Below are 55,406 nucleotides of genomic sequence, written 5' to 3' on the forward strand. Positions count from 1 at the left end.
TTGAACTCGGCGGGGTAGTGCTTCATCCCCACTGGGACTCCGTTCTCCTGGACCATCAAGATCCAAGTCTCTCCGGTGTCCAAAACCCGGGGTCAGGGCCCCTCGACAAGCTCACCCCCGGATAGCGTCTCGTCAACCACTCCGGCAGCAACTGTATGGACTCCGAAGGCTGGTCCACGGCCGACTATGCCCGTGGTGTCAGCCCTGGCTGACAGGTCTTCGGACCCATGCTCCGGCCCTCCCCTCCATCGCTGTCAGCCAGCTACAGTTCCCCATCCGCGCCACGGTCTATTCCCGAGGTGGGGAATCGGGCGAATCTGGCGGCACCGGCCTCGAACGCGCTCAGGTTCTCGAAGAGGTCCTCGGTCGACCAGTCCCCCGGGTTCCGAAAGACGTGCCGCTCGATGCGCACCCTCAGACTCGTCGTGCTGGGAGGTAGCAGCCAGCCGCTGAGCGGGTCGTCGTCGAGCACCCAGGAGCGGTCCAGCATCGTGATGAATCGCGCCTCGTTGTGGGCCAGTTCCACCAGGGTCGAGGGCTCGGGCCAGCTCGCGACGGGCCCCCTTGGGTATCTCCGGGGGCAGGTCCTGCGCCCACAGCAGGTCCTGAAGCCCGTTCCGGGTCGCGGCGTCTACTCGCCGGTGGGCGATTGCACGTTCCGCGACGCGAGGCAGGCTGTAGTCGGGGACCTCAGCGAAGCTACGCTGCACTCGTCGAGCAGCGAATCATGCTGTGCAGCACGACACCTCAGTGACGGGTCGTGCTGCATCAGCCACCTCGGGTGGGGACTCAGGCCGAGCAATTGCTTCAGCAGCGTATACACGTCAGCCGACCTGCGCGACGAACGCCTCGTAAGCCTGGTCGTCGAAGAGGACGAACCTGACTTCCTTGACAGCTGTGTGAGCCGCCCGCACCGCCTCCACGGCGATACGCGCGGCATCCTCAAGCGGCCAACCGTACGCACCAGCCGAAATTGCTGGGAAGGCGACAGTCTTCGCACCAAGCTCGTCGGCGACGCGCAGGGCCTCGCGGTAGCAGGACGCCAGCAGGGACGGATCACTGCCGGAAATCCCATACACGGGGCCCACGGTGTGGACCACCCACCGGGCATCGAGCTTTCCGGCGGTCGTGGCAACGGCCTGGCCGGTGCGCAGCCCCTTTCCGTACTGCGAGGCACGCAACTCGCGGCACGCGGCGAGGATCTCCGGACCGCCGCGCCGGTGGATCGCTCCGTCGACTCCGCCGCCGCCGAGCAGGGAGGAGTTTGCCGCGTTGACGATGACATCGGCGGACTGCTGGGTGATGTCACCGCGTACCAGGGTGACGGTGACGGCCTCGGGTGTGCGCATGCGGCCATGATGCCGTGTCCCCTTCGGCCGGACGGCCCTTGGTGCTGCTGTTCGGCGGCCCTGTGGTCCACCTGACCGGCCAGGCCTGTTACTACCGCGTCACCACCCGCCGGGCCTGGACCGAACGGCACAGCGCGTGCGCCGCCGGTGTCGTCGCCGCGGTGTGCATGCCCCGTGACCGGCCGGAGACGACCGGTGCCCCCTGCCGTGGGGCAGGGGGCACATCGGCCCGGGGGCCGGACGGTCCCGGCGCTCCGGACGGCCTTGAGTTGCTCAGGCCGCCCGAAGCCGCCGCCAGACGGCCTTCGCCGCATGGTGACCGGACATGCCGTGCACGCCCGGACCGGGCGGAGTGGCCGAGGAGCACATGAACACCGCCGGATGCGCCGTCGCATACGGAACCCGTGCGAGCTTGGGCCGGATCACCGTCTGGAGGCCGGAGAACGCGCCGCACGCGATGTCGCCGCCGACGTAATTGGCATTGCGCGCCGCGAGTTGGGGCGGCCCCGCGACCGCCCGGGCGAGCACCAGGTCGCGGAAGCCCGGGGCGAAGCGCTCCAGCTGCCGCTCGATCACATCGGTGGCGTCGCCCTCCCAGCCCGCCGGGACATGTCCGTACGCCCAGAAGACATGCCGGCCCTCGGGCGCGCGGGACGGATCGACCAGGCTGGGCTGTGCGGTGATCAGGAACGGCACGCTCGGGTCGCGGCCCGCCACCGCGGCGCTCAGCGCGGAGTTGATCTCGCCAGCCGTGGGGCCGATGTGGACCGTTCCGGCGCGGCGGGCCTCCTTCGCGGTCCACGGGACAGGGCCCGACAGCGCGTAATCGATCTTGAAGCAGGATGCCCCGTACCGGTAGCCGCTGTAGGCGCGGCCCAGCCCCGCGATGCGGGCGAGGGCGGTCGGCGAGGTGTCGAAGATGTAGGCGCGGGCGGGCGGGAGCTCGTCCAGGCGCTTGACCTCCGTGCCGGTACGGATCGTGCCGCCCTGTTCGCGGAGGTACGAGGCGAGGGCGTCGGAGATGGCCTGCGATCCGCCGCGCGGCACCGGCCAGCCCTTCTCGTGCGCGGCGAGGGCGAAGAGCAGGGCGACCCCGCCGGTGGCCAGGCCGCTGACGGGCGCTATGGCATGCGCGCCGAGCCCGGCGAACAGACCGCGCGCCCTGGCACCGCGGAAACGGCGGGAGAGCAGCGTCGCGGGCTGGAGCGCGTCGAGACCGAATCGCACCCAGCGGTACGGGTCACGGGGCAGCCCGTCCCACGGGGTGCGCAGAAAGTCCTCGGCGAGGGTGTCCCAGTGGCCCAGGTACGGGGCGACGAGCCTGCGGTACGCCCCCGCGTCCTGGGCACCGAGGGACATGGCGCTCTCCCCCACCGACCCGGTGAGCACGGCGGCCGACCCGTCCGGGAACGGGTGGGCGAGCGCCAGCTCGGGCTGGAGCCACTCCAGGCCGTGCCGGGACAGCGGCATCGCGTTGAACGCGGGCGAACCGATGCCCAGCGGATGAACGGCGGAACAGGGGTCGTGGCGGAATCCGGGGAGGGTGAGCTCTTCGGTACGGGCACCGCCTCCGACGGTCTCGGCCGCCTCGAAGACCTCCACGGCGAAGCCACGGCGGGCCAGTTCGGCCGCGGCGGTCAGTCCGTTGGGCCCCGCCCCCACGACGACAGCATCAAGCATCGACGGCACCTTCGGACTCCTTCGTCAGCCGACGGCCAGGACACCCAGGATATTCCGAGGCGCCGACGGCTCGGCCGCGGGTAGGGTCGCCACTCGATGAACACGCCGAATTCTCAAGCCGCGCCCGTGCCGCATCCCTGCTCTGTCACGCCCGCCCGTATCGCGGACATGGCCTCCCGGCTCGCCGCGCTGCCCGGCATCCGGGCTGTCGCCCTGGGCGGCAGCCGGGCCCGCGGCACGCATCGCCCGGACTCCGACTGGGATCTGGGCGTGTACTACCGCGGCACTCCTGACCTGGCCGCACTGACGGCGCTGGCGTCCGAGGTACAGGGCTCCCCGGCGGAGGTCGCGGGTCCCGGCGGCTGGGGGCCCTGGGTCGACGGCGGGGCCTGGCTGCGGGTCGACGGCACCCCGGTGGACTGGATCCTGCGCGATCTGGACCGGGTGGAGGCGGTCTGGTCCGACTGCCTCGAAGGCCGCTTCGAAGTGGGCGTGCAGCCGGGGCATCCGCTCGGTTTCTGGTCCCCCGCCTATCCCGGGGAGGTCGCGCTCGGACACGTACTCGCCGATCCCCGGGGCGAATTGACAGTGCTTCAGCAGGAGACCCGCACTTATCCGGAGCCACTGCGCACCGCGCTCGTCGAAGCCGCGTGGGAGGCGGAATTCTCGGTCGCGGCCGCCCGCAAGTCGGCCCCGGCCGGGGACCCGCTCCATGTCGCCCTGTGCCTGTCGCGGGCGTTCGGCATCCTCACCCAGTCGCTCCACGCCCACCACCGCACCTGGTGTCTGAACGAGAAGGGTGCGCTGGCCGCTGCGGCCGCGCTGCCGGACACCCCCGCGGACTTCGCCGGACGGGTCGGCGAGGCGCTGCGGGGGCTGGACGCGGCGGCGGTGCAGAGGGCTGCGGAGTTGGTGCGGGACGTCCGATCGGTGCTTGCGACGGGCGCCGGAGAGACCGGGAGCTGCTCGTGATCGCCGAATTCCAGTGCGTGGTACTCGACTGCGCCGATCCCGCACGCCTCGCCGGGTTCTACCACTGCCTGCTCGGCGGGGAGGTCGACCGGCCGGACCGGCGATGGGCGCTCGGCGACGGCTGGGCGACACTCCACACGGAAACCGGGCTGGTCCTCGCATTCCAGCGGGTGACGGACCACCGGCCGCCGCGGTGGGGGAACCCGGCGCACCCGCAGCAGTTCCATCTGGACTTCGGCGTCCCGGATCTGGACGCGGCGCAGACACAGGCAGTGGCTTCCGGTGCGGTTGTCCTCGACGACGGGGCCGGGACGGGGCGCCCGTGGCGGATCTACGCGGACCCGGCCGGGCATCCGTTCTGCCTGGTCCAGCACGGCAACGGCGAGGCGGCGGCCGGTCAGACTTCGCCGCGGAGCGCCTGAAGGATACGCTCGACGGTCGCCTCGTCACGGGCCGCCGTGAACGGCAGGGCGTTGCCGCCGGTGATCCGGAACGGGGCGCCGGAGAGTGTGGCCTGGGCGCCGCCCGCCTCGGTGACCAGGAGCAGACCTGCCGCGTGGTCCCAGGCGTACTCCCAGTTGAAGGCGACCGCGTCCTGGTCGCCGCGGGCGACGGCGAGGTATTCGAGGCCGGCGGAACCACAGGGGCGGGCATCGATGCCCTCGGTGCGCAGGCCGAGGAGGGCGTGCTTCTGGGCCTCGGTGGTGTAGTCGGGGTGCGACATCGCCACCTGCAGAACAGCCCCGGGCGCGGGCGAGCCGGAGTGTATCGGCTTGCCGTCGAGCGTGGCACCGCGGCCGCGGACGGCGATCGCCATCTCGTCCAGGGCCGCGGCATACGTCCAGGAGGCGAGGAGTTCGCCGTGGTGGGCAAGGGCGACGAGCGTGCAGAAGCCCGGCTCGCCGCGGACGAACTGGCGGGTGCCGTCGACCGGGTCGACGATCCAGACCGGTGCCTCGCCGCCCAGGGCGTCGTACACCTTCGGATCGGCGTGGACCGACTCCTCACCGACGACCACCGAGCCGGGCAGGAGCCTGGTCAGGGATGCGGTGAGGTGTTCCTCGGCGAGGCGGTCGGCGGTGGTGACCAGGTCGTGCGGACCGCTCTTCTCGACGATCTCGTGCGCGGCGAGCTGCCGGTAGCGCGGCATGATCTCGGCGGCGGCCGCTGCGCGGACCGCCGCCTCGACCTCGGTCAGGTCTCCGGCAAGGAATTCATCGATCATGACCACAGCTAAGCACGGTCCGCCGCGGAGCCGACGACCTGGTCATGACGGGGAGGTGGCCGGTCAGCGTCCGACGGCGTACCCCTGCATGCCGCGCGGGTTCGCGGCCGCGGACAGCACTCCGGTCTCCGGGTCGCGGGCCACGGCGCACATCCGGCCCTCGGACCACGGGTCGCCGACGGTGACGTCATGGCCGCGGCGGCGCAGCTCCTCCACGACCTCCGGGTCCATGCGCTCCTCGACGGTGACGCTGCCGGGGCGCATCCCGCGCGGGAAGAAGGAGCCGGGGAAACTGTCGTTGTGCCAGTTCGGGGCGTCGATGGCGCCCTGGAGGTCGAGGCCGCCGCGGACCTCGGCGCTCAGCGCGACGGCGAGGAAGAAGTGGACCTGCCACTGGTCCTGCTGGTCGCCGCCGGGCGTGCCGAAGGCCATGACCGGGACGCCGTCGCGCAGGGCGAGGGACGGGGTGAGGGTGGTGCGGGGACGGCGGCCGGGGGTGAGGGAGTTCGGCAGGCCCTCGTCGAGCCAGGCCATCTGGAGGCGGGTGCCGAGCGGGAAGCCGAGCTCCGGCACGACCGGGTTGGACTGGAGCCAGCCACCGCTGGGGGTGGCGGAGATCATGTTGCCCCAGCGGTCGACGATGTCGACGTGGCAGGTGTCGCCACGAGTCGCGCCGTCCTTGGCGACGGTCGGCTCTCCCACAGCGGCGCCGTCCTTCGCGACGGTCGGCTCGCCGACGCCCGCCGCCGGTATGCCCATGGCATCGAACCCGGCCTCGCCCGAGGCGACGGCGTGCGCGTGCTCGCTGAGGACGGGGGTGCGGCCGCCGGGGCTGCCGGGACGCAGTTCGCGCGAGGCCTCGTCGGTGATGAGGGCGCGCCGCTCGGCGTTGTACGGCTCGGAGAGCAGCACGTCGAGGGGCACGTCGGCGGCGTCGCCGTACCAGGCCTCACGGTCGGCCATGGCGAGCTTGCAGCCCTCGATGAGCAGGTGGACGTACTCCGCGGAGCCGTACTGCGGGAGTTCGGCGGGGAGCAGAGCGAGCTGCTGGAGGAAGGCGGGGCCTTGGCTCCAGCCGCCGGCCTTGGCGAGTGTCCAGCCGTTCCAGTCGTACGTGGCGGGCGCCTCGTAGGACGCGGACCAGCCGGCCAGGTCGGCGGCGGTGAGGGTGCCGGTGTGGCGGGAGCCGCTGGTGTCCATGGTGGGGCGGGCTGCCTGACGGACCAGGGCTTCGGCGATGAAGCCCTCGCTCCAGATCTTCCGAGCGGCGTCGATCTGGGCGATGCGGTCGTCACCGCCGGTCTTCTCGGCCTCGGCTGTCAGGCGGCGCCAGGTCGCGGCGAGGGCGGGATTACGGAAGAGCTCGCCCGGCTTCGGTGACTTGCCGCCGGGGAGGTAGACATCGGCGGAGGACTGCCACTCGGTCTCGAAGAGTTCGCGGACGGTCTCGACGGTCTGGCCGATCCGCTCGACGGGCGCGTGGCCGTCCTCCGCGTACCCGATCGCGTACCGCAGCACCTCGGCGACGGTCTTGGTGCCGTGGTCGCGCAGCAGCAGCATCCAGGCGTCGAACGCGCCCGGCACGGCTGCGGCGAGCGGTCCGGTGCCGGGGACCAGGTCGAGGCCGAGGGAGCGGTAGTGGGCGACGGTGGCACCGGCGGGGGCCGGGCCCTGGCCGCACAGCACCTGCGCCTCGCCGTCCTTCGGCGCCAGGATCATCGGCACTTCACCGGCCGGGCCGTTGAGGTGCGGTTCGACGACATGCAGGACGAATCCGGCTGCGACGGCGGCGTCGTAGGCGTTGCCGCCGTCCTCCAGGACGGCCATCGCGGACTGCGAGGCGAGCCAGTGGGTGGAGGACACCATGCCGAAGGTGCCCTGGAGGGTCGGCCGGGTGGTGAACACGGATATGGCTCCTTGCTGCGACGTGCGAGGTTCTGGAGTTCGGTTCGGATCGTATGTACGGGAAGTCAGGCGGCCGCGTCCGGGGCGGTGCCGTCGTCCTTGACGAGGTGGCAGGAGACCTGCCGGCCGCCGGGCAGTTCGCGCAGGGCCGGGGCCTCGGTGCGGCACCTGTCGGTGGCGAGCGGGCAGCGGGTGTGGAAGCGGCAGCCGGGCGGGGGGTCCAGCGGGCTGGGGAGCTCGCCGTGCAGCACGATGCGTTCGCGGGAGCGCTGCTCGACCGGGTCGGGGACCGGCGCGGCGGAGAGCAGCGCCTGGGTGTACGGGTGCTTCGGGGAGGCGAACAGTTCGGCGGTCGGGGCCTGTTCGACGATCTGCCCGAGGTACATCACGGCGATCCGGTCGGCGAGGAACTCGACGGCGGCCAGGTCGTGGGTGATGAACAGACAGCCGAAGCCGCGGTCGCGCTGGAGGTCGGCGAGCAGATTGAGTACGGATGCCTGGACGGAGACGTCGAGCGCCGACGTCGGTTCGTCTGCGACGACGAGGTCGGGGTCGCAGGAGAGCGCGCGGGCGATGGAGATGCGCTGGCGTTGTCCGCCGGAGAGTTCGTGCGGGTGCCGGTCGGCGTGCTCGGGGCGCAGTCCGACCTGGGCGAGGAGCTGCTCGACCCGTGCCCGTACGGCTTCGCCGCGGGCCTGACGGTGCAGCTTGATCGGCTCGGCGATGATCTGCCCGATGGTCATGCGGGGGTCGAGCGAGGACGACGGGTCCTGGAAGACCAGGTGGAAGTCCTTGCGCAGGGGGCGCAGGGCGCGGCGGGAGAGGTGGGTGACGTCGGTGCCGTTGATGTGGACGGTGCCGCCGGTGGGTTCGTCGAGGCGTACGACACAGCGCCCGACGGTCGACTTGCCGCTGCCGGACTCGCCGACGAGGCCGACGACCTCGCCGCGTCCGATGGTGATCGAGACCCCGTCGACGGCACGGACGGTAGCGCCGCCGGAGGCGGCGAAGTGCCGCTCCATGGAGTCGATCCGCAGCACGGGCGGCTGCTGATGCGAGGAGTTCTCGTCACTCTCGCGCGGTGCGGGGACGGTCTGCGGGGTGGTCACTTTCCGGCCTCCCAGTCGGGTCGCGCGGCGTCGGCGGATGCTTCGGTGGTCGCCGGTGCGGCGGCGGACGCTTCGGTGGTCGCCGGCCCTGCGGCGTCGGACTTCTCGTCCGCGCCGTACGGGTGCCAGCATGCCGCCCGGTGCTGGGCGTCCACACCCTCCTTCGGGTCGATGGACCTGAAGCCGGGCCGGCTGCCCGTACAGGTTTCGTCGGCGCGGCTGCACCGGGGTGCGAAGGTGCAGGCGTCCGGCTGGCTGTCGAGGCTCGGCACCAGGCCGGGGATCTCGGGCAGCCGTCGCTTGCCCTCGCCGCCGGGCCGCAGGACGGCGCCGAGCAGGCCTCGGGTGTACGGGTGCCGGGCGGAGGCGAACAGGTCGTGCACCGGCGCCTGTTCGACGGAGCGCCCGGCGTACATCACCAGCACCCGGTCGGCGGCGTCCGCCACCACGCCGAGGTCATGGGTGACGAGGACGATCGCCGTGCCGAGCCGTTCGCGCAGCGACTGGAGGACTTCGAGGATGCCGGCCTGCACGGTGACGTCGAGTGCGGTGGTCGGCTCGTCCGCGATGAGTACGGAGGGGTCGCAGGCGACGGCGATGGCGATCATCACGCGCTGGCGCATGCCGCCCGAGAGCTGGTGCGGGTATTCGTCGATGCGGCGCTGCGGGGCGGGGATGCCGACCAGGTCGAGGAGTTCCACGGCGCGCGCCCCGGCCTCCTTCTTGCTCAGCCCCTGGTGCCTGCGGAGCACTTCGCCGATCTGCCGGCCGATGGTGAGGACCGGGTTCAGCGAGGTCATCGGCTCCTGGAAGATCATCGCGATGTCCTTGCCGCGGACCTTCTGCAGCTCCTTCTCCGACGCGCCGGCCAGTTCCCGGCCACCGAGCCTGATGGAGCCGCCGATCTGCGCGGTGGGCGGGAGCAGGCCCATCACCGCCATCGAGGTGACGGACTTGCCGCACCCCGACTCCCCCACCACGGCGAGGACTTCGCCGGGGAAGAGGTCGTAGGAGACACCGTCGACGGCGTGCACGGTCCGGGTGTCGGAGCGGAAGGACACCGACAGATCTCGGACGCTGAGCACGGGTTCGCGTACGGCCCCGGGGGCGGATTCGAGTACGGCTTCGGTCATCGGGTGCCTCCGCGGGGGTCGAGGACGTCACGCAGTCCGTCGCCGAGCAGGTTGAAGGCCAGCGTCGCCGCGACGATCGCCAGGCCGGGAAAGACGGCGAGCCAGGGCGCGGGCGCCAGGAAGGACTGGGCGCCGGAGAGCATCACACCGAGGGACGGGGCGGGCGGCTGGACACCGAGGCCGAGGAAGCTGAGCAGTGCCTCGCCGATGATCGCCGCGGGGATGCCGACGGTCGCCTGGACGATCAGTGCGGAGGTGGCGTTGGGCAGGATGTGCCGGAAGAGCACCGTGCCGTCGCCGCCGCCGTTGGCGATGGCAGCCCCGACGTAGTCGACGTGCTTGAGCCGCAGGGTCTCGGCGCGGGTGATCCGGATGACGGCGGGGATCTGCGAGATGCCGATGGCGATGGTGGCGTTGGTGAGCGAGGGGCCGAGGATCGCGGCCAGGCCGACGGCGAGCACCAGGAACGGGAACGCGAGCATGGTGTCGGTCAGCCGGGAGACGGCGCTGTCCGTGAACCTGCCGTAGTACCCGGCGAGCAGCCCCAGCGGTACGCCGATGACGAAGGCCAGCACGACGGCGATCAGGCCGACCTGCATGGAAGCCCGTGTCCCGTACACGATGCGGGAGAGCTGGTCGCGGCCGAGGTCGTCGGTGCCGAGCCAGTGCGCCCAGCTCGGTTCGGCCAGTACGTTCCCGAAGTCGGGCTGTGCCGGGTCGTACGGGGCGATGAGCGGGGCGAACAGGGCGGCGAGGACGAAGACGGCGGCGATGATGCCGCCGGTGAGGGCGAGCCGGTTCTTGCGCAGGGCGCGCAGCCTGCCGTGGCCGGCCCGCTTCCCGGCGGTGGCCCCCGGTGTGGTGGGGAGCGTCTGGGTCGCTGTGGTCACCGGGCACCTCCGAGCCGGATGCGCGGGTCGATGACCGAATAGACCACGTCGACCAGCAGGTTGATGAGGATGTATGCGGCGGAGGTGCAGAGCACCACGGCCTGGAGCGTCGCATAGTCGCGGGTGAAGACGGCGTCGATGGTGAGCTTGCCGAAGCCGGGCAGGACGAAGATCTGCTCGGTGACGACGGCGCCGGAGATCAGATGGCCGAGCTGGAGACCGAGGACGGTCACGACGGTGACGAGCGAGTTGCGCAGCGCATGCCCGCCGACGACGGCCCGCCTGGAGAGCCCCTTGGCGCGAGCGGTACGGACGTAGTCGGCGGAGAGCGAGTCGAGCATCGCCGCCCGGGTCTGGCGCATCACCACGGCGGCGAGGCCGGAGCCGAGGACGATCGCGGGCAGCACCATGCGGCGCAGATTGTCGATCGGGTCGGTGCCGAAGGGGACATAGCCGGAGGCGGCGAACACCGGGATGGCGATGGCGAATCCGAGCACCAGCACGATGCCGAGCCAGAAGGTCGGGATGGAGAGCCCGATCAGCGCGATGACATTGGCGAGCCACTCCTCGGGCTTGCCGCGCCGCACGGCCGCGACGACTCCGGCGCCGATGCCGAGGACGACGGCGAGCAGCAGGGAGAGGGCGGCCAGTTCCAGCGTCACGGGCAGCGCCTGGCCGATGGCGTCGGCGACCGGGAGTCCGGTACGGGAGGAGGTGCCGAGGTCACCGGTGAGGGCGTGGCCGATGAACCGCCCGTACTGCACGACGATGTTGTCGTTGAGTCCGTACGCCTCACGGATCGCGGCGAGCGCCTCGGGGCTGCGCTCCTCGCCGGCCAGGGCGAGCGCCGGGTCTCCGGGCAGCGCCCGGATACCGGCGAAGACCACGATGGAGACCAGGAAGAGCGTGATGAGGGACTGACGCAGCCGCGTCAGCAGGTACTTCGTCATCGGGTGTACCCCGCAGTCTTGACCCGGACCAGGCCGTCGCCGTAGACGCGGATGCCCGCGACGGACTTGGTGGCGACGACATAGTTCTTCTGCCGGTAGAGGTAGATCATGGTGTGGGCGTCCTGGACGCGCCGGGTGAGCTCGTTGTAGATCTCGGTGCGGCGGGCCGGGTCGGCGACGGTGCGGCCCTCGTCGATCAGCCGGTCGATCTCGGGGTCGCCGAGACCGTAGGCGTTCATGGCACCTGCGGTCTTCAGGAAGTTGGAGACGTTGCCGTCGGGGTCGAGCCGCCCGGACCAGCCGCTGGTGAAGACGTCGTAGTGTCCTGCGTCGGTCTCCGACAGCATGGTGGCGTACTCGGTGGGCCGCAGCGAGAGATCGAAGCCTGCCTCCTTGACCATGGCCTGGAGGACCTGTCCCACGCGCCCCTGTTCCGGGGTGGTGGAGGTCTTCAGCTCGATCTTCACCGGGGTCTTCACCCCGGCCTCCTTCAGCAGCCTCTTCGCCTTGGCCACGTCGCGCTTCGGGCAGTCCTCCGGCTTGACGCCGGGGGCGATGGCGGACTGCGGGGAGATCGGGCCGCAGGCCGGCTCGTACATGCCCTGGAAGACGACCTTGTTCAGGGTGTCGCGGTCGATGGCCAGCTCGAAGGCCTCGCGGACCCGTACGTCGCGGGCGATCGGGGTGTCGAGCTTCCCCGGCTTCTGGCCGAGCCCCTTCACATTGCCGACGTTGAGGCCGATGCCCTGGTAGCCGAGCGAGGGCGAGTTGAAGAGCTGGAGCCTGGGCTCCGTCAGCGCGCTCTGGACGTCGATGGGGCCCATCTGGTCGCCGACCTGGAGGTCGCCGGAGCGCAGGTTGGCGAGCCGGACGTTGCCGTCGGGGATCGGCTTGTAGATGACCCCGTCGAGGTGGACCTTGTCCGCGTCGTAGTAGTTGGGGTCCTTCTTCAGCACGATCCGGTCGCCGCCGACCCGTTCCACGAAGCGGAACGGCCCCACGCAGGACGGGTGGTTGGTGAAGTTCTTCCCGTACTTCTTGAGCGCGGTCGGCGACATCACCATCCCGGCCCGGTCGGCGAGCACACCGGTGAGCGGAACATAGGGCTGCTTGAGCTCCATCCGTACGGTGTACGGGCCGGTGGCCTCGATGGACCCGACCGGGGCGAGCTCGGTGCCGCGCGCGGAGCCGGGCAGATCGCGGTGGCGCAGCAGTGAGGTGACGACGGCCGAGGCGTCGAGCCGGGTGCCGTCGCTGAACTTCAGGTCGCGACGCACCTGCAGGGTGACGGTGCGGCCGTCGGCGGAGGTGGTGGGGAGTGCTGCGGCCAGCTGCGGCACGACGACGCCGTTCTCGTCGATGTCGTAGAGCTTCTCGCACATGCCCGCGAAGACCGTCCGGCCCACGAGGGTCTGGGCAAGAGTGGGGTCGAGTTTGTCCGGGTCGGAGTTGAGAGCAACGGTGAGTGTCCCGCCGTCGCGTACGGACCGTTCATCGGTTTTCCGCACACCGCCGACCTCGGTCGCCGAGGACTGCAGTGATGCGCAGCCCGAGGTGAGGGACACCAATGCAACTGCCACCAGGGCAACCGCTTTTCGGCGCACGAGGGCCTACCTCCCGCCAGGGGTGATCAAGGAATATCGCAGACCGTATTTCGCATACAGTCCGCAAGGCAAGAGGGGTTCCCACATGGCGGACGATTTTTATTGACGATCGAATAACGGCCGACCGGAAAGCGACCATTCGGAATAGTCAGCACATAGAGGGAGGTCGCCGTAGCCGCAGGACACGGCGGCGACGCGCAGGCCGCTCGCGCGCAGACTCAGAACCAGTCGTCACGCCCGGGCGGCTCGCAGAGTTCGAAGACCACCTCGCCCGTATCCCGATCACCGCCGGCAACCGGGCGCACCCGCGCGCCGACCGACACCTGGTGCGGTGCGGCGCCCACGACACGGCAACGGAACACGAAGCCCTCGGGGAGCCGGACGAGGGACTCGTTGCGTGCCGCGTCCGTGTAGCGATGCACGACGCCGGACCTCACCACGACGCCCAGACCGGCGCTGCGTTCGGGCTTCAGATCACTTGAAGCGCACACCGGACACAGCAGCCTCCGGAAGGAGGCCGTGCCGCACCAGCGGCACCGGTGGTAGTACAGGCCGGCTTCCTCATGCACCGTCTGCACGGTGCCACTTGATGATCGGGACACGTTTCGACCCCCTGCGCTCGGCTCGGATGCGCCGCACCTGCGCGTCGGCGCGTCCGCACCATAGGGCACTGAGTGTCGAAACGTAAAGGCACTCAGTGCCATACCGAGGTCGGCCCCGGTGTCAGCCCTGGCCGATGACCGACTCGATCTGCTGCACGACACGCCACATCGGGGCCCCCTTGGCGGCAACCATGACAACCACGTCACCATCGGTGGCGGCCGGGGACGCACCCTGGGCCGGCGCACTCCCCCACACCTGGCGCACCAGCCCGAGCGCGTGATCCACCGCGGACTCCGCGTCCCCCTCACCGCCCGAACGCAGCCAGGTCCGCAGCCCGTTGTTGTGCGCGGCGACCACGGAGGCGGCGATCACCTCGGCCCGCAGCGCACCGTCCCCCGACTCGCCGTACCGGTCACGGAGATAGCCGGCCAACGTCTGCTCGTAACGGCGCACGACGGACAGTTCGTAGGTACGCAGCCCGGGCACCTCGCGGGTGAGCCGGTAGCGCTGGACGGAGAATTCGGGGTTTGCGGAGTACATGCGCAGCACGAGCCGGGCAGCATCGCACACCGCGTCGACCGGATCCGCGTCACCGACCCCCGCAAGGAACGCCGTCATGTCGGCAAGGCAGCGCTCGTGATCCGGGAAGACCGCGTCCTCCTTGGAGGGGAAGTACCGGAAGAACGACCGGCGCCCGACCCCGGCCCGCGCCACGATGTCGTCCACCGTGGTCTGCTCGAAGCCCCGCTCCAGGAAGAGCTGGAAGGCCGCCTGGGCGAGCACCTCCCGCATGGGGGGCTTCTTGGCCGGTCTGCGTGCGTCAGTCATGCGGGGAACGTAGCACCGGAAGGCCCTTTCTGGCACCGGGTTCCTTTACAGAGGGTACTGAGTGCCATATTGTCGTCGATACGAACCACACCCAGGTAGGAGAGCCGGCGTGAGCTTGAGGATCGTTGTCTGTGTGAAGTATGTGCCCGACGCCACCGGCGACCGGCACTTCGCCGATGACCTGACGCTGGACCGTGAGGATGTCGACGGTCTGCTGTCGGAGCTCGACGAGTACGCGGTGGAGCAGGCGCTGCAGATCGCGGACGGTGCGGACGATGCGGAGATCACCGTGCTGACGGTGGGTCCGGAGGATGCCAAGGACGCGTTGCGCAAGGCGTTGTCGATGGGTGCGGACAAGGCTGTTCACGTCGAGGACGACGATCTGCACGGCAGTGATGCGATGGGCACGTCGCTGGTGCTGGCGAAGGCGATCGAGAAGACGGGTTACGACCTGGTGATCTGTGGGATGGCGTCGACGGACGGCACGATGGGTGTGCTGCCTGCGGTGCTGGCGGAGCGTCTGGGTGTCCCGCAGGTCACGCTGCTGTCGGAGGTGTCGGTCGAGGGCGGCACGGTGACGGGCCGCCGGGACGGTGACACGGCTTCGGAGCGGCTGGAGGCGTCGTTGCCGGCGGTGGTGTCGGTGACGGACCAGTCGGGTGAGGCGCGTTACCCGTCGTTCAAGGGGATCATGGCGGCGAAGAAGAAGCCGGTCGAGTCGCTGGACCTGGAGGACCTGGGGATCGAGGCGGACGAGGTCGGTCTGGCGGGTGCCTGGACCGCGGTGGATTCCGCGGCGCAGCGTCCGGCCCGTACGGCGGGCACGATCGTCAAGGACGAGGGTGAGGGCGGCAGGCTGCTGGCCGAGTTCCTGGCCGGCCAGAAGTTCATCTGACCCCCGCTCGTCCCCCGTTGTTTCTTCGCTACTCGCAGGAGATTGAAGTCCCATGGCTGAAGTTCTCGTCTATGTCGATCACGTGGACGGTGCCGTCCGCAAGCCCACTCTGGAGCTTTTGACGCTGGCGCGTCGTGTCGGTGAGCCGGTCGCGGTCGCGCTCGGCAGGGGTGCCGCCGATACCGCGGGGGTGCTGGCCGAGCACGGTGCGGTGAAGGTCCTGACCGCCGATGCGCCGGAGTTCGCCGATTATCTGGTCGTGCCGAAGGTCGACGCGCTGCAGGCCGCCCATGCTGCCGTCTCCCCGGTGGCGGTGCTGGTCCCCTCGTCCGCGGAGGGCAAGGAGATCGCGGCCCGTCTCGCGGTGCGGATCGGGTCGGGGATCATCACCGACGCCGTCGATCTGGAGGCCGGTGAGCAGGGCCCCGTCGCGACGCAGTCCGCGTTCGCCGCGTCGTTCACCACCAGGTCCCGTGTCTCCAGGGGGACCCCGGTCATCACGGTCAAGCCGAACTCGGCTCCGGTCGAGGCCGCTGCGGCGGCGGGTGCGGTCGAGACCCTGGCGGTGTCGTTCTCCGCGCAGGCCACCGGCACGAAGGTGCTGTCCCGCACGCCGCGGGAGTCGACGGGCCGTCCGGAGCTGACCGAGGCCGCGATCGTCGTCTCCGGCGGCCGTGGCGTCAACGGTGCGGAGAACTTCGCGGTCATCGAGGCGCTGGCCGACTCCCTCGGTGCGGCCGTCGGCGCCTCGCGTGCCGCGGTCGACGCCGGCTGGTACCCGCACTCCAACCAGGTCGGCCAGACCGGCAAGTCGGTCTCCCCGCAGCTGTACATCGCCTCCGGCATCTCCGGCGCGATCCAGCACCGCGCCGGCATGCAGACGTCCAAGACGATCGTCGCGATCAACAAGGACGCCGAGGCCCCGATCTTCGACCTCGTCGACTACGGCGTCGTCGGCGACCTCTTCCAGGTCGTCCCCCAGCTCACCGACGAGGTCAAGACCCGCAAGGGCTGACCCGCCGCCCAGCCGCACCCCGTTTCCGACGGTCCGGGGCCGCACGGTGTGAACACACCGCGCGGCCCCGGACCGTTTCCGATCACCATTGACGCAGATCCGGCAGCCTTATAACTTCACTATGCGGATTGCTGATTCCGAGACGTGGAAACAGCGTGACTGTGGAGGGTGTGGAAATGGGTCAGCAGGAGAAGGTGGCAACGAGCCTCGCCGGTGCGGTCAGCGAGGAGATCAGCGCCTCCCTCAGCGCGGTCGACGCCGAGCTCGCCCACCGCTACCCGGGCGATCCGGGGACGCGCCAGCCGGTCCACACGGTCTACGTCCCCGGTGACACGTTCACCTCCGGCACCATCCGCTCCTGGGGCGACCGGGCGCTGAAGGCCCTGGACGAGCACGCTCCCGACGCGGCCTCGTTCGCCGCCGTCCTCGGCATCCCCGACGAACTCGCCGTACCCGTCCACGACCGGGTACGCGCCAAGCTGGAGCGCGAGCCCGTCGAAGACCTGCGCATCGACTTCGAGGACGGCTACGGCCCCCGCCCCGATGCCGAGGAGGACGAGGCCGCCGCCCGCGCCGCCCGGCTGGTCTCGGAGGCGTACGGGAACGGCACGGCGGCCCCGTACATGGGCATCCGGATGAAGTGCATGGAGGCCGCCGTACGCGACCGCGGCATCCGCACCACGGACATCTTCCTCACCGGTCTGATGCGGGCGGGCGGCCTCCCCGACGGGCTTGTCCTCACTCTCCCCAAGGTGACGTACCCCGAGCAGGTCACCGCCTTCGTCCGGCTCCTCGAAGCGTTCGAGCAGGCGCACAGGCTGCCGTCGGGCCGCCTCGGCTTCGAGATCCAGATCGAGACCAGCCAGTCCATCCTCGCCGCCGACGGCACCGCCGCCGTGGCTCGCATGATCGACTCCGCGCAGGGCCGCGCCACCGGTCTGCACTACGGCACTTTCGACTACAGCGCCTGCGTCGGCGTCAGCCCCGCCTATCAGGCCGGCGACCACCCGGCCGCCGACCACGCCAAGGCCGTCATGCAGGTCGCCGCCGCAGGCACCGGCGTACGGGTCTCCGACGGCTCCACCAACGTCCTCCCGGTCGGCCCGACCCACCAGGTCCACGAGGCCTGGCGGCTCCACTACGGCCTCACCCGCCGCGCCCTGGCCCGCGCCTACTACCAGGGCTGGGACATGCATCCGGGCCATCTGCCGACGCGTTACGCAGCCGTCTACACCTTCTACCGCGAGGGCCTGGAGCAGGCCGCTGCCCGCCTCGCCGCGTATGTGGCCAAGGCCGGCGGCGACGTCATGGACGAACCCGCCACCGCCAAGGCGCTCAGCGGGTACCTCCTGCGCGGCATCGACTGCGGTGCCCTGGACACCGCCGAAGTCGCTCGCCTGACCGGTCTGACGCGCGCCGACCTGGACGCATTCGCGTCGCCGCGGCGGGGCGGGCTCACGGTGACCGCTCCGTGACGGGTGCTCGCGCCGTCCACCGTGTCATGGTGACCGTGGCGGCGCGGCGGCTCAGGCGGGCGGCAGTTCGCCCGAGCCGCGCTGGATGAGCGTCGTGGGGAGCTCCACGCGGGCCGGGGCGTGGTCCGCGCCGTCCAGACGGCGGAAGAGGTGCTCGGCGGCGGTGCGGCCGACGGCGGCGGCGTCCTGGGAGATGACGGTGATGCCGAGCAGGTCGGCCAGTTCGATGTCGTCGAAGCCGACCAGGGCGACCCGGTGCTCCTGCTCCGCGAGGACACGTACCGCCGTCACCGTCACCCGGTTGTTGCCCGCGAACAGCGCGGTGACGGGCTCGGGGCCGGAGAGCATCTTCTCGGCGGCGGCCCGGACCCGGTCGGGGTCGGTCGAGCCGAGGGAGACCCACGAGTCCTCGACCGTTGTCCCGGCGTCCGCCATGGCCGCGTGGTAGCCGCGCAGTCGCTCGGTGGCAGTGTGGATGCGCGGCTGGTCGCCGATGAAGCCGATCCGGCGGTGGCCGTGCGCGATCAGATGCGCGACGCCCTCGCGGGCGCCGCCGAAGCTGTCGGACAGGACGATGTCGGCGTCGATACGGCCTGCCGGGCGGTCCACGAAGACGGTGGCGATGCCGGCCTTTATCTCCGGCTCCAGATAGCGGTGGTCGTCGCCGGCCGGAATCACGATGAGCCCGTCCACCCGGCGCGCACACAGGGCGAGTACGAGCTCCTGCTCGCGCTCCGGGTCCTCGGCGCTCGACCCATTGATGAGCAGGGCGCCGTGTGCCCGGGCGACCTCCTCCACCGCGCGGCTCAGAGGTCCGTAGAACGGGTCGGCGAGATCCTCCAGGACCAGGCCGATGGAAGCGGTGCGGCCCTTGCGCAGGACGCGCGCGCTGTCGTTGCGGCGGAAGCCGAGCGCCTCGATGGCCTCCTGGACCCGGCGTTCGGTGTCAGGTGTGACACCCGGCTCGCTGTTGACCACACGGGAGACCGTCTTGAGCCCCACTCCGGCGCGGGCAGCCACATCCTTCATGGTCGGCCGGTTGCCGTAACGGGTCTCGGAGTGACGGGCGGTCTCGGCCACGGTGCGCTGTCCTGTTCGTCGGGTGCGGGCGATCCGGCGGGCCCGCGAGCGGTGCCGCGGAGGGGCCGGAGGCTGTGCCGTCGAGCATAGGCCCTGGACAACGTTGTCAGCTGAATGGAGACTGGGCAGACTGTTTACCGAAGCCGCAGGTCCTCGCCACCTACTCACGGAGCCACACCGATGCATACCGACCTCGTCGCCGCGCTGGACATCGGCGGCACCAAGATCGCTGGCGCGCTGGTGGACGGCAGCGGCGCACTCCTTGTGCGGGCGCAGCGGCCGACGCCCGCCCGGGAGAGCGCCGAGACGGTGATGGGGGCCGTGACGGAGGTCCTGGCCGAGCTGTCGGGATCGCCGCTGTGGGAGCGGGCGACGGCCGTCGGAATCGGCAGCGCGGGCCCGGTGGACGCCTCGGCCGGTACGGTCAGTCCCGTCAATGTCCCCGGCTGGCGCGACTTCCCGCTGGTGGAGCGGGTCGGTAAGGCGGTCGGCGGACTGTCCGTCGAACTGGTCGGCGACGGCGTCGCGATGACGGCGGCCGAGCACTGGCTGGGCGCGGCCCGCGGCTACGACAACGCGCTGTGCATGGTCGTGTCGACGGGTGTAGGCGGCGGACTCGTCCTCGGCGGAAAACTGCACCCCGGCCCCACGGGCAACGCCGGGCACATCGGCCACGTCAGCGTCGACCTGGACGGTGACCCGTGTCCGTGCGGTTCGCGCGGCTGCGTCGAGCGCATCGCCAGCGGACCGAACATCGCCCGCCGGGCGCTGGAGGCCGGCTGGCGGCCCGGACCGAACGGCGATGCCTCGGCCGCCGCCGTGGCCGCCGCCGCGCGCGCCGGGGACCAGGTCGCCATCGCCTCGTTCGAGCGCGCCGCTCAGGCGCTGGCAGCCGGAATCGCCGCCACCGCCACGCTCGTCGAGATCGACATCGCGGTGATCGGCGGGGGAGTGGCCGGAGCGGGCGACATCCTCTTCGCTCCGCTGCGCCGGGCCCTGCGCCAGTACGCCACGCTCTCCTACGTCCAGCAGCTCACGGTGGCCCCGGCAGTGATGGGCACCGACGCGGGGTTGGTGGGTGCGGCGGCGGCGGCGGTGCGAGTGGGATCGGGCGGGGTGGTGGCCGTTTAGGTCCTGCTGTCCGGCAGGGCGAGAAGCGCCGGACGGGCCCCAGGACCGGTGTCCTGGGGCCCGTCCGGCATCGAAGGCGCGACATGGCCGCGACCGCGATTCCTCGTCAGCTCTCCCGTCAGCAGGTGATCCGCAGGTCCGCCCAGTCCGCGTGGTCGGAATCGGTACCGTCCCCGCCGTCGGTGACCACCAGACGCACCACCTGCGCACCGCTCACATCTGCGGAGAGCGGCTGCGCGGGCATCGCATTGGTCAGTACACCGGTCGACGCCACCTTCGTACCATCGGCCCAGACCTCGAAGGCGACCGTTCCTTTGGCGCCCTTCTCGTCGTCGACCCCGACCTGCGCCGTCACGGCGCTGCATGCCTCGCCGGTGTAGAACTCGACTGCGCTGTCGGCATGCACACCGAGGCCCTTGGCGAAGACCGCGCCGCCGATGGTGAGCGGATTCCCGTCACCCGCCTTACTCTCGCCGTTGCTGGTGTCCTTCTCGACCGGGCCCCAGCCGTTGGCGGCCGAGAGCTGGGGCAGATCGCTCAGGTAGCCGGCGCCCGCAGGCGGCGCGACCACCACATGGGCCTGGAACGGGACCGTGGACCTCACCCGTGTCCCGGCCGGTGAGCGGTACTGGGCGGTGAGCGTCAGATCGTACGTACCGGTGGCTGTGCCCGCAGGGGCAGTCACCTGCCAGCGGGTGGTGAGGGCCCGGCCGGTCGGCAGAGCCGGTGATCCGGTCGGCGATGCCGCCTTCACCTGCCAGCCCGAGGGGCCGGTGAGCGCCGCGGAGACCTTCGTGGCGGGGGTACGGCCGAGGTCGGTCACCGTCGTCGTCAGTGCGGCCGTGCGCCCGGCCTCGACCAACGGGCTTCCGTTCAGGCCGAGTTCCACGGCAGGCGGATGCGCGGCCCACTTGCGGTCGGCGGCGATGCGCAGCAGTACGGTCCCGTGTGCCGGGACGGTCGCCGAGACGCTGCCCGCCGTGTTGTACGTCGTGTGCTCCCACAGGTCACGCATCGTGTACGCGGTGGCCTTCGGCAGCCCCGCCGCCTCGGCCGTCGTCGAGATGCGCTGTGCGCTGCCGGTCTCGTTGAAGAGGGCCACGACGCGGCTGCCGTCCTGCATCTCCTTGGCGACGACCCAGCGCCCGCCGATGGAGGAGAGCACGGTGCCCTGCTTGCCCAGCGGGTCCTGATCGACCGCGATGACCTCGTGGTTGGCGAGGATCTCGAAGGTCTCCGGGCCCGCCTTGCGCAGATCGGAACCGATGAGCAGCGGCGCCGCCATCACGGACCACATGGAGAAGTGGGTGCGGTACTCCGTGTCCGTCATGCCGCCGTTGCCGACCTCCAGCATGTCGGGGTCGTTCCAGCGCCCCGGGCCCGCTGCGGCGGCGAGGGGCAGATTCTGCTTCATGATCGACAGCATGCTGCCCCAGCTGTCATTGATGTCGCCGGTCGTGCGCCAGAGGTTGCCGATTTCGCCGGCCCACTCCCAGGGCTTGTTCTCGCCCCATTCGCAGATGCTGTAGACGATCGGGCGGCCGGTCGCCGCCAGCGCGTCCCGCATCGTCGTATAGCGCTGTTTCGCGTCGACGCCCTGGTTGTTGCAGTTGTCGTACTTGAGGTAGTCGATGCCCCAGTCCGCGAACTGCTGCGCATCGCTGTACTCATGGCCGAGCGCGCCCGGAAGTCCCACGCTGTCGCAGGTCTTGGTGCCGGCGCTGGTGTAGATGCCGATTTTCAGGCCCTTGGAGTGGACATAGTCCGCGACGGACTTGATGCCGTTCGGGAAGCGCTGCGGATCGGCCTCCAGCTTTCCGTCCGCATTACGCTGCGGCTTTGCCCAGCAGTCGTCGAGATTGACGTACTGATAGCCCGCGTCCTTGAGGCCCTTCTCGACAAAGATGTCGGCGATGCCCTTGACCATCGCCTCGTTGAACTCGGCACGACAGTGGGTCGAGTTCCAATTGTTGAACCCCATCGGAGGGGTGAGCGCAAGGCCGTTGCCGGCCTGCGGAGCGGGCGCGGGCGCGGGAGCGGGCGAGTCCGCGACGGCGGGAACGGTCGCCCCCGCGGCGCAGAGCAGCCCGGCCAGCAGCGCTCCGATGACTCCGCGGTGGCTGGTTCGGGTTGTACGGGTTGGAAGATGACGCATCGTTACGTTCCTCCATACTCGTGCCGGATCGGTCACAGCATGTGCACGCCAAGGCGTGCGATTACGTTAGAGCGTGTTGAAGTCTGTTGGAAGAGGAGCGACATCGGTTGTTCGGCATCTCGTCAAAACCCTTGACGACGCCATCGCTTGGGGGTGAGATCCAATCGCACGTTCGGTTGTGTTGGGTTGCATCCCAAAGGAGTTGGGCATGACGCAGTCTGATTACGACAGGTCAGGTGTGCCGGGCAGCGTCGCAGGACATCGGATGTCCCGGCGGAGCCTGTTGCGTGGTGCGGCAGTCGGTGCGGGAGCCGTGACGCTCCCCTCCTTGCTCACCGCCTGCGGGAGCGGCCCCGGCGGTGACGGCAAGACGATCACCATGGGCTCGAATTCGTCCGACCCCATTCCGAAGAAGGCCTTCGCCGACGCTTTCGCGGCGTACGAGGCGCAGTCGGGCGGGCGGAAGGTGAAGGTCAACACCGTCGACCACAACACCTTTCAGGAGAACATCAACCGGTATCTGCAGGGCAAGCCGGACGATGTCTTCATGTGGTTCGCGGGCTACCGGATGCAGTTCTTCGCCGAGAAAGGCCTGCTGTACGACATCAGTGACAACTGGCAGGACTACAAGGGCTTCTCGGCAGCGCTGAAAGCCCAGTCCACCGGCGCGGACGGCAAGCAGTACCTCACGCCGTACTACTACTATCCGTGGGCCGTCTTCCACCGTAAGAGCCTGTTCGACGAGCGCGGCTATCAGGCACCGAAGACACTCGACGAGTACGTGGCCCTCGCCAAGCAGATGCAGAAGGACAAGCTGGACCCCATCGCCTTCTGCGACAAGGACGGCTGGCCCGCCATGGGCACCTTCGACTACATCAACATGCGGACCAACGGCTATGAGTTCCACAAGAGCCTGATGGCGGGTGAAGTCGCCTGGACCGACAAGCGGGTCAAGGAAGTCTTCGACACCTGGCGCCGGCTCCTCCCGTACTGCCAGCAGGGCGCCAACGGCCGTACCTGGCAGGAGGCCGCCACCAGCCTCCAGAAGAAGGAGGCCGGCATGGCCGTGTTCGGCCTGCCGCACCCGGGCGCGCAGTTCCCCAAGGGCGAACAGGACGACATCGACTTCTTCCCCTTCCCCGTCATCAATCCGGAGCACGGGCAGGACGCGGTCGAGGCACCCATCGACGGGTTCCTGCTGGCGAAGAAGTCGAAGAACCTCAAGAACAAGAAGACCCTGGAGAGCGCCAAGGACCTGCTCAAGTGGCTGGCCACCGGCAAGGCCGAGGACATCTACCTGAAGAGCGACCCGAACAACATCGCCGTCAGCGACCAGGCGGACATCTCCGCGTACTCACCGATCCAGAAGAAGGCCGTGGAACTGGTCTCCGGGGCGAAGCAGATCTCCCAGTTCCTGGACCGCGACACCCGGCCGGACTTCTCCTCCACGGTCATGATCCCGGCGATCCAGAAGTTCATCAGCAACCCGAACGACGTGGACGGCCTGGTCAACGACATCGAACGGCAGAAGAAGACCATCTTCGCCGCCGACTGACCCCGGACGCCCCCGATGGAATCCGACTGAACCTGGAGTACCGACCGTGTCGTTCATCTCGGCGCGGCGCACCGGACGGCGGGTCTCGCGGCGGTTCACCGGCCGCGACCTCGCCGTACTCGGTGTGCTGCTCGGCATACCCGTCCTGCTCGACATCGCCATCGTGTGGGGACCCACCCTCGCCTCCGTCGTGCTCTCCTTCACCAGCTGGGACGGCATCGGTGACATCAAGTGGGTCGGTACGCAGAACTACGAGAATCTCTTCACCAACTACCCGCAGTTCTGGCCCGCCGCCCGGCACAATCTGCTCTGGCTCGCCTTCCTGGGCCTGGTCGCCGCACCGTTCGGGCTGCTGCTCGCCGTACTCATCGACAGGGGCGTGCGCTTCAGCCGCTTCTACCAGTCGACGCTGTACATGCCCGTCGTGCTGTCGCTCGCCGTAGTCGGTTTCATAGCCCAGCTGATCTTCTCCCGTGACCAGGGAGCCCTCAACGCGGTCATCGGGGACACGAAGTCGCCGACCGACTGGCTCGGCGATCCGAACCTCAACATCTGGATGGTCCTGCTGGCCGCAGCCTGGCGGCACACCGGCTACGTGATGATCCTCTACCTCGCCGGGCTCAAGGCCGTCGACCCCTCGCTGAAGGAAGCCGCGGCGATCGACGGGGCGGGCGAGGCCCAGACCTTCTTCCGCATCGTCTTCCCCACGCTGAGGCCGGTCAATGTCATCGTCGGCGTCATCACCGTCATCGAGTCCCTGCGAGCCTTCGACATCGTGTACGCCGTCAACCACGGCCGCAACGGACTCGAACTCCTCTCGGTGCTCGTCACCGACAACATCATCGGTGAGGCCAGCCGCATCGGATTCGGCTCCGCCATCGCTGTCGTCCTGCTGGCCGTCTCCCTGGGATTCGTCGTGACGTACCTGGTCCAGGAGCTCCGAGGGGAGAAGAACCGTTGACCGTCCACATCGCCCCCGCCCGCCCCACCGCACCACCTGCGCCACCGGCCCCCGCCGTCCGGCGCCGGCTCCGCCCCGGCAGGATCGGCGTCCACGCCTTCCTGATGGCGGTCTCCCTCGCCTTCCTCGCCCCGTTGCTGCTTGCGGTGTACGCCTCGCTGCGGCCGTACGACGAGACCTCGGCGCACGGCTACTTCTCGCTGCCGCGCCACCTCTCCCTCGACTACTACCGGCAGGCGTTCTCCGACTCCGGCATGACGAAGTACTTCGTCAACACGCTGATCATCGCGGTCCCGGGGGTACTCGTCACCCTCTTCCTCGCCTCCTTCGTGGCCTTCGCGCTGGCCCGGCTGAAGATGCGCGGCGGGCTCCTCCTGCTCATGCTTTTCACCGCCGGGAACCTGTTGCCGCAGCAGGTGATCGTCACGCCCCTGTACGTCGTCTTCAACCGCATCCCACTGCCCTACTGGATGTCCGACTCGATGACGATGTTCGACTCGTACTGGGCCGTCGTCACCGTGCAGATCGGCTTCCAGCTGGGCTTCTGCGTCTTCGTTCTGGCCAACTTCATGCGCACCCTGCCACAGGAGATCCTGGAGGCCGCGATCGTCGACGGCGCGGGCGTCTGGGCCCAGTACTGGCGGATCACCCTGCCGCTGTGCCGCCCGGCCCTGGCCGCGCTCGGCACGCTCCAGTTCACCTGGATGTACAACGATTTCCTGTGGGCACTGGTCTTCATCTCCGACGGCGACAAGCTCCCCATCACCTCGGCGCTGAACAATCTCAGGGGCCAGTTCTTCACGGACTACAACCTGCTCGCCGCAGGCTCGGTGATCGTCGCTCTGCCGACGCTCGTGGTCTTCCTGCTGCTCCAGCGCCACTTCATCGCGGGCCTCACGCTGGGCTCCAGCAAGGGGTAGCTGTTGACCTGCGAAAACAGCCTTACGAGCCAACTCCGACGAGATCCTTTTGATGCTCTGATGGGGCGGCACACTTGGTCTGCTCCGGGCGGTCGGCGCGTCCGGCAGGGTGCTTGCCCCACCACTGCTGGGAGGCTGGGGAGAATCTGGGGAGATCTTTTGGGAATCAGCTTCGGTGGCACCCTCGAACCAGGCATCCATCGCTGCCCTGCCGCGCCCGTCGGCCTCCGGCATGAAGTGCGCGTAGACCCTCAGCGTGATCGCGGGGTCGGCATGACCAAGCCACTTCGACACCGATACGACCGACTTGCGCGCGTCCAGCTGGACTGACGCGTAGGTGTCCTTCCCCTCGCAGCGTGGAGTCCGCGATTGCAGGGGAAGTTGAGGCTCATGGGGTCCAAGAAACGGGCGTACGACGCCGAGTTCCGTGAGGGTGCAGTACGCATCGTGATCGAGACGGGGAAGTCAATCCCGCAGGTCGCCGACGAGCTCGGAGTCCACGCGGGCACGCTCCACGGCTGGGTCTCGCGCCGGCGCCGAAACGGGTCGGCATCCTCCGATCGGCCCGCACCCGAGACCGCCGGCGGGCGGATGCGGGGGAGCGAGCGGGGCGAACTGGAGCGGCTGCGGCGGGGGATGAGCGAGAAGAACAAGCGGATACGCGAGCTGGAGATGGAGCGTGATGTCCTCAAGCGATGCATGGTCCTCTGGGTGAAGTGACCGAACAGGCACCGGCCGAGATGGCCGCGTTCATCGGTAACCAGAGGACCGAACACCACGTCCCGCACCGTCTGGCATGCCGGGTGCTGGGGATCTCGGAGTCCTGGTTCTACAAGTGACGCCGGCCGCCCGTCACCGCCCGCCAGGTGCGGAAAGGGCAGCTGTCTGACGCGGTCCGGCGGATCTTCGACGGCTCGGGGGTACCTACGGCTCCCCGAAGATCTGGATCAGGCTGGTGCGGGAGGGCTGGCGCGTGTCGGTGAACACCGTCGCGAAGCTGATGGCCGAACTCGGCCTGGCCGGGCGGACGCCCTGCAGGCGACGGGGCCCGACCCGGCCCGGCAAACGGGCCGCTGCCCCGGACTTCGTGCGCCGGGACTTCACCGCCACCGCTCCTGACCAGGTGTGGGCGGGCGACATGACGGAGATCGTCACCGGGGAGGGCAAGCTGTATCTGGCCACGGTCATCGATCTGTTCTCCCGCCGGCTGCTGGGCTATGCGATGGGCGAGCGCCACAATGCCGAGCTCGTGGTCGCATCCCTCAACATGGCCGCCGCCACCCGCGGCGGCCATGTGAAGGGCGTGATCTTTCATAGCGACCGCGCAGCGAGTATGTCTCCCGGCGGTTCAAGCGCGCCTGTCGGCGCCTGGGCGTAACGCAGTCCATGGGCCGGGTCGGGTCGTGTTTCGACAACGCCGTCAGCGAGGCGTTCAACAGCGTGCTCAAGGTCGAGTGCGTCCACCGGCATACCTTCGACAGCCGCACCGAGGCCCGGCTGAGGATCGCGACCTGGATCACCGGGTTCTACAACACGCATCGACTACACAGCGTGTGCGGATACCGCAGCCCGATCGACTACGAACAAGACCACCCGACCGACTCTGCTCTGGAGCTGGCCGCATAGAAGATCTCCACAGTTCGAGGGGATTGACACTTGACGGCTACGCCGGCTCCGGGCAGCCGGGGGCTAAGCAAGGGGGCGGGGGTATGGGAAATCACCCCCCAGCTACCGACAGCGATGTCACGGGTACGCAACGTCATGGGAAGGCCCATGCAGGTCGGCAGCGTGCCGGACCAGTAAGGAGACGGCATGCCCGAGTACACGCCCAACGCCAAGGGCCCCGCACCGGCCCAGTACAAGCCCGCAGCGACCGAAGCGACTGGTCCGGTGCGGGTTCCGCTATCGGAGGTCAAGCCCGAGGACATCGCCCCGCTGGCGATCGAGTACCGGGACGGTATGTCCGTGATCGTCGTCGGCAGCGGAACCGTGCTCCCGGCGGGTCTTACTGCGGTGGACCGGATAGTTGGTTCATCTTGCGCACGCGAGGTGCAGGCGGGGGGCGCCCTGCGTCGGCTCCTTCGCGACGGGGTTCTTGTGAGAATCGAGAGCGAGGGCAACACCGCCGAATACCGTCTGGCATCTGACTGAGTGCGGTCCGCTGCCAAGCCTCGCCTCATGCCGCTTCGTACCGGTGGGCCTGGCCGCCGCGCCACTCGACCCAGTACGGGTCGTCGAGGAGGTGCTCGGCGTCGTAGATCCCGGCCCGCCGGAGGAATTCGACGAGGTCGCCGTCATCGTGGGCGAGGCCGGCGATCTCGCCGTTGATGGTGACCGCCCGGCCGCCGGTGGTGGGCGCCGGTCGGTGCACGACTATCGGGGCGCTCATGTCTTCAGGGTGCGACGGGCGCCCACTCACAGCACCCCGAGCTCGGTGTCCGGTCGGCAGTGAGCGCAGGCCCGGATGCCTCTGGCGAGCGCGGCGAGGGCCTGCTCGCGGCTGATGGCGTAGCACTGTCCGGCGTGCACCTCGATGGGGCGGGCGCCGAGCCCGATGCCGAGCTCTATCACCCAGTCCGGTGTTGGCTGTCGGCGCTCCTCGCCCTGCTGCTGCTCGGCTTCGCGCTGCTCGACCGCCGCGATCGCTTCGTCGATCCGACCCGGCCACATGGCATACCAGGTCCGCAGAGTGCGGAGGCGTGGCAGATCAGGCGGAAGGTCGCACGTGTGTTCGAGTCTATCGCTGTGCCAGCTGCGCGGAAGCCCGACGAGCGGAGCCGCATGGATGCCGCTGGCCTGCTGCGGGCCCTCGGCGTATCGCGGCCAATGTATGCCCCGCCGTAGAATTGTCAGGGAGATTGCGCCTTGTCAGACATCCAGTTCAGGCGGGCCTCGCGCGATTGATCCCGCCAAGGGCAGGTGGGCCAGATGAGTCACCATGTGAGCCAGGTGCCCATCAGCGACATCACAGTGGCCGCTTCGGCTGTGCGCTGGATTTTCCCCGTCGGCATAGCAGTGGTCGTAGTCGCTGCTCTGATTGGCCTCGTCTGGTGGGATACGCGCCGTCGGTCTCGGGCACGACAGCAGGGACCACGGGCCGAGCCTTCCTCCCGAAGCGACGAAAACTTGAGGGCTGCAGATGATTTCGGGGAAGGCCTCAGCCCATATGAGATCAACCGGCCCTCTTCGCCAAGGGACGCACGCAAGGATGACGACGGTGGGGCTTTTGGCAGTGGAGGACCCGGCGGCTGACGGGTCGGCTGTCACCCCCGTCGGCGGGGGCACCTGCGTCCGGCCCCGTTGTCATACCGGCCCAGTACCGTGGACTCATCACATTCGCGCCTATGGCTGGGCGCAGCTACTGAACCGCCCCGCCCCCGGAACAGCGCCCGGGTGCGGGGCGGACGCGCGTCAGCTGTTGCCGTCCGGCTCGGGATGCAGGACGGCCTTCTTCGCGGCCATCTCCAGTTCGAACCGGGAAACTCCTGCAACTTCGGCGTGCGCGGTCACCGCGGCCTGGAACTTTGCCGGCGCCTCACGCCACGGCGCCCACGCCTTCTCCGTGTACGGCTCGGCGAGGGCCTTGCGCTGCTCCTCCACGGCGGAACGTTCCAGCATGATCAGATCTTCAGGGATGTCGATTGCCACGGCCGGATCGTAAACAGCGGCACTGACAATCGACCGGAGCCGCGCAGGTCAGGCCGCTGCGACGACATCCGACCGGACCGCGGCTTCCCACTCCACCAGCAGCCGCTGGTACTCCACCTCACCCTCTGGCGACAGCGGGCCAGCCGCCCACAGCGCACGAATGTCCGCATTCACCGCGGCGGGGGAGCGCACAGGCGTGGCAGGCGAAGGTGTGATCGGCATGGGAACAGGCTATGAGGCAGGACTGACAATGGCGCCGACCGCGTTAAGGGCGAGATGCCATGGGAAGCCAGCGGCGTTGCCCTGTTTCGGCGGATGCGACTCGTACCCGCCCGGGCCGTCGAGGAAGAGCACGCCCTGGCTGCGGAGGTCAGCAATGCTACGGGCCACGGCCAGTTGAGCGCCCTGCTCCTGATTGAAGTACGGCATTGCGACCACCGGCACGCCCATGTGTACGCCCTCGGATACCAGCCCAAGAGCCACTGTGTCGGCGATGCCGTTGCCCCACTTGTTCAGGCTGGTGCAGCTGAGCGGAGCGACGAGCATGGCGTCGGCCTTTGGCAGCGCGTCTTTCTCCCAGGGGAGCTTGTACCGCGACCGCACGGGGTGCCCGGTCAGCTTCTCCAGCTCGCCCATTCGCGGCTCCCACCAGGTCGCAGCGGCTGGCGTCAGGATCAGGCAGGTATCCCAGCCGTGGGCCTGTGCTTGCCGGACGCCCGCGTCACTGATCCGCACTTTGGCGAGTTGCTTTCCCCCGGCCTCAACCAGGGCTATGTCGTGGTGGCCTTCGGCCCAGTCCACCCCACAGAAAACTGGCGTCGGTAACCCGACGATCTCCATCCGGCTCTCCTTCGTCTCGGCTCATTTCCCAGGCCAGAGCCTGTGCAGGGTGCGCGTGCTCCCTAATGGAAGTGCTCAAGGCACGTCATCCCACCAGCCGTTCGCAACCCCAGCGAGTCATACGATCCTCGGTCCATGTCAGAGCTGAGGGCTCAGGCAGAGGTGAGAGGTGATCCGCATAACCGGTTCGGACTACGAACAGCAAACCGCGGAGCAGTCAGATACGGGCCTGCCTGCACAAACAGGACCACGTGAATGCCGTCGGAGACGGATCTGTACCTGTTCTTGCACACTTGAGGTCCATGCTGCTGGGGGCGAGCCAGCCTCGTCTTGTCAACAGGACTCTGAGGTCCGGGCCTACTCAAAGGCTCGGCTCGCGCCCTGAAGATCAGCTCCCGCCGACCTTCGCTTCCCATTAGCCTCGGGCTTTCACGGCGACTGTTGTCCGATGGGTGATCAGAAAAGAGAAAAGTGCTCCTGACCTGCAACGATTGGACATGTCTACGGTCCAGTCAGCTGCGTGGAAAGAAGCACTTCTCAGGTGAACACTACCGGGTCGTACCCGCGTGTCTGTGTCGAGGGCAACGGTCGCGGGGTCGTCTCACAAGCCGGCTCGGTTCTGCCGGTGGAGACGGTCCGCAGAAGCGGCCTGGATACGGCGCTGTCAGCTGCTCTCCAGCACTGACGTAAGCCGCGTGCGGTGCACGACCCGGGCAAGATCCGGCTGATGATGGCCGGCTTGGGGCCGACCCTCATCCTTGGGATTCAGCGGCTGTAGCGCGGCGGAAGGACAAGGCGGGGGTTGGGGTCGAGGAGTGTGTCGGCCGGGCCATGCCTTTCAGCGAGTTCGCGGATGTCGGGGGCGTCGAGCAGGAGCAGGCGGCCCTCGTCAACGAGCAGTTCGCCGTCGACGACGATGGTGGGTGCGTCGAACTGGCAGTCGCAGTGTGCGTGGCCGGGACCACGACGATCGGCCGTGCCGCCGGGTGTGAGACCGTCGAGGCCGAAGTAGAACGCGCCTGCGTGCTTCTCGCGTTCGAACTGAGTGCCGCCTGCCAGACGCACCTTGGGGTTGAGGCCGATCAGTGCGTGCCGCATGTAGTAACCGTTGGGAGAGTATTGCTCGAGCTCGGCCGCCCCTTGAATGTCAGTTACCTGGTTGGCGGTCAGCTCGACGGTGGTTCGCTGGGCGGGGACGCCGGTGGCTGTGGATTCCTCGATGACGGCGATCCCATCAGTGCGATCGGGGTAGAAGTTGACGCCGCCGTAGGGAAAGGGGCGCCACATGCCGGAGGTGAGCGGGGCGTGGTGTCCCGAGGTCGTGAAGTCACGGAAGGTCAGGTCGGTGCCGAGAGCGGTGGTCACGCGGATTTCGGACGCTGCGGCGAGCTTGGCGGTGGCTTTGGCCTCGATCGCGAAGTAGAGGTCGAGGGGGAAGCGGGCGCCGGTGGCCAGGGCTGCGGCGGTCGCGGTCTGGTGCAGTGAAACGAACCTGGCCTTGTGCCGGGCGATCTCATCGAAGAACAGTCCGGCCGTGTGCACCTCTCCCCACCAGGTCAGTGAGATCACCACGTCGGCCGCGGCATGGGCGGCGGGCAGGAGCGGCGAGGTCGGCTGCCGGTCGTGGCCACCCGCGCTGAAGGCCGGCACGGACAGGATGTGCACGTCGGCCAGGCGGTAGGCAGCCGCGGCCTCGATGGCCTGGATTACCACGGGATCGACGCCGTGCTCCGTCAGGACGAGTACCTGCTCGCCCGGCTTGACCGCCGCGTACTCCATGAGGTTGTGGGTTCCGGGCATCAACTCGGCGATGGACAGGGGCGAGGCCGTCGGTGTGTCGAGATAGCTGAAGAACGTGGTCATGAGGGTTGTTCCTTTTTTGTGGGGAGGATGGTCAGGTCTCGGCCGGCACCGGTGCCGACGGCCGCCTGGAGGAGAGCCAGGGCCACCAGGACCAGGAGCGGGGTCGTCCAGGTGCCGGTCAGATCGTGGAGGACGCCGAGCAGCAGCGGACCGGCGGCGGCCACCAGGTAGCCGATCGACTGGGCCATGGCGGCCAGGGCTGCGGCCTGGGGCTCGTCGGCCGCCCGTTGGCCTTGGAAGGTCAAAGCAAGGACCAGGCAGGTGCCGCCGCCCAGGCCGAGCAACACGCCGGCGACGAGGGCCAGGCCGGGGTCGGCCGCCAGCAGTGCGAAGCCGAGAGCACACAGTGTCGATGCCGCCGCTGCGAGACTGCGTTGGTTGGTCCATCGGCGGGTGAGGACGGGAAGTGCGCTGCTGGAGAGCAGCCCCGCGAGCTGGAAGACGAACAGCAGCCAGCCTGCGGCGCTTTCGCCGGTCCCGTGGTCGTGCACGATGCTGGGCAGCCAGGCGATGGTGGAGTAGAAGCACAGGGACTGTAGTCCCATGAACACGCTGACCTGCCAGGCCAGCCAGGACCGCCACGGACTACGGGCCCGTGCTCGCGCGCTGGAGGACATCGTGTTCAGCCGTCCTTGCTGCGGCAGCCACACGAGCAGGGCCGCCGCGGCGAGAAGGGCCCAACAGCCCAGCGCGGTGTGCCAGCCTCCGGGCAGGGCTTCGGCCAGTGGCACCGACACCCCCGACGACACCGCGGCGACCAGGCCCATCGCCGTGACGTACAGGCCGGTCACCTGGCCGACGCGCGCGGGGGGAACGGCACCCTTGACCACTGCGGGCAACAGGACATTGCCGCCGGCGATGGCGGCGGAGACAATAACCGTGCCGCCGAACAGGAACACCGCCCCAGGCAGCGAGCGAACCAGCAGCCCGACTATCAGCAGCAGCAGAGAGCCGCCCAGGACTCGAGGCGTTCCGTAGCGGTGGGAGATCCGGCCGACCAGCGGCGAGGTGGCCGCGAAGGTCAGCAGCGGCAACGCGCCCAGCAGCCCGCCCCAGGCCCCCGACAGCCCCGTCGAGTGCTCGATGCCGGGCAGCAGGGAGCCGACGCCGGTCAGTGCGGCCCGCAGGTTGGCCCCGATGAGCACGATGCCTGTGAGCGCCCCCGCACCCGCTGCCACCCGCGGGGTGGGCACGCGCTCGCGGTCAGCCGCAGCGGTGCGCGAGCTCATGCAAGCCGTCCCTCCTCGCCGTCCAGCCTGTTGGGGAACTGGGGGGCGTATCGGGGATCAGGGCGACGACGAAGTGGTCAACCGGGTCGTCATTGGACTCGGGATGGTCGTGGAAGGCCAATGTGCCGTCCTTTCAGAGGGGTTCGGCTTGGGTTCCAGGTGAGCCTGCCTCCCGCGAGCCGCATGTGTAAAAGAACTACCGATCATGTGCTTTATAGTTTTCACTTATGGAGCTTCGGCAGTTGCGGTACCTGGTGGCAGTGGTGGAGGAGGAGAGCTTCACCCATGCCGCCATCCGGCTGGGTGTCACCCAGCCCAACGTCAGCGCCCAGATCCGGCACCTGGAACGAGAGCTGGGCGAGGAACTGCTCGACCGCCAAGGACACATGGTGCGGACCACCGCGGCCGGCGCCGCTCTGCTGCCTCACGCGCGCGCCGCCCTGGCCGCCGTGGACTGCGCCCGCGCCGCCGTCGATGAACTCGCCGGGCTGGTGCGCGGACAGGTGCGCGTGGGCACGGTCGCCTCCATCGCCCCCATCGACCTGCCTGCGGTGTTCGCCGACTTCCATCATCAATACCCGGGAGTGAACCTGTTCCTGTCGGAAGGACCGTCTGGCCAGCTGGCTCAGGACCTCCGCGCCGGACACCTGGACTTGGCCATCATCGGCGAGGCCCCGCTGCTCACAGGCACCGCCACCCAGGTCATCGCCCATGAGGCACTGGCCCTCGGAATCCCCGTGTCCGATGTGCTCGCCGGGCCACAACCCGTCCCCTTGGAGCTGCTACGTGAGCGGCCCCTGGTTTGCCTGCCGAAGGGAACCGGTGTGCGGGCGTGCCTCGAGCAGGCGTGCCAGAAGGCCGGATTCCGCCCGCGTATCGCCTTCGAGGCCGGGGACCCGCACATGGTGGCCCGGTTTGCCGCCCACGGCTTGGGCATCGCCGTACTGCCCGAAACCACTTTCGCCCCGCGCTCCCCCCGGCTGCGAGTGGTTCCCCTCATGCGAGCTCCGCAGGTACGCCTGACGCTGGCCTGGAGATCACAAGGGCCCATCAGCCCGGCAGCCCGAGCACTGATCGGGCACACGCGTGCAACGCTCCCGGATCTGTGACGACACGCATCGACCACGCCCCAGGGGAACACCAACCCGCTGTCACCACAAGCACGTTCATGACGTCCCCGGCAGACCATCATCGGTCGCCGCTCGTCGGTGTCCAGCTCGTTCGTCCTCGCCCGCTCGTCCCTCGCGGCCTGCGGGCGCTCCAACTGGACACCCTCCGACGCGGCAACCACACCCGAACGACTGCCAGGAAGCCCCGAAAAATCGCCCCGGGAAGTGTCGCACCCCCCGGATGCGTCAGCCTGCCAATTGACAGGCCCGGCCCTCATGGGTGCAACGATGAGGCTTGTCTAAGGTCCCAGTCGTACCAGCAGGGAGGCACTTTCTGCGTGCACACTGCCCGGTCACGCCCCAAGCTCGTCGTCAGTGCCGACGGGCACGGGGTGGTCAACCACGCCGGCTCGCGTCTGCTGGCGGATCTGGCCGACGCCACTTCGCTGACCAGCGCCTTCAGCGACGCCCTGCGCCCGCTGCGACCGCGCGGGACCGGGCACGCTCCCGGCCGCGTCGCGGTGGACCTGGCGGTGATGCTCGCCGACGGAGGCGAGGCGATCCGGGACCTGGCCGTGCTGCGCGACCAGCGTGACGTGTTCGGCCCGGTCGCCTCCACCCCGACCGCCTGTCATGCATCCATGCCGCAAGAGCCTCAAGGAAGCGGTCGAGGCTCTGGTTCTCCCATTCGTGTCCCCTGCGGAGGTAGTCCTGACGCAGTTCTCGAACGAAGGAGACCAGTTCGTCGCGGCTGCGGACTTCGTCGTCGGGAGTCAGTGACATGCAGCGAAAGTACCTTGCGCCTCGTGCCTCAGAACGCTTGACGAGCAATAGGAGCATCAATCGCGCCGACCGCATCGAGGGCGAGATGCCACGGGAAGTCCTAGGCATCGACTTCGTCGCGGCTGTTGCCCAGGCCCTCCGGAGCGACGTCGCTGTGCTGACGGGACAGCCCTACGTGACCGAACTGCAGCAGGGCCGCCTCACCGAACTCGTGCGCCATGCCGACGCTCGTGGTCTTCCTGCTGCTCCAGCGCCACTTCATCGCGGGCCTCACCCTGGGTTCCAGCAAGGGGTAGCCCAGGTCTCAGTGGCCCCGGTCCGTCGACTGCTGCGGTACGACAACCAGGAACGCGTCCTGCTCCAGATCCATTACCACCTCGGCCGCCATGCCCTCGCAGCGGCGGGCGGCCGCGAATTCCTCCGCGGGCCAGCTGCCTCGCGGTCCTCCTGCGGGAAACCGCTCAAGTACTGTGCGACGCACGGTGTACCCCCTGGTCGTCGTTCCGGCCTGTCCGCTCCAACGACCCTCCGCCCGCCCCCGTTACGGCTGTGCGGACGGCCGGACTCGCACAATGGGGCGCCGTCCACGGGTATCCGGTGATTCCTTTCGGGTAACAGCATCGCCACAGCCGGGTTTTCACGGCAGGGTGTTGCGGGCAAGTCACAGGGGGCTACGGAAGAGGGGGAACCGTGATCGTCTGGATCAACGGTGCGTTCAGCGCGGGCAAGACGAGCGCCGCGCGCGAGCTGGTCGATCTGATCCCGAACAGCACGTTCTACGACCCTGAGCTGATCGGCGCAGGGCTGCGGTATCTGCTGCCCCAGAAGAGACTTGCCGAGGTGACGGACTTCCAGGACCTGCCGATCTGGCGGCGTCTGGTGGTGGACGTCGCCGCGGCCCTGCTCGCCGAGGTGTCCGGGGTGCTGGTGGTGCCGATGACACTGTTGCGACAGGAGTACCGCGACGAGATCTTCGGAGGGCTCGCCTCCAGGCGTATACCGGTGCACCATGTCCTGCTCTCACCTGAGGAAACGATCCTGCGTAAACGGATCGCCGACCGGGTGGAGTTCGCCGACGACCCGGAGCACAGCGAGCGGATCCGGCAGTGGGCCTACGAGCACATCGAGCCCTACCGGGCGGCGCTCGGCTGGCTCACCCGGGACGCCCACACCATCGACACCGGCGTGCTCACTCCGTACGAGACGGCAGAGCGGATCGCGGAGGCGGTCCGCACCGGGGCGGCCACCGCATGCGAGATCGTGCAGACGCCCGAGCCGACTGCGGAGACCGTCGCGGCAGGCGTGCTGCTCTTCGACGAACACGACCGGGTGCTGCTCGTCGACCCGACGTACAAGCCCGGCTGGGAGTTCCCGGGCGGAGTGGTCGAGGCCGGCGAGGCACCGGCGCAGGCCGGGATCCGTGAAGTGGCCGAGGAGATAGGCATCCATCTCGAACGGGTGCCGAAACTGCTTGTCATCGACTGGGAGGCGCCCGAACCACCCGGCTACGGAGGGCTGCGGATGCTCTTCGACGGCGGCCTGCTGGCCGGTGCGGACGCCGAGCGGCTGCTGCTGCCCGGATCCGAACTGCGGGGCTGGCGGTTCGTCACCGAGGAGGAGGCGGCCACCATGCTTCCTCCGACCCGGTACGAGCGGCTGCGCTGGGCACTGCGCGCCAGGGAGCGGTCAACCGTGCTCAATCTGGAGGCCGGAGTCCCGGTCGGCTGAGGCACGCAGCACTGCGGCGGCGTCGACGGTGAGGGGATCGCCGTGCCCGAAGCAGACCGTGGCCGGTTCCAGCGCGGCCAGCCGTCGGAACGAGGCCACGGCCTGCGCCCGGTCGATGTTGAAGACGCCCGGCATCACCTGACCGACCCCGGCCACGCAGTCGCCGGTGAACAGCACTCCGTGGTGCGGCAGATGGATACCGATGGAGCCGGGGTGTGACCCGGCGCGTGGACCACACGGGCTCCCGGTCCGAAGCGGATCTCGTCGCCGTCGGCCAGCTCACGGTCGACACGCGTCGGCGGGGCCGGGGGCGCGGTCAGCGCATGCTCGTACCAACGGGCGTTCCCGGTCCAGCAGGGCGGGGCCGGCGATCTCCTCCTCGCCACGGATCACCGGGGCGTCCAGCCGATGGGCCAGGATCTCGGCGCCGTGCCGGTCGGCGAGCACTTGCGCGGAACGGTAGTGGTCGCGATGCCCATGAGTGACGACGATCCGGCTGATGCCGTCGGGGTCCAGGCCGAGGCCGCGCACCGCGGCCTCGATCGCGGGCGCCGCATCGATGTCGCCCGCGTCGAGCAGAGTCAGGTCCGCGCCGTCGCGCCACAGATACGCCTGGCCGATGGGGAAGCGGAACATGTGCAGTTGGGGAAGTACCTCGACGAGATCCATACGGCGAACGTACGCGGACGTACCCGAGCGCCGCCAGGATCTACGCACTGGGCGAGCTTCGCTCAGCGCGTGGTGCGGCTGCACAGACGGCCCGGAAACCCGCGGGACCGGGCGTGAACCGGAGTCAGCGCCAAGGGATGTTCCGCCACGGGCTGCCCTCGTTCTCCGTCAGGAGACGGTGAGCGGCGACGTTCTGCTCGTAGAACGTGCCGTACTGCTCGTCGTCGAAACGCAGTACCCTGCCGAGCGCGTACGCCGCGGAGAAGCTCTCCCACGAGTCATAGGCCGACTTGCTCAGCGCCCCCGCGTGCACGATCGCCTGCTCGGCCTCGTGCGGATGGCAGAACCGGGCCGACAGCCCCCAGCGGGCCAGGTTCACGGCACGCCCGTAGTCGTAGGCGACCGTGGTGGTGACCACGCCGTCCGGCGGCAGCAGCCCGTCGGCGCGGAACCTGGCCTCGTACCGGACTATGCGCCGCACAAGCTCCTCGATGTGCGTGACCGTGTCATGGCCCAGCCCGATGTCCTGGGCATGTCCGGCAGCGGTCTCGCGCCACAGGCCGGCGGGCGGCGGCCCGCCGAGTGCGGCCCGCAACTGCTCCCGCACCCGGAGCGCGAAATCGGGTTCCGGCGGACTGTTCCGACCGTCCAGCAGGACGTTCAACTGCCGTTGCCAGCCGTTGCGTTCGGTGATCCCCCACATGTCGCGGAGCAGTTCGAGCTCCTCGACGTATCCGTGGTACGCCGTGCCGACCTCGTTCCACGGCACACCGTTCCCGATCGCCAGATGCGCGCCGCAGGCCAGACCGTAGGCGAGCGGCCCGTGCAACGCGCCGTGTCGCAGCGCGATCAGCTGGTCCCCGTGCGAACGGTCGTTCTCCGCGTAGTACCGGAGCCACATCGCGCGGTGCTGCGGAGTGGTGGGGAGAAGGATCTGAACCGGGCTGCCGGTGTTGACCGACAGCAACTGCTGCGGGTCGCGCCAGCCGAACTCGGCGATCCACTTGAGGGAGACCCGGTGGAACACCCACTCCGGATGCCAGGGCGGCAGCATCCCCTGAGTGAGCACCTGGCGCCCGTGGCGCCCCGCCTCGTCCCGGTGCGAGCGCCAGACAATCATGTCGGGATCCGCGTCGACCTCCGCCTTCGGCGCCCAGATGTAGAGGTCCGCACCGGCCAGTACCCGCAGCTGCGCCTCCACATCGCCGCGCAACCCGGCCTCGTACAGCAGATGCTCGGTCATGGTGGGTGAGGCCCAAGGAGCCCCGTACGCAGAGTTGTGGGGGAAGTGGGGGAGCGGGTGGGGGTTCATGACCATGGGATGTTCCGGTATGGGCTCGTGGGGTCCTGGGTGAGGATGCGGTGCTGGGCGAGCGACTCCGCGTACTTCGTCCCGGAGCGGTCCTCGTCGAAAAGGATCATCCGGGTCAGCGCGTAGCCGAGGGAGAATTCCTCCCAGGAGCCGTACGCCCGCCGTGCCAGTTCGCCGATCCGCAGTACGGCCTGCTCGGCCTCCTGAGGGTCGCAGTAGCGCGCACCCAGCGCCATCCGTACGACATTGACGGCACGGCCGTGATCGAAGGCGGACAGCGTGTCGATCCGGCCTTCGGGAGCGAGGACGCCGTCGGCGCGGAACCGCTCCTCGTACCGCGCGATGCGCCGAAGCGCCTCGTCCGCCTCGGCCAGGTCGGCGGCGGAGGTGCGGCGCCGGCTCAATGTCGTGGTGACGCCTTCGGACCACTCCTGGTGGGAGGGCGTCCGCTCCAGGCGGTCGGCCAGAGTGCGCCGGATCCGGAGCACCGACTCATCGCTGCGGCCGATATGGCGGGTGGCCATCAGCGCGTCGAGCGTCCGCCGGTGGTCGGCGCGGTTTTCGATCCCCCATGGACTGCGCAGCCATGCGATGTCCGTCTCGTAATCCGCGTAGGCGGCGCCGAGCTGGTTCCACACGAGGCCGTTGTGCACGGCGAGATGGGCGCCGATGGCCAAGCCGTACGCGACCGGGCCGTACAGCGGACCACCGCTGTGCGTGAGCAGCCGGCCCGCCGGCGGGCCGCCGGACCGTGCATCGGCGGACAGCCACGCCCTGCGGTTCTTCGGGCGGGCCTCGACGGTGATCGCGCACGGCGTCGCGAGGTTCACGCCGAGCCGCCATTTGCTGTCCGGCCAGCGGTCGGCGAGTTCAGTGAGCGTCGTCCGCCGGAACACCCAGTCCGGATGCCAGGGCGGCAACATGCCGGACGTCAGCACGGGGACGCACATCCGTCCGGTCACGGTGTCGTACTGCGAGGGGAGCGGGGCGGTGAAACCAGGGGTGTCGGCGTGCAGTCGGGCGACCATCACGTGGAGCCGGCAGCGGGAGAGTGCGTCGAGCACCGCTTGCGTGCTTCCGCTCGCCCCGGACTCCTGCAGCAGTCGTTCGGCCTCCGTCGGCGGCGCCCAGCCGATCCCTGTCCCCGTTGTCACGGGCCGATCCTATGGAACCGGGCCCGGACCGACCCATGGAGGGTGGTCCGGGCCGACCCGAGGAGCACGTCCGGACCAGGTCCGCCGCGGACGGGGCGGCGGACCGGTCGAGCCCTGCGAACCGGAGGTCCGCAGGAACACGGCGCGATCAGTGACGCAAAGTCAGGCCTGCTTGGACTCGGCGTAGTTCCGCAGGAACAGGGCCTCGGCGAGCGAAAGCCGCTCCAGCTCCTCGGGTGAGACGCTCTCGTTCACCGCGTGGATCTGTGCCTCCGGCTCGCTCAGGCCGATCAAGAGGATCTCGGCCTGCGGGTAGAGGGCGGCGAGGGTGTTGCAGAGCGGGATCGAGCCGCCCATCCCGGACGTCTGCATCTTCTCGCCGGGGTACGCGGCCTCCATCGCCTGAGCCATGGACGTGTACGCCGGGCTGGAGGTGTCGGCGCGGAACGGCTGGCCCTGGCCCACCTGTTCCACCGACACCCTGGCCCCCCACGGGGCGTGCGCCTCGAGGTGAGCGGTCAGCAACTCGGTCGCCTTCGCGGCGTCCTGGCCCGGCGGCACCCGCAGACTGACCTGCGCTCGCGCGCTCGCCTGCAGCGACGGTGTCGCGCCGACCACCGGCGGGCAGTCGATACCGATGACGGTGACGGCGGGCCGCGCCCAGATCCGGTCGGCGACCGTACCCGTGCCGATCAGTCCGACGCCGTCGAGGACCTTCGCGTCCTTGCGGAACTCGGCCTCCGCGTACTGCAGTCCGTCCCATTCGGCGTCCGTGGCGAGCCCGTCGACGGTCGTGGTGCCGTCCTCGGCGCGCAGCGACGACAGCAGCTGGATCATCGCCGCCAGCGCGTCCGGGGCGGCGCCGCCGAACTGTCCGGAATGCAGGTTTCCTTCGAGGGTGTCGAGCGTGACCCGCAGCATCGTCATGCCGCGCAGCGTCGCGGTCACCGTCGGCAGACCGACCCGGAAGTTGCCGGTGTCGCCGATGACGATCGTGTCGGCCGTCAGCAGATCGGGGTGCGCCTCGGCGTACCGCTCCAGGCCGCCGGTGCCCTGCTCCTCGGAACCCTCGGCGATCACCTTGACGGAGACCGGGACGCCGCCGTTCGCCTTGAGGGCGCGCAGGGCGAGGAGATGCATGATGAAGCCGCCCTTGCAGTCGGCCGCGCCGCGGCCGAACCAGCGGCCGTCGCGCTCCGTCAGCTCGAACGGCGGGGAGAGCCAGGCGGACTCGTCGAGCGGCGGCTGCACGTCGTAGTGCGCATAGAGCAGTACGGTCGGGGCGTCGGCCGGGCCGGGCAGGAAGCCGTACACCGACTGGGTGCCGTCGGGGGTGTCGAGCAGGGCGACATCCTGGAAGTCCTCGGCGCGCAGCGCGTCGGCGACCCAGTTGGCAGCCGCCTCGCACTCGCTCTTCGGGAACTGCGCGGGATCCGCCACCGACTGGAAGGCCACGAGCTCGGTCAGCTCCGCCTTGGCACGGGGCATCAGCGAGGCAATGGTCTCGGAGATCGGACGGGCGGTCATGGGCACGCTCCTCGTGGGTGCGACGTTATGTATACGAATCCGGGTACATGTACACCGAGTGTGCGGCATTGCATGTAGGACGAACGCACGGTCGATCCTCCCACAGCGGGGGCCGGGCCGGGCGCGCCGTAGGATGCCGTGAGCAGCATGGGCCACTGGTGGGATCGGGAGCAGAAGCACATCGTGAGCAGCGAGAACGCAGACGCCGTACATGAGCACGAAGAGTCGACCGTGTGGGACGTCGTCGTAGTCGGTGGCGGACCGGCCGGAGCCTCCGCGGCATACGCTGCAGCGGTCGCCGGCCGACGGGTACTGCTCCTCGAGAAGGCGGAACTGCCCCGCTACAAGACGTGTGGCGGCGGCATCATCGGGTTTTCGCGTGATTCGCTGCCGCCCGGATTCGAACTGCCGCTGCGGGACCGGATTCACGCGGTCACGTTCTCGCTCAATGGCAGGCTGGCACGGACCCGCCGCTCCAAGCGGATGCTCTTCGGGCTCATCAACCGCCCCGAGTTCGACGCGGGGCTGGTCGAGGAGGCGCAGAAGGCGGGCGCCGAGCTCCGTACCGGAGCGACCGTGACGAGGGTCGAGCAGCACGGCGCCGCGGTGCCGGACCGGCGCACGGTCGCCGTGGTGCTGTCCGGCGGCGAGACGGTCCTGGCCCGCGCGGTCGTCGGTGCGGATGGCAGCGCTGGGCGGATAGGAGCCCATGTCGGGGTGAAACTCGACCAGGTGGACCTCGGCCTGGAGGCCGAGATCCCGGTTCCGGAGACGGTCGCGGAGGACTGGGCGGGGCGGGTGCTGATCGACTGGGGCCCCATGCCCGGCAGTTACGGCTGGGTGTTCCCCAAGGGCGACACCCTCACTGTCGGCGTGATCTCGGCGCGGGGTGACGGGGCGGGGACCAAGCGGTATCTGGAGGACTTCATCGCCCGGCTCGGTCTCGCCGGCTTCGAGCCGAAGATCTCCTCCGGGCACCTGACGCGCTGCCGCAGTGACGACTCGCCGCTGTCGCGCGGGCGGGTGCTGGTGTGTGGCGATGCGGCGGGGCTGCTGGAGCCGTGGACCCGTGAAGGCATCTCCTTCGCGCTGCGGTCGGGGCGGCTCGCCGGTGAGTGGGCGGTACGGATCGCGGAGTCGCACGATGCCGTGGACGCTCGACGCCAGGCGCTCAACTACGCCTTCGCCATCAAGGCCGGCCTGGGTGTCGAGATGGGTGTCGGACGGCGCATGCTGAAGCTGTTCGAGCGCCGGCCAGGGGTGCTGCACGCGGTGCTGACGGGATTCCGCCCGGCCTGGAACGCGTTCGCCGGGATCACCCGGGGAACTACTTCGCTGGCCGAGCTGGTCCGTACGCATCCGCTGGCGCAGCGGGCCCTGTCGGCGATGGACCGTTGACACCCGGCGCCTGATACCTGACACCGAGGGCGGGCCGGGCCGCACGGTCAGCCCTCGGTGATCCGGAAGACGGGGTGGTCCGGGCAGGCGGCCAGAAGTTCTGCGTCCGTGGACTTTGCGGTGATGCCCTGGAAGTACTGGTTGACCTCCCAGCCCCACCGCTCCAGGTAGGCGCGGACGATCAGCACCTTCTGCTCGTCGTCCGCGATCTCCACGGCCGTGAAGGTACGGATCTTCCGGCCCACCCGCAGCTCGCCCCCACCGGCGACCCGCATGTTGCGCACCCACTGGGAGTGGCCCCGCGCGGAGACCAGATACTGCGTGCCCTCGTAGGTGTGGGAGTTCACGGGGATGCGCTGCATCTGCCCGCTCTTGCGGCCGCGCACCGACATCTCGGCCGAGCCGAGAAGGCTGACACCGTGCCGGGCGAGCCAGCCGATGATGCTGTTCATCCGGACGTTGAACGCATTGCCCTGAAGGTAGTACGGCTGAGACATGGTGACTCCCCCACTGTTTTGAGAGCGGTGCTCTCGCTTGAGATCAGTGTGCATGGGAGTGGTGCTCGAAATCAAGAGCAGTGCTCTCGTTATTGTTCGGTGCTCTTTGGTCGTGGCAGACTGAAGACCATGAGCGCTATCCGAGGAGCCAGGGAACGGGCCCGTATCGAGGTCACCGCCGCCATCAAGGACGAGGCGAGGAAACAGCTCGCGGCCGAAGGCGCCGCAAAGCTTTCGCTGCGTGCCGTGGCACGGGAACTCGGAATGGTGTCCTCCGCGCTCTACCGCTACTTCCCCAGCCGGGACGAACTGCTCACGGCCCTGATCGTCGATGCGTACGACTCCGTGGGCGAGAGTGCCGAGGCCGCCCACCGGGCCGCCCGTGCCGACGCCGCCCCCCACGTCACCCGCTGGACGGCCGTGGCCCACGCCGTACGCGACTGGGCCCTCGCCCACCCCCATGAATACGCCCTGATCTACGGCTCGCCCGTGCCCGGTTACAGCGCACCGCAGGTGACGATCGGCCCCGCCTCCCGGGTCGGTCTCGTCCTGATTGCCGTCGTCGGCGAGGCCTACCGCACGGACGGTCTCGCCCTGCCGCCGCTCGCCGACGAGCTGCGCGCCGAGGCCGAGCGGATGGTCGCCGAGTTCGCCCCCGACCTTCCTCCGGAGGCCGTCGCCCCACTGATCGCTGCCTGGTCGCAGCTGTTCGGGCTGATCTCCTTCGAGATCTTCGGCCAGTTCAACCGGGTGGTGGAGGCCCGGGAGATCTTCTTCCGGGAAGCCGTCACCGAACTGGCCCGTACGCTCGGCCTGCTCGGCCCCCGAAGCAGCCAGAGGGGATGAGGCACGTCCTCGCCGACCCCGTCCGACGTACTCCACAGGGAGTACGGGCGATCACCACGCCCGGCTGACGCCTCCGTCGCGGCTCGCGGTCTAGCGTGGCCGACATGGAAGAGCAACGCTCACACTGGGCGCACGGGGAGCCGCCGCGCTGGCTGACGGGGGCGTCGGGGCGCTACGCCTCCCGGCTGCCCTGGCCGTCGACGATCCTGCTCGGTGCCGTCGTCATGGTCGGTTCGACGATCGCGGCCCGGGGGCAGATGGACGAGCGGGCGCCGCTGGACATCTTTGCGCGGCTGCTGCTCTTCCTGGCCGTCGCCGTACTTCTGCTGCGCCACCGCCACCCCGTGGTGGCCGTCTTCGGCAGTTCGGCCGCGGCGATGATCTACCTGGCGGCCGGCTATCCGTACGGACCGGTCTTCCTTGCCGTTGCCGTGGGCTGCTTCAGCGCCGTTGTCGCCGGGCACCGGCGGGCCGCTTGGACGGCAGTCGGGATGGTGTGGCTGGGGCACGTCCTGGTGGCTCACTGGCTCTACCGGTGGCTGCCGCCCTCCGACGACCATCCCGCCGCCTGGGGGCAGGAACTGGGCGTTGCCGCTTGGGTGGTGGCCATCATCGCCGCCGCCGAGTTCGTACGCGTGCGCCGGGAGCAGTGGGCGGATCAGCGCGCGGAGCGGGAGGCCGCGGAGCAGCGCCGGGCCGACGAGGAGCGGCTGCGGATGGCGCGCGAGCTCCATGACGTCCTGGCCCACAGCATCTCCGTCATCAACGTCCAGTCGAGTGTCGGGCTCGCGTTGCTGGACTCCGACCCCGAGCAGGCCCGTACCGCCCTCACCACCATCAAGGCCGCCAGCAAGGAGGCGCTGGGCGAGGTCCGCCAGGTCCTCGACACGCTGCGTACCCCTGGAGACGCCCCCAGGGCCCCGGCTCCCGGACTCGACAGGCTCCCCGAGCTCGTCGAACAGGCGGCGGACGCCGGGCTGACCGTCACCGTCGAGACCGATGGCGTACGCGGTGCGGTCCCGCCCGGTGCGGATCTCGCCGCCTTCCGGATCGTGCAGGAGGCGCTGACGAATGTGGTCCGGCACTCCGGATCGCGCACCGCGCAGGTCCGTATCGGTTACGAGCCCGGCCGCATCCGGCTCCGTATCGACGACGAAGGACCGGCCACCGGCAATGACGCAGGCGGCAGCGGCAACGGGCTGGCAGGAATGCGGGAGCGGGCCGCCGCACTGGGTGGCACGATCGAGGCCGGGCCCCGGGCCGACGGCGGCTTCCGGGTGCGGGCCGAGCTTCCGCTGCCGTCCGGTTCGCCCGGCGCGGCAGCGCGCAAGGAGGAGACAACGTGATCCGCGTACTGCTTGCCGACGACCAGCTGCTGGTCCGGGCCGGTTTCCGGGCCCTGCTGGACGCCCAGCCCGACATCGAGGTGGCGGGGGAGGCCGCCGATGGTGAGGAGGCCGTACGCATGGTGCGCGAACTGCGGCCGGACACCGTGCTGATGGACATCCGGATGCCGCATCTCGACGGTCTGGCCGCAACCCGTGCCATCACCGGGGACCCCGAACTGAGCGACGTCAAGGTGGTCATGCTCACCACCTTCGAGCTCGACGAGTATGTCTTCGAGGCGATCCGCTCCGGCGCCTCCGGCTTTCTCGTCAAGGACACCGAACCTGAGGAACTGCTGCGGGCGGTACGTGCGGTGGTGGTCGGCGACGCGCTGCTCTCACCGGGGGTCACCCGCCGGCTGATCGCCGAGTTCGCGGCCCGGTCCAAGGAGCCCGCGGCGGCAAACGGGCTGAGCGAACTCACCGAACGGGAAAGGGAGGTGATGGCACTCGTCGGCATAGGGCTCTCCAATGAGGAGATCGCCCGCCGGCTGGTCGTCAGCCCGCTCACCGCCAAGACCCACGTCAGCCGCACCATGGTGAAGCTCGGCGCCCGCGACCGGGCCCAACTCGTCGTGCTCGCCTATGAGTCGGGGCTCGTACGCCCCGGCTGGCTCGGTTGACCCGGCCACGACGGAGGGTGCGCGGCCGCCTGCACAGGTGCGGTGGCCGGCGGGCGAGAACTCTCCGTCGGCCACCGAGCAGCGGCTGCATGTACGGGGTGACCGGGAACCGGAACCCCACGTAGCTGCCGAAGAGTGCCGCGGCGACCGGCTGCGCCCTGACCCGGCTGCCGGAGCGCAGCACCCCTGGCCGGATCAAGGGGGTTCGCGCTGCGCCGCTCGATGGTGCTGAACGAACCGAGCACTGAGCGCCCCGTCGAGTGCTGCCCCGGACCGGCCTGCTGTCAGGACCAGGTGACTCCGGAGTTCTCGCACCAGAGCCGAGCCGGCTCCGGGTCGCCCGTCGATGTGATCGCCGTGAGCGGCAGCCGGTTCCAGAGCGTCAGATAGAGCTCCTCGGCCGTCGCGCTCAACTCGCAGTCCGCAGGGCCCTCTTGAGCTGCCGCTTCATGCCGCACCGCCAGCGGCGGCTCTGCCGAGAGCCGCACGGTCCAGGTGGCGTCCGTGTCCGTGGCCCGCACCCGCAGGGAACGCGGTGTGTCCGTACGCACTTTGCTCTTCGGACGGGTGTGGAACCCGCGCAGCAGCTCGTCGATTCCGTCCACCGCGTGATCGGCCGCCAACGGTGACCGCCGCCCACCGCGTGCCGACTCCGCGTCCACCCGGTGAATCGTGGTCTCGTGCGCCTGCCGCCGGGCCCAGAAGGCCAGGGGCGACGGCGCGGGCATGAAGGTCCAGCACTCCAGTCCGGTCGGCGCGGCCGCCAGTGCGTCGACCAGGAGGCCGTGGCCTTCGCGGAACCAGCCGAGCAGCTCGGGTCCGTTCAGATCCGGTTCCCCGCTGTCCGGGTGGTACGACGTGTGGCCCTCGACGACGAACGCGGTCGCCCAGCGGTGCACCATCCCGGTGTGCCGGAGAAGATCGCGCACCTGCCAGCCCGGACAGGTCGGCACCGGCGCTCCGGTTCCCGCCTCCTGCGCCGCGGTCGCCAGCAGCTGTCCCTCGACGGTCAGGGACTTGATGTGATCCGTGATCTCCATGGCCTCGATTGTGCCAGCGGTTCAGGCTCCCCGGGGGTGGGCGGTGCGAGTCCGGCTGCCGCCGCGCACCAGCCGTACGAACCAGCCGAGGGCGAGCGACTGCAGCAGTACGGACACGACCAGGGCGAGGTAGACGAACCAGGCGGGTCCGGCCGCCTCCGCGCCCCACAGCGCGCTGCCGATGAAGAAGACGAACACGGTGGGCGCCGCGAGGAGGAACAGCCAGACCCCGGCGAACGAGGCGTCCTCGTGGGCGACGAACAGGGTGTCCACGGCGACGAACACCGCGGCGGCCAGGACGAGGCCGAGGTAGATCAGCGAGGCGGCATTGCCGAAGGTCAGGCGCGCGAGCGCGCGGACGTGCCGCTTGTCGATGACCGGCTTGTTCATGGCCCGCTCCTCATGGATGGATGACGCTTCCATCGTGTCTCCGGGGAGCTGTTCCTGCCTGGGTACGGCTACTCAATCGCTCATGTGTGCGCCGCGTTGCGTGCTCCGTACCCCAGTGCTGCCGCTGCGGTGGCCAGTACTGCCACCGTGGTGAGGGCTGCCGGGAGAGAGAACCAGTCGGCCAGGAAGCCGATCGCGGGTGGTCCGAGCAGCATCCCGCCGTAGCCGAGCGTCGACGCGGCGGCCACTCCACCGGGCCCGGCCAGCTCGCCGGCCCGGCCGACCGCGACGGGGAAGATATTGGCCAGACCGAGACCGGTGACGGCGAAACCGAGGAGCGCCAGCCAGGTGGTCGGGGCGAGCGAGCCGAGCAGCATCCCGGCGGCGGCCGTCACACCGCCCGCGACGAGGGTCCGGGTCTGGCCGAGCCGTTCGAGCAGTGCCGTGCCGCTGAGCCGGCCGGCCGTCATGGCCAGGGCGAACAGGGAGTATCCGGCGGCGGCGATGCCCGGGTGGGCGTGCAGGTCCTGTTCCAGATGGAGGGCGCCCCAGTCGGCCAGCGCGCCTTCGCCGTACGCGGTGCAGAGCGCGATCACGCCGAACAGGAGCACCATGCGGCGGGCCCGCCCGGCCGGCCGCCGCGGCTTCTCGGTGTCGTCGGCCGCGGATGCGGGCTTCGGCGCCGGTTGGCGCAGCAGTACCGGTCCCGCCGCCGCGGTGACCAGGAGCCCGATCCCGGTGAGGACGAAGAGATGCGTGGCGGGGGAGAGGCCGCCCGCGACCAGTCCGCCGAGCCCGGCACCGACCATTCCGCCGAGGCTGAACGCGGCGTGGAAGCTGGGCATCACGGGACGCCGCAGGGCGGCGACCAGGTCGACCGCCGCGCTGTTCATCGCCACGTTCATCCCGCCGTACGCGGCGCCGAAGACCAGCAGCACCAGGCCGAGTGCGAGCGCCGAATGCGTCTGCGCGGGCAGGGCGATGCTGAGGGGGAGCAGAACGCCGCAGACCACGGTCACCGGATGGGTGCCGAAGCGCCGGCACAGCCGGCCGGTGAGCATCATGGTCACCACGGCCCCGGCGGATACGCCGAGCAGGGCGAGGCCCAGGGTGGAGGCCGAGGCGCCGGTCTGGTGCTTGATGGCCGGGATGCGGACCACCCAGCCGGCGAAGAGGAACCCGTCGAGGGCGAAGAACACGGTCAGCGCGGTACGGAGGCGGGCCAACGAGGGTGGGGCAGTGTTTCCGCCAGGTCCCCCCGGTAGGGCCGTCCGCAGTTTGTTTAGTTGCGGCACAAACTCAGCATAGGGGCGTCCGGACAACGGGCGCAAGGTGGCCGCCCGCCGCGGCCGCAAGGGGCACAAGTGCGCCACCGGGGAGTCGGCGGCACCCGCGGATCATGGGAGACTCGCCCCCATGAACGGCAAGGTGACCACCACCCGGACAAAGTTGGAGAGGGGCCGCAGCGCGCTCGGACCCGCGCTGGAACTGGTCCACACCGGACGCGCGCCCACCCGTGCCGTCCTCACCTCCGAGCTCGGGGTCACCCGGGCGACGGCCGGTGCGGTCGCCGCGGAACTGGAGGCACTCGGCCTGATCCGGGTCGACTCCCGGCCGGGCTCCGCCGCCGGCTCGCAGGGCCGCCCCTCGCACCGCTTGGCCATCCGGGAGTCCGGGCCCGTCGCCATCGCCGCGCAGGTGCACGCCGACGGGTTCCGTGCCGCGCTCGTCGGGCTCGGTGGACGGCTCGTCGCCACTGCCCCCGGCTGTGTCACCGTCACCGCGGACCCGGCGCAGGTCATCGGCGAAGTGGTCGACGACTGTGCCCGGTTGCTGCGGGACAGCGGACTGCGCTGCGTCGGCGCGGGCCTCGCGGTGCCGTCCGCGGTCGCCGAACCGGAGGGCACCGCGCTCAACCCGCTGCACATCGCCTGGCCGGCGGGCGCCCCGGTGCGAGAGATCTTCGCCACCTGTGTACGGGAAGCGGGCATCCCCGGACCCGCGTTCACCGGGAACGACGTCAACCTCGCCGCGCTGGCCGAACACCGGCACGGTGCCGGGCGCGGTGCCCAGCATCTGCTCTGTGTGGCCACCGGTCACCGGGGCGTGGGCGGTGCGCTGGTCCTCGACGGCCGTCTGCACACCGGGAGTTCAGGACTCGCGCTGGAGGTGGGCCATCTCACGGTGAACCCCGAGGGCCGCCCGTGCCACTGCGGCGGCCGCGGCTGCCTCGACGTCGAGACCGACCCGCTGGCCTTCCTCGTCGCCGCCCGTCGCGAACCCGGACCGGAGGAGTCGCTGCTCAAGCAGGCCGGCGATCTGTTGCGTACGGAGTACGAGGACGCGGCGGTACGGGGCGCGGCCGAGGAGCTGATCGACCGGCTCGGCCTCGGGCTCGCCGGGCTGGTCAACATCCTCAACCCCGATCGCATCATCCTCGGCGGACTGCACCGCGCACTGCTCGACGCGGATCCCGAGCGGCTGCGTGCGGTGGTGGCCGACCGCAGCCTGTGGGGGCGCAGCGGCAGTGTGCCCATCCTGCCGTGCACGCTCGACCACAACAGCCTGGTGGGGGCGGCGGAACTGGCCTGGCAGCCGGTGCTCGACGATCCGCTGGCCGCGCTTGCGTGACGCGGCCTCGGGCGGCCGCACTGTCCTCAACCGTAGGACGGGACCGAAGACGTCTTCCACGCGAACGCCCGTGCTGGGTTACCCACCAGGATTCCGTCCAACGCTTGCCTCCCCAGGGCCTGTTCCAGGCGAGGGCGCAACCTCCGCAGCAGATACGGCATGCCCGGGGTCCCGGGCACTGTTGTGTCGCCGCCCAGCAGCAGTTGCCCGCCGAAGCCGTCCTCGGTGAGGGCGGTCAGTTGCTCGGGCAGCCGCCAGTCCGTCGCATGATTGGCCCGCGACGGACCGTCGAACGCGAGAAACGCGCCCGCCCGTGCCGCCTCACGCTGTACGACCCCGTCCGGTGAACGGCCCGGATGGCCGAGGATCACCTGCTGCGGCGCGACCTCCAACTCCCCGCAGAGCAGGTCCAGTACGTCGAGAGCCGCCGTGCCCAGCTCCAGGTGGACGGCGATCGGCGCACCGGTGCGATGGTGAGCCTGTGCTGCCGCCGTCATCGTGAACCGGGCATGGGCGTCGATGCCGTGAAAGGTGCCGGCGACCTTGATCAGACCCGCGCGTGCGCCCGTGGAGCCGATGCCCTCGGTCAGTTCCGAGACGAAGAGCTCGGCGAGGTGGTCCCGTAGGCGGCCGAGCAACTGCGCCGGGTAGTGCCCCGCTTGATGCAGCCCGGTCGCCGCCACCACGTGAGCGCCCGTCGAACGGGCCAGCCCCGCCAGGGCCTCGGGCTCACGCCCCATCCCGTACGGGGTCCACTGCACCACTGCCCGGCCGCCCAGTTCACGGAAGGCGCGCAGCCGGTCGGCCGCCCGCTCTGCGTCGTTCAGCTCCTGGCCAGGGAGGAGGGGGCTGCGCAGGAAGAGGTGGTCATGTGCGTCGCAGACGCCCAACTCCGTTGCGGGGATGTCGCCGAGGACCGTGCGGACGGTGGCCACCACTGCCGTCCCTCCCCGAATCGGTCCCGCTCCGGAGTGCTCAGGTGCAGCACCTCGTACCGTTCACCGGGCGCCTCGGGGGCTTCCTGTGCCCAGAGCGTGAAGTGGAGCAGTTCCCAGTGGCGGGGGTCGACCGCCAGTGCCGTGGCGACCGCTCCGGGTGTCTTCGCCAGTCTCCGGCTCTCCTCAAGAGCGGCCTCGACCGCGTCCGCGGGCGCGACTGAGGCCGCGACGGCTGCCCGATGACGGGTGGCCGTGCGGGGGAGTGCGGCCGACGCGGTCCCTTCCTCGTACGCCAGTACGGTCCAGTGCTGTACGTCGGGGCGCCCGAAGTCCTGGACGATGCCCTGGAATCCGGGGCCCCGGAGGAAAGAGTTCATGCCCTCCGGCGCCGCCCACAGATAGAAGGGCGCGTACTGGTTCACCGGCGAGTACTCGCCCCGTTCGCGGATCAGGTACGCCTTGATGCCGAGGCCCGGAAAAGAGTCCAGGAGGCGGCCCTTCGTCGCGACGCGGGTGCGGATGATCCCCATGTCGTAGTCGGCGGGAAGGGTGATCTCGTACTGCATGGCATGCATCGCGTGCTCCTCTGTGCTCCTCGGCTGTCAGGCGGCGGTGCCACCGGGTGCGAGCAGCGACAGCAGTCCACGCGCGCCCGCGTCGAAGGCGTCCGTCGAACCGGAGGCGCGGGCCAGCACATAGCCGCCCTGCACCGTCGCGACGATCGTCGCCGCCACGTCCTCGGGAACCAGAGAACGGGTGAACTCGCCCTGGTCCAGGCCCTCCTGGACGATCTCGGCGAGCCGGCCGCGCAACCAGCCGATCGTCTCGTCGACCGGTGCACGCAATTCGTCACTGGCGATGACATCCGGATCCATCGTCAGCCGGCCGACCGGGCAGCCGCGCAGCACATCGCGCTCGCGCAGGAGATATGCCGAGATCCGCGCGTACGCCGTTCCCGGGCCGTCGAACAACTGCCCGGCCGTCTCGCGCATCTGCGAGGCCGTGCGGCGGATGGCCGTGAGTGCCAGATCGGGTTTGCCCGCGAAGTGGTGGTACATGCTGCCTTGGCCCGCGCCCGCCTGCTGCTGGATGGCCTTGGGGCTGGTGCCCACATAGCCGCGCTCCCACAGGAGCTCCTGGGTGGCTTCGATCAGACGGTCCGGAGTACTCATGAGTCGAATATACATACTAGTAGGTACAGAATCCAGTGATCCCGGCCCGCCGGCGGAAGGAAGCAGCCGCAGATCCGCCACGTACTCCCGAGGGGGTACACGCACGGCCGCTGGCCGTACGACGACTCGGACCCCCTCCCGGGGCCAGGCTCGGAATCGTCAGGAATACCTGAACGCGAACCCTGAACCGAGGGAGTTGACCGAGATGAACACCCTGGCGTACAGCGGCGGACCCGGACCCTGGATCCTCCTCTTCCCGCTCTTCTGGGCGGCCGTCGTGATCGGCGGCGTCACCCTGCTGCGCCGTACCGTTCGGCGCAGCCGACGAGGCCCCTGGCAGGCCCGTACCACCCAGGAGGCACCCGCCGAAGCGTCACCGATCACCCTGCTCGGCCGCCGCTTCGCGGCCGGAGAGGTCGACGAGGACGAGTACTGGCGCCGGCTCTCCGTCCTCGACGAACAGTTCGGCCGCGGCAGCGAGCGAGGAGTGGCATGACCACCACCGTCCCCACCTCCGAGCCCACCCCCACCCCCACCTCTGCCGCCTCCGCTGCCCGGGTCGTGGACGCCGTGAAGCTCTACGGCACCGGCGACACCCGGGTCAGGGCCCTCGACGGGGTGAGTGTCGACTTCCCGGCCGGCCGCTTCACCGCGATCATGGGGCCCTCCGGCTCCGGTAAATCCACCCTGATGCACTGCGCGGCGGGACTCGACACCCTCACCTCCGGTTCCGCCTTCATCGGCGACACCGACATCAGCGCCCTCGACGACCGCAGGCTGACCCTGCTGCGCCGGCGGCGCATCGGTTTCGTCTTCCAGTCCTTCAACCTCCTGCCGACGCTCACCGTCGCCGAGAACATCACCCTTCCGCTGGATCTCGCGGGGGAGCGACCCGACCCGGAGTGGCTCGACGCGCTCGTCGACACCGTCGGACTGCGGGACCGGCTGCACCACCGGCCCGGCGAACTGTCCGGCGGACAGCAGCAGCGGGTGGCGGTGGCGCGGGCCTTCGCGGGCAGTCCCGATGTCGTCTTCGCCGACGAACCGACCGGCAACCTCGACTCCCGTTCCGGCCAGGAGGTGCTCCGGCTGCTCGGCCGAACCGTCCGGCAGACCGCCCGCACGGTGGTCATGGTCACCCATGACCCGGTCGCCGCCGCCCACGCCGACGAGGTCGTCTTCCTCGCCGACGGCAGGCTCGTCGACCGGATGCCCGAGCCCACGGCGGAGCGCGTGCTCGACCGCTTCAAGTCCTTCGCCCCTCACCCCTCACGCAGGCGGTGACGACATGACCAGCACCCGGGCCTCCGTACGCCTGAGCATCTCCTCACTCCGCGCCCACAAGCGCCGCTTCGCCGGTACGTTCGTCGCCGTCCTGCTCGGCGTCGCGTTCCTCACCGGGACGCTCGTCATGGGCGACACACTCCGCGCGAGCTTCGACACCATGTTCGGCAACGCCACCGCCGGTACCGACGCCGTCGTGCGCAGCTCCAATGTGGTCACGGTCGCCGGCGAGTCCCAAGGCACCCGGCAGCCGGTGAGCACCGCACTCGTGAAGAGGATCGAGCAGACCCCCGGCGTCGCCGCGGCAGCCCCCGACATCCAGGGCGCCGGCCAGCTCATCGGCTCCGACGGCAAACCCATCGGCGGTCAGGGGCCGCCCACCCTCGCCGGCAACTGGATCGACGACCCGAAGCTCAATCCGTACCGGCTCGCCGCCGGACGCGCCCCGTCCGCGCCCGGTGAGGTCGTCATCAACCGCGGCACCGCCGACCGAGGCGGGCTCGGGATCGGCGACACGACCGTGCTGCGCACCCCCGACCCCGTGCACGTCACGATCGTCGGACTGGCCACCTTCGGCGGCCAGGACGGCATGGGTCAGGTCACCTACACCGCCATGACGCAGGCCGATGCCGAGAAGTACCTCACGCCGAAGCCCGGCGAGGCATCGACCATCCAGGTGCGCGCAGGCCCCGGCACCGGCCAGCGGGAACTTGTCGACGCACTGCGCCCTGTACTGCCCAAGGACGTCGAGGCCATCACCGGACAGGCATCGGCCGCCGAGAACCGGGACATGATCTCCGGTGCCTTCCTCGGCGTGTTCACCACGCTGCTGCTGGTGTTCTCCGGGATCGTGCTGCTGGTCGCCACCTTCTCCATCCACAACACTTTCGCGATCGTCGTCGCTCAGCGGACCCGCGAGAACGCCTTGCTGCGTGCCCTCGGCGCTTCCCGCAGGCAGGTCGTCGGTTCGACGCTCGTCGAGGCGACCGCGGTCGGCGTGATCGCCTCCGCCGCCGGTCTGGCCGGTGGCATCGGCATGGCCGCCGGACTGCAGGCGCTCTTCCCCGCCGTCGGATTCCCGTTCCCCGAGGGCGCGCTGGTGATCAGCGCCGTCTCCCTGCTGCTGCCGCTCGCCGTCGGCGTCCTCGTCTGCCTCGGCTCCGCCCTCGTGCCCGCCGTCCGGGCCGGACGCACCGCTCCGCTCGCCGCCCTGCGCGAGAGCGCTGTCGACGACTCGGCGGCGTCCCGGACACGTGCCCTCGCCGGGCTCGTGCTGCTGGTGGCCTCCCTCGGCGCCATCCTGACCGGCGCCCTGGCCGATGCGTCCGTCCGGCTGTCGGCCGCCGGTGCGGTGTCGGTACTCGCCGCGTTCGTAGTGCTCGGACCGGTCGCCTCCTCGTACGCCGTTCGGTTCCTCGGCGCCCCGCTCGACCGGCTGCGCGGTGTCACGGGCCGACTGGCCCGGCGCAACGCCCTGCGCAGCCCCCGGCGGACCGCATCCACCGCGACGGCACTGATGATCGGCGTCGCCGTGGTCTCCCTCTTCACCGTCTTCGGCGCCTCCCTGAAGGCCACCATGAACCGGACGGTCGACCGCTCCTTCGCGGGCGATGTCGCCATCAGCGCTCCCGCCTTCGGGGCGGGCGGCAGCGGCCTCAGCCCCCGGCTGGCCCCGGCCGTCGACCGGCTGCCGGAGGTCGCGACCGCCGTCGGACTCGGCAAGGGGGTCGCGGAGGTCGACGGTGCGGGACGCGCCCTGACCGTCACCGACCCGGCCGCGCTCGGCCGGGTCTTCGACCTCGGCCGGGTCGACGGATCGCTGAAGGGGCTGGGCGCGAACGGGATCGCCGTGTCCGACACCGAGGCCGGCAAGCGCGGTCTGCACACCGGCTCCACCGCACGGCT

At 69.9% G+C, this 55,406-nt stretch carries 56 protein-coding genes and 5 pseudogenes (1 of these 61 running past the window's edge); 26 read left to right on the forward strand and 35 right to left on the reverse strand.

What is annotated here, in order from left to right; genetic code table 11:
• Positions 1-262 precede the first annotated feature (262 nt).
• The 3 genes from ACFVYE_RS38820 to ACFVYE_RS38830 all read right to left on the reverse strand — a co-directional run bounded on the left by ACFVYE_RS38820 (position 263) and on the right by ACFVYE_RS38830 (position 3,038).
• A complete protein-coding gene (locus ACFVYE_RS38820; RefSeq protein WP_383978912.1) occupies positions 263-526 on the reverse strand; it encodes a hypothetical protein in 264 nt (87 codons plus the stop codon).
• Between the two features lie 298 nt (positions 527-824).
• Complete coding sequence (locus tag ACFVYE_RS38825; protein ID WP_383978909.1) at positions 825-1,349, reverse strand: O-acetyl-ADP-ribose deacetylase; 525 nt, start codon at positions 1,347-1,349, stop codon at positions 825-827.
• Between the two features lie 273 nt (positions 1,350-1,622).
• Positions 1,623-3,038 (reverse strand): phytoene desaturase family protein, encoded by a 1,416-nt coding sequence (locus ACFVYE_RS38830; RefSeq protein ID WP_383978906.1) that lies wholly within the window; start codon positions 3,036-3,038, stop codon positions 1,623-1,625.
• Positions 3,039-3,197: 159 nt separating this feature from the next.
• Here ACFVYE_RS38830 and ACFVYE_RS38835 point away from each other — a divergent pair, with 159 nt between their 5' ends.
• On the forward strand, positions 3,198-4,001 hold the full coding sequence (locus ACFVYE_RS38835; RefSeq protein ID WP_383978915.1) for a nucleotidyltransferase domain-containing protein: 804 nt from the start codon (positions 3,198-3,200) through the stop codon (positions 3,999-4,001).
• A complete protein-coding gene (locus ACFVYE_RS38840; RefSeq protein ID WP_383978904.1) occupies positions 3,998-4,423 on the forward strand; it encodes a VOC family protein in 426 nt (141 codons plus the stop codon). Before ACFVYE_RS38835 ends, ACFVYE_RS38840 begins: the two co-directional genes overlap by 4 nt.
• Here ACFVYE_RS38840 and ACFVYE_RS38845 read toward each other — a convergent pair.
• The 9 genes from ACFVYE_RS38845 to ACFVYE_RS38885 form a co-directional block, all read right to left on the reverse strand.
• A complete protein-coding gene (locus tag ACFVYE_RS38845; RefSeq protein ID WP_389608544.1) occupies positions 4,399-5,226 on the reverse strand; it encodes an inositol monophosphatase family protein in 828 nt (275 codons plus the stop codon). The genes ACFVYE_RS38840 and ACFVYE_RS38845 overlap by 25 nt on opposite strands.
• 63 nt (positions 5,227-5,289) lie before the next feature.
• Complete coding sequence (locus ACFVYE_RS38850) at positions 5,290-7,131, reverse strand: gamma-glutamyltransferase family protein (RefSeq protein WP_383979604.1); 1,842 nt, start codon at positions 7,129-7,131, stop codon at positions 5,290-5,292.
• 65 nt (positions 7,132-7,196) lie between these two features.
• Positions 7,197-8,153 (reverse strand): ABC transporter ATP-binding protein, encoded by a 957-nt coding sequence (locus ACFVYE_RS38855; protein ID WP_383979607.1) that lies wholly within the window; start codon positions 8,151-8,153, stop codon positions 7,197-7,199.
• A gap of 83 nt (positions 8,154-8,236) precedes the next feature.
• Complete coding sequence (locus tag ACFVYE_RS38860) at positions 8,237-9,373, reverse strand: ABC transporter ATP-binding protein (RefSeq protein WP_389608545.1); 1,137 nt, start codon at positions 9,371-9,373, stop codon at positions 8,237-8,239.
• Positions 9,370-10,263, reverse strand: coding sequence for an ABC transporter permease (locus ACFVYE_RS38865; protein WP_383977949.1), 894 nt, complete (start codon positions 10,261-10,263; stop codon positions 9,370-9,372). Before ACFVYE_RS38865 ends, ACFVYE_RS38860 begins: the two co-directional genes overlap by 4 nt.
• A complete protein-coding gene (locus ACFVYE_RS38870) occupies positions 10,260-11,213 on the reverse strand; it encodes an ABC transporter permease (RefSeq protein ID WP_383977944.1) in 954 nt (317 codons plus the stop codon). Before ACFVYE_RS38870 ends, ACFVYE_RS38865 begins: the two co-directional genes overlap by 4 nt.
• Positions 11,210-12,793: an ABC transporter substrate-binding protein gene (locus ACFVYE_RS38875; RefSeq protein ID WP_383977941.1), complete on the reverse strand. Its 1,584-nt coding sequence runs from the start codon at positions 12,791-12,793 to the stop codon at positions 11,210-11,212. The genes ACFVYE_RS38870 and ACFVYE_RS38875 overlap by 4 nt, the downstream gene beginning before the upstream one ends.
• A gap of 242 nt (positions 12,794-13,035) precedes the next feature.
• On the reverse strand, positions 13,036-13,386 hold the full coding sequence (locus tag ACFVYE_RS38880) for a Zn-ribbon domain-containing OB-fold protein (RefSeq protein WP_383977938.1): 351 nt from the start codon (positions 13,384-13,386) through the stop codon (positions 13,036-13,038).
• A 154-nt stretch (positions 13,387-13,540) separates the two neighbouring features.
• On the reverse strand, positions 13,541-14,212 hold the full coding sequence (locus ACFVYE_RS38885) for a TetR family transcriptional regulator (RefSeq protein ID WP_389608557.1): 672 nt from the start codon (positions 14,210-14,212) through the stop codon (positions 13,541-13,543).
• A gap of 145 nt (positions 14,213-14,357) precedes the next feature.
• On the opposite strand from ACFVYE_RS38885, the gene ACFVYE_RS38890 reads away from it, so the two are divergent.
• The 3 genes from ACFVYE_RS38890 to ACFVYE_RS38900 all read left to right on the forward strand — a co-directional run bounded on the left by ACFVYE_RS38890 (position 14,358) and on the right by ACFVYE_RS38900 (position 17,633).
• Entirely contained in the window at positions 14,358-15,143 is a 786-nt protein-coding gene (locus tag ACFVYE_RS38890; protein WP_389608546.1) for an electron transfer flavoprotein subunit beta/FixA family protein, read from the forward strand.
• Positions 15,144-15,195: 52 nt separating this feature from the next.
• Positions 15,196-16,158: an electron transfer flavoprotein subunit alpha/FixB family protein gene (locus ACFVYE_RS38895; RefSeq protein WP_383977934.1), complete on the forward strand. Its 963-nt coding sequence runs from the start codon at positions 15,196-15,198 to the stop codon at positions 16,156-16,158.
• 176 nt (positions 16,159-16,334) lie between these two features.
• On the forward strand, positions 16,335-17,633 hold the full coding sequence (locus ACFVYE_RS38900; RefSeq protein ID WP_383979437.1) for a DUF6986 family protein: 1,299 nt from the start codon (positions 16,335-16,337) through the stop codon (positions 17,631-17,633).
• A 51-nt stretch (positions 17,634-17,684) separates the two neighbouring features.
• Here the strand turns inward: ACFVYE_RS38900 and ACFVYE_RS38905 are convergent, their stop codons facing one another.
• Positions 17,685-18,713 (reverse strand): LacI family DNA-binding transcriptional regulator, encoded by a 1,029-nt coding sequence (locus ACFVYE_RS38905; RefSeq protein WP_383979440.1) that lies wholly within the window; start codon positions 18,711-18,713, stop codon positions 17,685-17,687.
• A 180-nt stretch (positions 18,714-18,893) separates the two neighbouring features.
• Here ACFVYE_RS38905 and ACFVYE_RS38910 point away from each other — a divergent pair, with 180 nt between their 5' ends.
• The gene (locus tag ACFVYE_RS38910) at positions 18,894-19,844 is read left to right on the forward strand and encodes an ROK family protein (RefSeq protein ID WP_383979443.1); all 951 of its coding nucleotides are present in this window, start codon (positions 18,894-18,896) and stop codon (positions 19,842-19,844) included.
• Between the two features lie 118 nt (positions 19,845-19,962).
• On the opposite strand, the gene ACFVYE_RS38915 is transcribed toward ACFVYE_RS38910, so the two are convergent.
• Positions 19,963-21,999: an NPCBM/NEW2 domain-containing protein gene (locus ACFVYE_RS38915; RefSeq protein ID WP_389608547.1), complete on the reverse strand. Its 2,037-nt coding sequence runs from the start codon at positions 21,997-21,999 to the stop codon at positions 19,963-19,965.
• 265 nt (positions 22,000-22,264) lie between these two features.
• Here ACFVYE_RS38915 and ACFVYE_RS38920 point away from each other — a divergent pair, with 265 nt between their 5' ends.
• The 9 genes and pseudogenes from ACFVYE_RS38920 (at position 22,265) to ACFVYE_RS38960 (ending at position 27,586) form a co-directional block, all read left to right on the forward strand.
• Positions 22,265-23,554 carry an ABC transporter substrate-binding protein gene (locus ACFVYE_RS38920; protein WP_389608558.1) on the forward strand — a complete coding sequence of 430 codons (1,290 nt, stop codon included), beginning with the start codon at positions 22,265-22,267 and terminating at the stop codon, positions 23,552-23,554.
• A 46-nt stretch (positions 23,555-23,600) separates the two neighbouring features.
• Positions 23,601-24,515 (forward strand): carbohydrate ABC transporter permease, encoded by a 915-nt coding sequence (locus ACFVYE_RS38925; RefSeq protein WP_114243146.1) that lies wholly within the window; start codon positions 23,601-23,603, stop codon positions 24,513-24,515.
• Between the two features lie 8 nt (positions 24,516-24,523).
• Entirely contained in the window at positions 24,524-25,435 is a 912-nt protein-coding gene (locus tag ACFVYE_RS38930) for a carbohydrate ABC transporter permease (protein ID WP_383972655.1), read from the forward strand.
• 390 nt (positions 25,436-25,825) lie between these two features.
• A complete protein-coding gene (locus ACFVYE_RS38935) occupies positions 25,826-26,155 on the forward strand; it encodes a transposase (RefSeq protein ID WP_383972615.1) in 330 nt (109 codons plus the stop codon).
• Complete coding sequence (locus tag ACFVYE_RS38940) at positions 26,152-26,274, forward strand: hypothetical protein (protein WP_383972617.1); 123 nt, start codon at positions 26,152-26,154, stop codon at positions 26,272-26,274. Before ACFVYE_RS38935 ends, ACFVYE_RS38940 begins: the two co-directional genes overlap by 4 nt.
• A gap of 89 nt (positions 26,275-26,363) precedes the next feature.
• Positions 26,364-26,456, forward strand: a pseudogene (locus ACFVYE_RS38945) (IS3 family transposase); the annotation flags it as partial.
• Positions 26,436-26,813, forward strand: a complete 378-nt coding sequence (locus tag ACFVYE_RS38950; protein WP_389608559.1) for a DDE-type integrase/transposase/recombinase — start codon at positions 26,436-26,438, stop codon at positions 26,811-26,813. The pseudogene ACFVYE_RS38945 and the gene ACFVYE_RS38950, both read left to right, overlap by 21 nt.
• 8 nt (positions 26,814-26,821) lie before the next feature.
• Positions 26,822-27,061: an integrase core domain-containing protein gene (locus ACFVYE_RS38955; protein WP_389608548.1), complete on the forward strand. Its 240-nt coding sequence runs from the start codon at positions 26,822-26,824 to the stop codon at positions 27,059-27,061.
• Positions 27,062-27,247: 186 nt separating this feature from the next.
• The gene (locus ACFVYE_RS38960; protein ID WP_389608549.1) at positions 27,248-27,586 is read left to right on the forward strand and encodes a hypothetical protein; all 339 of its coding nucleotides are present in this window, start codon (positions 27,248-27,250) and stop codon (positions 27,584-27,586) included.
• Between the two features lie 25 nt (positions 27,587-27,611).
• Here the strand turns inward: ACFVYE_RS38960 and ACFVYE_RS38965 are convergent, their stop codons facing one another.
• From ACFVYE_RS38965 to ACFVYE_RS38995, 7 genes are all read right to left on the reverse strand, one after another.
• On the reverse strand, positions 27,612-27,824 hold the full coding sequence (locus ACFVYE_RS38965; protein WP_383972621.1) for a hypothetical protein: 213 nt from the start codon (positions 27,822-27,824) through the stop codon (positions 27,612-27,614).
• 26 nt (positions 27,825-27,850) lie between these two features.
• Positions 27,851-28,105 (reverse strand): DUF6233 domain-containing protein, encoded by a 255-nt coding sequence (locus ACFVYE_RS38970; protein ID WP_383972623.1) that lies wholly within the window; start codon positions 28,103-28,105, stop codon positions 27,851-27,853.
• 741 nt (positions 28,106-28,846) lie between these two features.
• Positions 28,847-29,083 (reverse strand): hypothetical protein, encoded by a 237-nt coding sequence (locus ACFVYE_RS38975; protein WP_383972625.1) that lies wholly within the window; start codon positions 29,081-29,083, stop codon positions 28,847-28,849.
• Positions 29,084-29,131: 48 nt separating this feature from the next.
• A complete protein-coding gene (locus tag ACFVYE_RS38980; protein WP_383972627.1) occupies positions 29,132-29,305 on the reverse strand; it encodes a hypothetical protein in 174 nt (57 codons plus the stop codon).
• 9 nt (positions 29,306-29,314) lie between these two features.
• On the reverse strand, positions 29,315-29,923 hold the full coding sequence (locus ACFVYE_RS38985) for a flavoprotein (protein ID WP_383972629.1): 609 nt from the start codon (positions 29,921-29,923) through the stop codon (positions 29,315-29,317).
• Positions 29,924-30,688: 765 nt separating this feature from the next.
• The gene (locus tag ACFVYE_RS38990; protein ID WP_389608550.1) at positions 30,689-31,786 is read right to left on the reverse strand and encodes a hypothetical protein; all 1,098 of its coding nucleotides are present in this window, start codon (positions 31,784-31,786) and stop codon (positions 30,689-30,691) included.
• On the reverse strand, positions 31,783-33,015 hold the full coding sequence (locus ACFVYE_RS38995; protein ID WP_389608551.1) for an MFS transporter: 1,233 nt from the start codon (positions 33,013-33,015) through the stop codon (positions 31,783-31,785). Before ACFVYE_RS38995 ends, ACFVYE_RS38990 begins: the two co-directional genes overlap by 4 nt.
• A 227-nt stretch (positions 33,016-33,242) precedes the next feature.
• On the opposite strand from ACFVYE_RS38995, the gene ACFVYE_RS39000 reads away from it, so the two are divergent.
• Together ACFVYE_RS39000 and ACFVYE_RS39005 are read left to right on the forward strand one after the other, a co-directional pair.
• Complete coding sequence (locus ACFVYE_RS39000; protein WP_383972635.1) at positions 33,243-34,124, forward strand: LysR substrate-binding domain-containing protein; 882 nt, start codon at positions 33,243-33,245, stop codon at positions 34,122-34,124.
• 338 nt (positions 34,125-34,462) lie between these two features.
• Positions 34,463-34,753 (forward strand): annotated as a pseudogene (locus ACFVYE_RS39005) (IS1380 family transposase); the annotation flags it as partial.
• Between the two features lie 254 nt (positions 34,754-35,007).
• Here the strand turns inward: ACFVYE_RS39005 and ACFVYE_RS39010 are convergent.
• Entirely contained in the window at positions 35,008-35,169 is a 162-nt protein-coding gene (locus ACFVYE_RS39010; protein ID WP_389608552.1) for a hypothetical protein, read from the reverse strand.
• Positions 35,170-35,211: 42 nt separating this feature from the next.
• A complete protein-coding gene (locus tag ACFVYE_RS39015; RefSeq protein WP_327276736.1) occupies positions 35,212-35,388 on the reverse strand; it encodes a hypothetical protein in 177 nt (58 codons plus the stop codon).
• A 209-nt stretch (positions 35,389-35,597) separates the two neighbouring features.
• Here ACFVYE_RS39015 and ACFVYE_RS39020 point away from each other — a divergent pair, with 209 nt between their 5' ends.
• Positions 35,598-36,635: an NUDIX domain-containing protein gene (locus ACFVYE_RS39020; RefSeq protein ID WP_383970970.1), complete on the forward strand. Its 1,038-nt coding sequence runs from the start codon at positions 35,598-35,600 to the stop codon at positions 36,633-36,635.
• On the opposite strand, the pseudogene ACFVYE_RS39025 reads toward ACFVYE_RS39020, so the two are convergent.
• The 4 genes and pseudogenes from ACFVYE_RS39025 to ACFVYE_RS39040 form a co-directional block, all read right to left on the reverse strand.
• Positions 36,594-37,304: pseudogene (locus tag ACFVYE_RS39025) on the reverse strand (MBL fold metallo-hydrolase). The gene ACFVYE_RS39020 and the pseudogene ACFVYE_RS39025 sit on opposite strands and share 42 nt — an antisense overlap.
• 124 nt (positions 37,305-37,428) lie before the next feature.
• Complete coding sequence (locus tag ACFVYE_RS39030) at positions 37,429-38,622, reverse strand: DUF1266 domain-containing protein (RefSeq protein ID WP_389608553.1); 1,194 nt, start codon at positions 38,620-38,622, stop codon at positions 37,429-37,431.
• A complete protein-coding gene (locus tag ACFVYE_RS39035) occupies positions 38,613-39,770 on the reverse strand; it encodes a DUF1266 domain-containing protein (RefSeq protein ID WP_389608554.1) in 1,158 nt (385 codons plus the stop codon). Before ACFVYE_RS39035 ends, ACFVYE_RS39030 begins: the two co-directional genes overlap by 10 nt.
• Before the next feature lie 162 nt (positions 39,771-39,932).
• A complete protein-coding gene (locus ACFVYE_RS39040; RefSeq protein WP_383970961.1) occupies positions 39,933-41,297 on the reverse strand; it encodes a dipeptidase in 1,365 nt (454 codons plus the stop codon).
• A gap of 183 nt (positions 41,298-41,480) precedes the next feature.
• On the opposite strand from ACFVYE_RS39040, the gene ACFVYE_RS39045 reads away from it, so the two are divergent.
• On the forward strand, positions 41,481-42,695 hold the full coding sequence (locus tag ACFVYE_RS39045; protein WP_383970958.1) for a geranylgeranyl reductase family protein: 1,215 nt from the start codon (positions 41,481-41,483) through the stop codon (positions 42,693-42,695).
• A 47-nt stretch (positions 42,696-42,742) separates the two neighbouring features.
• On the opposite strand, the gene ACFVYE_RS39050 is transcribed toward ACFVYE_RS39045, so the two are convergent.
• Positions 42,743-43,192, reverse strand: a complete 450-nt coding sequence (locus tag ACFVYE_RS39050) for a nitroreductase/quinone reductase family protein (RefSeq protein ID WP_383970955.1) — start codon at positions 43,190-43,192, stop codon at positions 42,743-42,745.
• A gap of 129 nt (positions 43,193-43,321) precedes the next feature.
• Between ACFVYE_RS39050 and ACFVYE_RS39055 the strand changes: the two genes are divergently transcribed.
• From ACFVYE_RS39055 to ACFVYE_RS39065, 3 genes are all read left to right on the forward strand, one after another.
• On the forward strand, positions 43,322-44,038 hold the full coding sequence (locus ACFVYE_RS39055) for a TetR/AcrR family transcriptional regulator (protein WP_383970952.1): 717 nt from the start codon (positions 43,322-43,324) through the stop codon (positions 44,036-44,038).
• Positions 44,039-44,142: 104 nt separating this feature from the next.
• Complete coding sequence (locus ACFVYE_RS39060; protein ID WP_389608555.1) at positions 44,143-45,384, forward strand: sensor histidine kinase; 1,242 nt, start codon at positions 44,143-44,145, stop codon at positions 45,382-45,384.
• Entirely contained in the window at positions 45,381-46,046 is a 666-nt protein-coding gene (locus ACFVYE_RS39065) for a response regulator (protein WP_383970946.1), read from the forward strand. The genes ACFVYE_RS39060 and ACFVYE_RS39065 overlap by 4 nt, the downstream gene beginning before the upstream one ends.
• Before the next feature lie 73 nt (positions 46,047-46,119).
• Here the strand turns inward: ACFVYE_RS39065 and ACFVYE_RS39070 are convergent.
• The 4 genes and pseudogenes from ACFVYE_RS39070 to ACFVYE_RS39085 all read right to left on the reverse strand — a co-directional run.
• A pseudogene (locus tag ACFVYE_RS39070) lies at positions 46,120-46,273 on the reverse strand (MFS transporter); the annotation flags it as partial.
• 57 nt (positions 46,274-46,330) lie between these two features.
• Positions 46,331-47,086: a maleylpyruvate isomerase family mycothiol-dependent enzyme gene (locus tag ACFVYE_RS39075; protein ID WP_383970943.1), complete on the reverse strand. Its 756-nt coding sequence runs from the start codon at positions 47,084-47,086 to the stop codon at positions 46,331-46,333.
• Between the two features lie 21 nt (positions 47,087-47,107).
• Positions 47,108-47,476, reverse strand: a complete 369-nt coding sequence (locus tag ACFVYE_RS39080) for an SCO4225 family membrane protein (RefSeq protein ID WP_383970940.1) — start codon at positions 47,474-47,476, stop codon at positions 47,108-47,110.
• 80 nt (positions 47,477-47,556) lie between these two features.
• Entirely contained in the window at positions 47,557-48,771 is a 1,215-nt protein-coding gene (locus ACFVYE_RS39085; RefSeq protein ID WP_383970936.1) for an MFS transporter, read from the reverse strand.
• Positions 48,772-48,892: 121 nt separating this feature from the next.
• On the opposite strand from ACFVYE_RS39085, the gene ACFVYE_RS39090 reads away from it, so the two are divergent.
• Positions 48,893-50,107 carry an ROK family protein gene (locus ACFVYE_RS39090; protein WP_266364126.1) on the forward strand — a complete coding sequence of 405 codons (1,215 nt, stop codon included), beginning with the start codon at positions 48,893-48,895 and terminating at the stop codon, positions 50,105-50,107.
• Positions 50,108-50,133: 26 nt separating this feature from the next.
• On the opposite strand, the gene ACFVYE_RS39095 is transcribed toward ACFVYE_RS39090, so the two are convergent.
• The 3 genes and pseudogenes from ACFVYE_RS39095 to ACFVYE_RS39105 form a co-directional block, all read right to left on the reverse strand.
• On the reverse strand, positions 50,134-51,045 hold the full coding sequence (locus ACFVYE_RS39095; RefSeq protein WP_383970933.1) for a phosphotriesterase: 912 nt from the start codon (positions 51,043-51,045) through the stop codon (positions 50,134-50,136).
• Positions 51,042-51,620, reverse strand: a pseudogene (locus ACFVYE_RS39100) (DUF4865 family protein); the annotation flags it as partial. The gene ACFVYE_RS39095 and the pseudogene ACFVYE_RS39100, both read right to left, overlap by 4 nt.
• 27 nt (positions 51,621-51,647) lie before the next feature.
• The gene (locus tag ACFVYE_RS39105) at positions 51,648-52,217 is read right to left on the reverse strand and encodes a TetR/AcrR family transcriptional regulator (RefSeq protein ID WP_383970930.1); all 570 of its coding nucleotides are present in this window, start codon (positions 52,215-52,217) and stop codon (positions 51,648-51,650) included.
• A 205-nt stretch (positions 52,218-52,422) separates the two neighbouring features.
• Here ACFVYE_RS39105 and ACFVYE_RS39110 point away from each other — a divergent pair, with 205 nt between their 5' ends.
• The 3 genes in view from ACFVYE_RS39110 to ACFVYE_RS39120 are tightly spaced (at most 4 nt apart) and all read left to right on the forward strand, a layout consistent with a single transcriptional unit that may run on beyond the window.
• Entirely contained in the window at positions 52,423-52,713 is a 291-nt protein-coding gene (locus ACFVYE_RS39110) for an SHOCT domain-containing protein (RefSeq protein ID WP_383970927.1), read from the forward strand.
• A complete protein-coding gene (locus ACFVYE_RS39115) occupies positions 52,710-53,501 on the forward strand; it encodes an ABC transporter ATP-binding protein (RefSeq protein WP_383970924.1) in 792 nt (263 codons plus the stop codon). Before ACFVYE_RS39110 ends, ACFVYE_RS39115 begins: the two co-directional genes overlap by 4 nt.
• A gap of 4 nt (positions 53,502-53,505) precedes the next feature.
• Positions 53,506-55,406 carry the 5' portion of an ABC transporter permease gene (locus ACFVYE_RS39120; protein ID WP_389608556.1) on the forward strand. 670 nt of this gene lie beyond the right edge of the window, so the window shows 1,901 of its 2,571 coding nt (coding positions 1-1,901); its start codon is at positions 53,506-53,508; its stop codon lies beyond the right edge, outside the window.

The sequence above is a fragment of the Streptomyces sp. NPDC058239 genome, from assembly GCF_042882185.1.
Classification (GTDB): Bacteria; Actinomycetota; Actinomycetes; order Streptomycetales; family Streptomycetaceae; genus Streptomyces.

Coding starts and splice junctions, on each gene's coding strand:
- ACFVYE_RS38980 (WP_383972627.1), bottom strand. CDS start 29,305: ATGCCGATCACACCTTCGCCTGCCACGCCTGTGCGCTCCCCCGCCGCG.
- ACFVYE_RS38995 (WP_389608551.1), bottom strand. CDS start 33,015: ATGAGCTCGCGCACCGCTGCGGCTGACCGCGAGCGCGTGCCCACCCCG.
- ACFVYE_RS38870 (WP_383977944.1), bottom strand. CDS start 11,213: ATGACGAAGTACCTGCTGACGCGGCTGCGTCAGTCCCTCATCACGCTC.
- ACFVYE_RS38845 (WP_389608544.1), bottom strand. CDS start 5,226: ATGATCGATGAATTCCTTGCCGGAGACCTGACCGAGGTCGAGGCGGCG.
- ACFVYE_RS39080 (WP_383970940.1), bottom strand. CDS start 47,476: ATGAACAAGCCGGTCATCGACAAGCGGCACGTCCGCGCGCTCGCGCGC.
- ACFVYE_RS38915 (WP_389608547.1), bottom strand. CDS start 21,999: ATGCGTCATCTTCCAACCCGTACAACCCGAACCAGCCACCGCGGAGTC.
- ACFVYE_RS38900 (WP_383979437.1), top strand. CDS start 16,335: ATGGGTCAGCAGGAGAAGGTGGCAACGAGCCTCGCCGGTGCGGTCAGC.
- ACFVYE_RS39110 (WP_383970927.1), top strand. CDS start 52,423: ATGAACACCCTGGCGTACAGCGGCGGACCCGGACCCTGGATCCTCCTC.
- ACFVYE_RS38885 (WP_389608557.1), bottom strand. CDS start 14,212: ATGCGGGAGGTGCTCGCCCAGGCGGCCTTCCAGCTCTTCCTGGAGCGG.
- ACFVYE_RS38985 (WP_383972629.1), bottom strand. CDS start 29,923: ATGGAGATCGTCGGGTTACCGACGCCAGTTTTCTGTGGGGTGGACTGG.
- ACFVYE_RS39090 (WP_266364126.1), top strand. CDS start 48,893: ATGAACGGCAAGGTGACCACCACCCGGACAAAGTTGGAGAGGGGCCGC.
- ACFVYE_RS38920 (WP_389608558.1), top strand. CDS start 22,265: ATGTCCCGGCGGAGCCTGTTGCGTGGTGCGGCAGTCGGTGCGGGAGCC.
- ACFVYE_RS38860 (WP_389608545.1), bottom strand. CDS start 9,373: ATGACCGAAGCCGTACTCGAATCCGCCCCCGGGGCCGTACGCGAACCC.
- ACFVYE_RS38910 (WP_383979443.1), top strand. CDS start 18,894: ATGCATACCGACCTCGTCGCCGCGCTGGACATCGGCGGCACCAAGATC.
- ACFVYE_RS39075 (WP_383970943.1), bottom strand. CDS start 47,086: ATGGAGATCACGGATCACATCAAGTCCCTGACCGTCGAGGGACAGCTG.
- ACFVYE_RS39000 (WP_383972635.1), top strand. CDS start 33,243: ATGGAGCTTCGGCAGTTGCGGTACCTGGTGGCAGTGGTGGAGGAGGAG.
- ACFVYE_RS38835 (WP_383978915.1), top strand. CDS start 3,198: ATGGCCTCCCGGCTCGCCGCGCTGCCCGGCATCCGGGCTGTCGCCCTG.
- ACFVYE_RS39010 (WP_389608552.1), bottom strand. CDS start 35,169: ATGAAGTGGCGCTGGAGCAGCAGGAAGACCACGAGCGTCGGCATGGCG.
- ACFVYE_RS38895 (WP_383977934.1), top strand. CDS start 15,196: ATGGCTGAAGTTCTCGTCTATGTCGATCACGTGGACGGTGCCGTCCGC.
- ACFVYE_RS39060 (WP_389608555.1), top strand. CDS start 44,143: ATGGAAGAGCAACGCTCACACTGGGCGCACGGGGAGCCGCCGCGCTGG.
- ACFVYE_RS39115 (WP_383970924.1), top strand. CDS start 52,710: ATGACCACCACCGTCCCCACCTCCGAGCCCACCCCCACCCCCACCTCT.
- ACFVYE_RS39030 (WP_389608553.1), bottom strand. CDS start 38,622: ATGGTCATGAACCCCCACCCGCTCCCCCACTTCCCCCACAACTCTGCG.
- ACFVYE_RS38955 (WP_389608548.1), top strand. CDS start 26,822: ATGGGCCGGGTCGGGTCGTGTTTCGACAACGCCGTCAGCGAGGCGTTC.
- ACFVYE_RS39105 (WP_383970930.1), bottom strand. CDS start 52,217: ATGAGTACTCCGGACCGTCTGATCGAAGCCACCCAGGAGCTCCTGTGG.
- ACFVYE_RS38825 (WP_383978909.1), bottom strand. CDS start 1,349: ATGCGCACACCCGAGGCCGTCACCGTCACCCTGGTACGCGGTGACATC.
- ACFVYE_RS39040 (WP_383970961.1), bottom strand. CDS start 41,297: ATGACCGCCCGTCCGATCTCCGAGACCATTGCCTCGCTGATGCCCCGT.
- ACFVYE_RS38965 (WP_383972621.1), bottom strand. CDS start 27,824: ATGAGCGCCCCGATAGTCGTGCACCGACCGGCGCCCACCACCGGCGGC.
- ACFVYE_RS38970 (WP_383972623.1), bottom strand. CDS start 28,105: ATGTGGCCGGGTCGGATCGACGAAGCGATCGCGGCGGTCGAGCAGCGC.
- ACFVYE_RS38950 (WP_389608559.1), top strand. CDS start 26,436: ATGGCCGAACTCGGCCTGGCCGGGCGGACGCCCTGCAGGCGACGGGGC.
- ACFVYE_RS39050 (WP_383970955.1), bottom strand. CDS start 43,192: ATGTCTCAGCCGTACTACCTTCAGGGCAATGCGTTCAACGTCCGGATG.
- ACFVYE_RS39055 (WP_383970952.1), top strand. CDS start 43,322: ATGAGCGCTATCCGAGGAGCCAGGGAACGGGCCCGTATCGAGGTCACC.
- ACFVYE_RS38990 (WP_389608550.1), bottom strand. CDS start 31,786: ATGACCACGTTCTTCAGCTATCTCGACACACCGACGGCCTCGCCCCTG.
- ACFVYE_RS38935 (WP_383972615.1), top strand. CDS start 25,826: ATGGGGTCCAAGAAACGGGCGTACGACGCCGAGTTCCGTGAGGGTGCA.
- ACFVYE_RS38855 (WP_383979607.1), bottom strand. CDS start 8,153: ATGGAGCGGCACTTCGCCGCCTCCGGCGGCGCTACCGTCCGTGCCGTC.
- ACFVYE_RS38960 (WP_389608549.1), top strand. CDS start 27,248: ATGCCCGAGTACACGCCCAACGCCAAGGGCCCCGCACCGGCCCAGTAC.